Source organism: Streptomyces humi, assembly GCF_001005085.2.
Taxonomy (GTDB): Bacteria; Actinomycetota; Actinomycetes; order Streptomycetales; family Streptomycetaceae; genus Streptomyces; species Streptomyces humi.
Map to the genome: position 1 here is coordinate 56197 of NZ_LBMU02000082.1, position 57671 is coordinate 113867.

The following is a 57671-nucleotide window of genomic DNA, read 5'->3' on the forward strand; positions in this document are numbered from 1 at the left end:
GAGGAACAGCAGCGGCATCATCACCAGGCCGAGCAGCATCTGGAAGATCTCGGGCCGTTCGAGGCTCACCGCCAGCAGCAGGGACAGGGCCGTGATGGTGAAGGAGGCGAGGAGCAGGGCGGCGAGGAGCAGTACCAGCAGCAGCGGGTCGTAGGGCAAACCGACGGCGCCGCCCAGGCCGAGCAGGACGGCGCCCTGGACCGTGGAGACGAGGGTGCCGCCGGCGCAGCTGCCGAGCAGGAGGGTGGGCCGGCTCACCGGGACCATCAGGAGTTCGCGCAGGTAACCGCTCTGCCGGTCGGTGATCAGGCGGATGCCGACGATGATGGCCGGCGCCTGCACCGTCATGATCAGCATGCCCGGGAAGAGGTAGGCCTGGTAGCCGACGCCCAGTGAGGAGCCGGGGATCAGGGCGGCCAGACCGCCTCCCAGGACGAAGAGGTAGAGCACCGGCTGGAGCAGCATCAGGGCGGTGTGGACGCGCTGGGCCGACAGGCGCAGCAGATCGCGGTGGACCAGGGCGTGGACCGCGCGCAGTTCGTGGCGCGGGGAGATTCCCGGGGCGCGGCCGGGGCCGCCGGCGTCCTCCGGGGTGCCAGGGTCCTCGGGGGCGCCGGGGGCGTCCGGGGCCGGCGGGGCGGATGCGGTCATGGGGCCTCCTCGGCCGCCGCCGTGGGGCCGCCCGGAACGGGGGCCGCCGGTGTCCCGTGGGGCGGGGGGACGTGGATGCTGCGGCCGGTGTGGTGGAAGAAGACGTCGTCGAGGGTCGGCGGGGTCGCGGACGCGGCGTGCACCGCGATGCCGTGGCCCGCCAGCGCCACGCACAGGCGTGGGATCCAGGCACTGCCGTCGGGCACCCGCAGCCGGACGCCTTCGGTGTCCAGGGTGACGGTGACGCCCGCAGGCATGGCCTGGGCCACGACCTGTCGTGCCGCCGGGTCGTCGCCGGTGCGCAGCACCACCCGGTCGTCCCCGATGGCGGCCTTCAGCGCGCGGGCCGTGCCCTCGGCCACGAGCCGGCCGTGGTCGATGATGCCGAGGCGGTCGCAGTGCTCCGCCTCCTCCAGGTAGTGGGTGGTGACGAAGAGCGTGCAGCCGTGCCGGTCGCGCAGTGCCCGCAGGTGTTCCCAGACCTGGGCCCGGGCGTGCGGGTCGAGGCCGGTGGTCGGCTCGTCGAGGAACAGCACCCGGGGCGCGTGCAGCAGACCGCGGGCGAGTTCCAGCCGGCGTCGCATGCCGCCGGACAGGGTGCGCACCGGGGAACGGCGCCGGTCGGCGAGACCGACCGTCTCCAGGGTCTCGGTGACGCGCAGCCGGGCTCGGCGGCGGCGCAGTCCGTAGAGGCGGGCGTGGATGTACAGGTTCTGTTCGGCCGTCAGGTCCGGGTCCAGGGCGCTGTGCTGGAACAGCATCCCGACCGCTCCGCGGACCAGGTCCGGCCGGCTGCGCACGTCGGCGCCCGCCACCGTGGCCTGTCCTGCGGTGGGGCGGGCCAGGGCGCACAGCAGGGCCAGGGTGGTGGACTTCCCCGCGCCGTTGGGGCCGAGGAAGGCGAAGGTCTCACCCTCGAACACGTCCAGGTCGAGGCCGCGGACGGCGTGGGTGGTGGTTCCGTCCGGGCCCGGGTAGCTCTTGACCAGGCCGCGGATGCTGATGGCGGGCTTCGGCCGCGCGGCGGGCCGCGTGACGTCCGGGCCGGTACGGGCCACGGTCAGGGAGGTCGGTCGGGTGGGGGCGTCGTCACCGGCATGTGGCTGCATGGTCGGGTCCTCGTCCACGGGGGTGTCTCGCGCGGTCCTGCCGGCCGTGGCGGCGTCGGCTCCGGCCGGTGGCCGCCCGGGGGCGGTCACCGGCCGGAGTATCTCGGCTAGGCGCAGCTGACGCCCACACAGACGGTGTTGAGCAGCGTCAGGAGGCCGACGCACGCGCACGTACCGGAGAACGACGCTCCGTCGAAGTCCACCGGGTCGGTCTCCGGAAGGGCGTGCAGTTCGGCCAGCAGCTCGAGGGCCTGGTTCTCCATGACATTCTCCTTCTCTTGTGCGGTGGCGGCAGGAGGGTTCCTGTCGCTCAGCCCGGCAGCTGGACGGTCCAGTGCCGGGGGTCGGTGTGGCGGGTCCTCAGGAGGAACGCCAGGATTCCCGCGGACCCGTCGCTCCAGCTCGTCGAGACGTCCCCGTACTCGTTGGGGAAGACGACGTGGCCGGCGCGGTGGGCGCGTTCGCGGACGATGAGGCGGGCCAGGTCCTCGGCCATCGCTCGGTAGGCGGGGTCCCCGGTGGCGTCGGCCATGTCGAGGAGGAAGTCGCCGTTGCCCGCCAGCCCGTGGCACTGGGCGAGGGCGGCCCGGGAGGCGCGCTCCACGACGGCGTGCGCGGCGCCGCGGGCGAGGTCGCCGAATCGTTCGTCCCCGGTCCGCTGCCAGAGACGGACCAGGAAGGAGCCGATGCCCGCCGAACCGTGGCACCAGTACGGGGCCGTGGGCGGATCGGTGACCTGGGCCGGCCACTGGGCGGCCCGGCCGACCAGCACGGCGTTGGCCACCAGGTGCTCTCCCGCCGCCACCGCCAGCTCCAGGTGTTCCACCCGGTGGGAGACGGCCGCCGCGGTGAGGAGGAAGGCGCCGATACCGGCGGTGCCGTGCGCGAAGCCGAGATAGCGTTTGCCGGCCTCTTCGGAGACTGCTTCCGCGGGGACGGGCCAGCTCACGCCGGACGGTTCGGGCCGCGCGGCGGCGGCCAGCCGGTCGGCCGCGTCGACGACCGGCTCGGCCAGGCGCGGGTCGCCGCTGCGCTGCCACAGGTGGGCGGCGGCGAGTCCGCTGCCCGCGCAGCCGTGGGTGATGTCGTGGCTGGGCGTCGGCTCCAGCGGGGCCAGCGCCAGGGCCAGGGCGTGGTCCGTGAGCGTGCGGTCGTCGAGGGCACGTCCGGCGTCGTACAGCGCCCAGGCGATCCCGCGGCCGCCGAAGTGCAGGCCCGGACGGATGGAGCGGGTGTCGGTGCGGGCGACGATCCAGTGGCCCGCGGTGCGGATCAGGTCCGGCAGGCGCGGGTCGCCGGTGAGTTCGAAGTACCGGGTCAGGACCGCCAGTACGCCTGCCGCGCCCTGCTGCACGGTGCAGGGGTCGGTCTCCCCGGCCAGGGTGGACACGGGCCACAGCCGCCGGCCGTCGGCGGGGGTGATCGTGTCGACGAGGTGGTTCACCATCCCGGTGACCGCGTCCGGTACCGCCGTGCCGGGTCCGGCTGCGGGGCACGGCTGTCCGACGGCGGGGCGCGGCTGTCCGGCGGCGGTCCGCGGGGGTCCGACGGCGGGGCGCGGTTGTTCGTCGGCGGTCCGCGGGGGTCCGACGGCGGGGCGCGGTTGTTCGTCGGCGGTCCGCGGGGGTCCGGCTGCGGGGCGCGGCGGTCCGGCGGCGGGGCGCGGCGGTCCGGCTGCGGGGCGCGGCTGTTCGGCTGCGGGGCGCGGCTGCTTCGCCGGGTCCGCCTCGCGCAGCGCCGCACGTGCCCTGGCGGGGTCCCAGCGTTCGCCGGGAGCGTCCTTCATCAGCCCGAGGATCGTCTCCGGCACCCCGTCCGGCAGATGCAACGTTTCGTCACAGGCGGCCAGCCACTCGGCGAACCGTTCCTCCGCGGGCCGGCCGGCCGGTTCCTCGGGCAGCAGGTTCGGCACCTTCCCGGCGAGCACGAAGCACACGGTGGCACCGAGGCTGTAGTAGTCGGCGGTCGGGGAGACCGGGGCGTCCGTCAGGCGCTCGGGGGCGCTGAAGCCCGGGGTCCCCACCCGGGTCGGGAGCGGGACGTCGTCCGCCAGGACGGCGAGTTCCAGGTCGATGAGGCGCAGTCGGCCGTCGGGGCGGACCATGACGTTGCCGGGGGTGAAGTCCCGCAGCACGCAGCCGCGGGCGTGGGCCGCCGCGACCAGTTCCACCAGGCGGCCGGCCTGGGCGAGCGCCTCCGCCCGGTAGCGTTCGCTCCCGACGTCACGGAAGCGTTCGGCGACCCAGGTGCGCAGGGGCACACCGGGCACCTCCTCCTGGGCCAGGAACAGGTGCCCGCCCGTCTCGAACATCGCGAGCGGTTCCGGTGCCAGTCCCGTGCCCTGGAGCTTCTCCAGCGTCCTGGCCTCGGCCCGCAGCCAGTCGCGGACGTCGGAGCCGGACGCGTCGGCCTCGACGTGCGGCCGGGCCTCCTTGATCACCACGGGGGCGCCCGTGGTGACGTCGGTGCCCCGGTAGACACCGCCCTTGTTGGTGTGCCGGATCGCCTCCCGTACCGAGAACCGGCCGCCGAGCAGTACCGGACGGTTCGCCGCCTTCTTCGGCCGCGGGGGCAGCGGTACCGAGGCGGGAAAGGGGCTGACCGCCCAGGCGGGCGGGGAGTACTGCCCGGTGCGCTTGTCCTCCACGGGATTTCCGTCGGGGTCCTCGATGAACCACACCAGCAGACCCTGGTCCGACAGTCGCCGGCGGCCGACGAAGGCGCCGTAGCGGTAGTGCACCAGACTGTGCGGGGCATAGGGCTGGTCGGACAGGATCCGGGGGCCGGCCAGGCCCGCCGTGGCTTTGTGCAGCTCCAGCGCCAGCCGGGCCGCGGCCTCGTCGGAGGATGGGTACACGGTGATGAACTTGCCCGAGTTTCCGCGCGGTGTGGCGCGGGAATTGAGCGCGCTCACCTGTTCGAGAGAGCGGACGAACTTGAATCCCGACTCCTCGTGGAGGAGGACTTCCAGGGCTTTCTCGAGCACTTCGGGAGCGGAAGCCGCCGTCGCGGAGACGTGCAATTTCCAGCCCTGCCTGAGTCGCATACCGGACTGGTGTGCAAGGCGGCACCACATCTCGTCCGCGTCGGTCGTCCAACGCGCGCCGGCACCTGAGGTCCGTAACGCGCGGCGAAGCAGATTTTCGAGGTCGACTTCGGTTGCGTGGCTCGTCATGCGTGTCCCTCTCAACGGCGAGAACCGCTGGTTGGAATAGCCTTCGGTGAGAAGAAACGTACAACACGCTTCGACCTGACGTCACTTACTTCGGTGAGCGCACGGTGTTGTATCGGCAATACTCGGCGCAGTCCGGCGCAAATGGAGGCGTATGAACAAATTACAGTGTGCACCAATTAACCGCGAATCAAATCCCGGTGAAAGGGATGGATTCAGGAGGCCTCAGGCGGCTCGTGGGCCCCAGCTTTACCAGCGGATCTTATGCGCAGGACGGAAAAGGAACCCCACGGCGAAGGCTATCGGCACGGAATGCTTCGTGCCACTTTCCGGTCGCCTTTCGATTCCGCTCGGTTGCGCACGATTCCGACCTCAATTTCGTCGGCTTTGAAATCCGTTGGACCGGCGCAGCGCCAGCAGGGCGACGTCGTCCTCGCGGTCACGGCCGAAGCAGGCGAGGAGGGTGTCGCACAGGGCGTCCAGACCGGGCAGCGCGCCGACGGCGGCGGCACGGAGCTGCTCCATGGAGACCGCGATGTCGACGCCACGGGTCTCGATCAGCCCGTCGGTGACCATGAGGAGCCGGTCGGAGGGGGCCAGCACCAGCTCGGTGGGCGGCGGGTGCGGCAGGCCCACCCCGAGCAGCGGGCCGGCCGCCTTGACGTACTCGGCGCCGCCGTCGTCGCCGAGTATCAGCGGCGGGATGTGGCCCGCGTTGGCGATCCGGGTGCGCCCGCTCGCCGGATCGATCAGAGCCAGGCAGAGGGTGGCCGTGACCTCGGCGTGGTAGTGCTGGAGCAGCTGGTCCAGCCGCTCGGCGAGCACGGCCGGGTCGTTCTCCGCGAGACAGTACGCGCGCAGCGCGTGCCGCAGCTCGACCATGACGGTCGCCGCTTCCAGCGAGTGCCCCACCACGTCCCCGACCGCGGTGAGCACCTGGTCGCCGACCCGCAGCGCGGAGTAGAAGTCGCCGCCGATCTCCGTCTCCTGGGAGGCGGGCTCGTACCGCACCGCTATGTCGACGCCCGGCAGTTCGGGCAGCTGGTGCGGGCGGGGCAGGAAGCTGTGCTGGAGGGTGAGCGCGACATGGCGTTCCACCTGGTACTTGAGCAGCGGCTCGGCGGCCAGCGCGGTGGCCTGGGCGAGCTGGGCGAGCAGCGCCTCGTTCTCGGGGCTGATCCGGCGCTGTCCGCGGGTGGGCGTGGCCAGGCACACCGGCACCTTGCCGTCCTGGGTGAGGACCAGCGTCAGCCGGGCGTCGTGCTGCACCCCGGGCCGGAAGAACCCGGCGGGCCACAGCGGGGCCGGCACGGTGGTGATCTGCACCCCGGACTGGCCCCGGGTGAGCCGCCTCAGCAGCCCGGCCACGTCCCGGTGGGCTCCCTCGTCCGGCAGCGCGAGGGAGCTGCGCTCCCGGTACAGGCCGCGGTACAGCTCGTCGTTCTGGTCGAGGACGAAGACGGCGGCGGGGCAGCCGAGGAGCCGGGCGGCGCCGTCCGCGGCGGCGTCGGTCAGCTCCTGCGGCGAGCGCGCCGACTGGATGGTGACGATCGACTCCGACAGCAGCCGCAGCCGTCGTACCAGTGCCTGGTCGTCGGCGCGCAGCCGGGCGGCGCGCACCGCGGCCCGGACCGCCGCCTCGATGTCCGCCGGTTCGGCGGGCACCGTCAGATACGCCTCGGCACCCATGTCCAGCCCCGCGCAGCGGTCCGCCGGGGCCGCGGGGAGGGCGGAGAAGTGCACGACGGGCAGCCCGGCCATGTGCGGCCGGTCCTTGAGCCGGCGGCACAGTTCGAAGCCGCTCATGTCCGGCAGGCGCACGTCGATGAGGGCCACGTCGGGCAGGGCGCCCTTGCGCAGCCGGACGTCGAGCTCGCCGAGCGCCTCCTGCCCGCTGGCGACCGCGACGACCTCGTGACCGGCCCGGCGCAGCACGGTGCCGATGGCGTACCGGCTCGCGGGCTCGTCGTCCACGACCAGCACGGTCGTGTCTGTCAGCTTGCCGTTGACGTCCATACTCCCAGCCCCTGGACAAAAACCGGTGGGGCGGCACCCGGTACCGGGTGCCGCCCCACCAACGTAACGCCACTCTCATGTCGTCCGGGAGAACACCGCCACCGTGCGCCCCGGAACGGTGAAGGTACCTGTCTTCCGGTCGTACGAAGCGGACTTGACGACGGAGTCCGCGCCGGACGCCTGCACGGGGTGCAGCCGGTAACCGGTGCCGGTCAGTGCCGTCACCCGCTGCTCCCGCTGTCCCGGTGTCGCGTTGAACACGACGACGAGATCACCCAGTGCCATGGTGATCACCCCGGGTGTCTCGTCCTGCCCGGACAGCGGGAAGGAGAGCTTCGACTGCACCTGCCCAGCGGTGTCGAGCGAGAACACGCTCTCGGTCGTACGGATTCGCAGCAGATCCCGGTAGGCGGCCGAGGCCCCGTCGATCTGCGCGCACCCGACGCCGACCGAGCTCAGCAGGGGCTTCGCGTAAGGCCACTTGGACTCGTTGTCGGCGGCCGGCGGCAGTCCGCGCCCGAAGCCGTTGCCGTCGGCGCAGTTCCAGTGGATCGCGTTGAACCAGTCGCCGCTGTCGAAGGAGTTGCGGTCCAGGGACTTGGAGCGCAGCAGGTCCGTACCCGCCTGGGAGAGCGACGGGCCCTGGGAGAGGGTGGCCGTGGCCATCGCCAGCACCTGCATCCGGGCCCGGTCCGCCGCGCTGGTCGTGGCGGGCAGCTTGTACGTCAGCGCGTCGAACAGCGACTCGTTGTCGTGCGCGTCGACGTAGGCCAGGGCGTCGCCGGGCGCGGCCGCGTACCCGGCGGGCGAGCCGTTGTAGTCGACCTCGGCGCCGGTGACGTCCTTGCCGTCGTCGTCGGTGAACCGGTACGACGCGAGGCTGCCGGTCAGACCGACCTTGATCAGGTCCTGGTAGTGCAGCAGCCGGGCCTTCTGCTCCTCCGAAGTGCCGTTCGCCGCTGACGAGTTGGGGTCGGTGTACAGCCCGGACGCGAAGCCCTGGACGCCGGGGTCCGAGTCGAAGGGGCCCCCGCCGCGCACGGCGTCCCGGGCACGGTCGGAGAAGGTCGCGATCCCGGTGCCCGCCATGTTCCCCTGGGTGGCCTGCACGAACCGGGCGTCGTCGGCGACCTCGCCGAAGTTCCACCCCTCCCCGTACAGGATGATCTTCTTGCCGTCGACGCCGTCCTTCTTCAGGGTCAGCGCGTCGAGCGCCTTGCGGACCGCGAGGATGTTGGCCTTCGGGTGGTGGCCCATCAGGTCGAAGCGGAAGCCGTCGACCTTGTACTCCTTGGCCCAGGTGACGATCGAGTCCACCACCAGCTTGCCCATCATGGCGTTCTCGGGCGCGGTGTTGGAGCAGCAGGTGCTGTCGGCGACGCTGCCGTCGGCCAGCAGCCGCTGGTAGTAACCGGGCACGATCCGGTCGAGGACGGAGGTGTCCGCCTGCCCGGCGGCCGCCGTGTGGTTGTAGACGACGTCCATGACGACCCGCAGGCCGTCCTGGTTGAGGGACTTCACCATCTGCCGGAACTGGACCGTGCGCGCGGTGCCGTCCGGATCGGTGGCGTACGACCCCTCGGGGACCGTGAAGTGGTACGGGTCGTAGCCCCAGTTGTAGGCGTCGGTGGCGGCGGTCTTCGCCACGCACGCCTGCTGCCGGTCGGAGTCGGCCGGGTAGGAGGCGAGGTCGCAGTCCGGGGTGGCCTGGTCGGCCTTCTTCTCGGGGACGGTGGCGAAGTCGAACACCGGGAGCAGGTGGACGTACGAAGTACCGGACTTCGCCAGGGCCTTGAGGTGCCTGGTGCCGTCGCTGCCCTGGTCGGTGAAGGCCAGGTACGTGCCCCGGTGCGCGGCCGGGACCGTGGTGTCCGCCGCCGAGAAGTCCCGGACGTGCAGTTCCTGGATCTGCGCGTCCTTCAGCGGCACGGCCTTGGGTTTGGTGTACGTCGACCAGCCGCCCGGCGCGAGCGACCTGTCGTCGAGGTCGACGACCAGGCTGCGCTCGGAGTTCGCGGTGAGGGCGACCGAGTAGGGGTCGGTGACCTTGTTGGTCACGATCTTCCGGACGCTGGGCGCCCAGACCTTCACGACGTACCGGTAGGGCTTGTTCTTCCAGGACGCCGGGCCGGTGACGGACCAGACGCCGGTGACCGGGTCGCGGTGCATCGGCTTCGCCGTGCCGTCGAGTTCGAGGGCGACGGACTGCGCGGTCGGGGCCCAGACGGACAGGGTCGGCTTCCCGTGGTGGAAGACCGGGCCCAGGTCGGCCCGGGTGGCCGTCGCGTACAGGTCGTCGAGGACGCCGGCGATCTGTACGCCGGTCGCGGCCAGCACCGCCCCGTTCGCGGCCCGCTGGGAGGCGACGAGCTGCCCGCTCAGCGACGCGCGCACCCGGCCGCGGTCACGCGGGTCGACCGACCAGGCCGTGTGGTCCTTCAGATACGGGAACTTCGCCTTCTGGACGTCGGTGAGCGTGGTCCTGGTCAGCCGCAGCCAGCGCTCGTCGTCGCTGGTCAGCGTCCCGTCCTTGACGGCGATCGAACCGTCGCGGGAGGAGAGCAGCTGGGTGGAGGCGGCGCCGTCGACGCCGTCCCAGGCGACCGTGTTCCGGTCGATCCAGACCGCCTTGGAGGTGGTCAGGTCGAGCGCGGCGGCGCTGCCGGCGGGCTGCGGGAGCAGGTGTTTCTCCTGGCCGTTCAACAGCCACACCTCGTAGCCGTCGGACTTGAGGTCGAGGGACTGGTCGGCGGAGAGGTCCTTCTCGTCGCCGTTGTGGATGATGTAGCTGAGGCTGGTGGCACCCGCGGTGAGCGGTACCTCGAAGACCGCGCCATAGGAGTCAGTCTTCACCGGCTTCAGCGGGTTCGACCAGTCGGTGGGGTTCGCGGCGCCCGTCCAGACGTGCAGGCCCCAGCCGTCGTAGTTCCCTCCCCCGGAGCCTTCGGCCTGGGAGGTGCCCCCATCGCGGTGGTAGTGGATGACCGCCTTGGTGGTGTCCTGGGCGGGGTACGCGTCCGAGGGCCGCGTCGTGAGGACGTCCGTCTTCCCCTGCTCGATCCAGACCTCGCCGGTCTTGGTGACGTCGATGGAGCGGTCGGCGGAGACGTCCTTGTTCCCGTCCTTGTCGACGACGAGGAAGCCCACGTTCGAGGCGCCGGACTTCAGCTTGACGTAGGCGAAGGCACCGTAGGCGTCCCGGCCGGTGAAGGGGTGACCGGCGGGCCAGGTGGTCGCCTCGCCGTCGGCGATGTCGCCCCAGGTGTACAGGCCCCAGTCGGCGTAGTCGCCGTCGGTGCGCTTGTAGTGGACGATCGCGTAGTCGCGGGAGGAGGCGGTGGGCGTCTCCGCGGCGGGCGGGGTGCCCGAGGTGGTGGCGGCGAGGGCGCTGCTCGTGTGCCCGGCGGAGTCGGCGACGACCGCCTTGTAGCGCAGGGCGGTGCCGGCCGGGACGTCCGCGGCGATGGTCTGGGTGACCTTGTAGGGGGCGTGGTCGGCGGAGCCGAGGACGGTCCACTTCCCGTTGCCGACCTGGGCGGCGAAGACGACCCGGTTCAGCTGTCCGCCGGTGACGTCGGCGGTGAGGTCGACGGTGCCGGTGACGCCGGCGGCCGGGGCGGTGAGGGTCAGGGCGGGGGCGGTGGCGGGCTCGGCGAGACGGCCGGTGGCCTTGTACACGACGGCGGACTCGGCCGGGACGGTGACGGTGACCCGGGAGGAGCCGTCGGAGGTGACGGTGCCGTCCGTGCCGTGGAGCGCGCGGTAGCGCATGCCGGCGGAGCCGGTGGTGAAGGTCGCGGTCTTCGCCGTGCCGGCGTTGTTGAAGGCGACGACGTATTCCTGGCCGGTCCTCGCGTCCGTCCGGGTGAACGCGTAGATCCCGGCGCCGTCGGCCGCGTAGCGTTCGGTCTGGACGCCGTCGGCGAGGGCGGGGTTGGCCGCGCGCAGCTTGGAGAGAGCGCTGATCTGCTGGTAGAGCGGCGCGCTCGTGTCGTAGGAGTCGTCGGCGGCGGTGCGGTCGGTGCCGATCTCGTCGTCGTCCAGGTAGTCGGCGACCTTCGAGGCGAACATCGTCTGCCGGGCGTCCTTGTCGCCGCCTGATCCGGTGAAGCCCTGTTCGTCGCCGTAGTAGACGACGGGGTTGCCCCGGCTGAGGAACATCACCTCGTTGGCGAGCCGGTCCTTGGCGAGCAGTTCGGCGTCGGTCGCCTTCGGGTTGTCCTGTTCCAGGAAGTACCCGATGCGGCCCATGTCGTGGTTGCCGAGGAAGGTGACCTGTTCGTAGGCGTTGGCCTTGTCGGTCGTGTACTTGTAGTCGTCGCCGAAGACGCTCGCCAGCTTCTGTGCGCTGCCGCCCTGCGAGGCGTAGGAGCGGGCCGCGTCCTGGAACGGGAAGTCGAGGGTCGCGTCGAGCCGCCCCTGGGTGACGTACGGGGAGGTGACGGACGTGTCGGCGGAGTACGTCTCGCCGAACATGAAGAAGTTCTCACGGCCGTGCCGCGCCGCGTACTCGTCCAGCGCGGTCGCCCACTGGGTCCAGAACTCCATGTCGACGTTCTTGACGGTGTCGATCCGGAAGCCGTCGATGGCGAAGTCCTTCACCCACCGTTCGTAGATCTTCTCCATCCCGCTGACGACCTCGGGCCGTTCGGTCCACAGGTCGTCCAGGCCGGAGAAGTCGCCGTAGGTCGCGGACTCGCCGGCGAACGTCGAGTCGCCCCGGTTGTGGTACATCGTCGGGTCGTTGAGCCACGACGGCACCTTGCTGTCGCTGGTGACGGTCGGCGTCCGCGGGAAGGAGGCGCCGGAGACGGCCGGGAACCGCTTCTTCCCGTCCGCGTAGTCGGCGTCGTCGAAGGGCCGCCCGTCCTTGGTCAGGTAGGGGAAGGCGCCTCTGGACAGGTAGTCGTACGACTTCTCCTCGTAGTCGACGACGTCGGCGGTGTGGTTGGTGATGACGTCGAAGAAGACCTTCATCCCCTTGGCGTGCGCCTTCGAGATGAGCGTCGACAGGTCCTTGTTCGTCCCGAAGTGCGGGTCGACCTGGGTGAAGTCGGTGATCCAGTAACCGTGGTAGCCGGCGGAGGCGTTGCTCCCCGTCCCCTGCACGGGCCTGTTCTTGAAGATCGGCGCCATCCAGATGGCGGTGGTGCCGAGTCCCTTGATGTAGTCGAGCCGCTGGGTCAGCCCCTTGAGGTCGCCGCCCTGGTAGAAGCCCTTGTCGGTGGGGTCGTAGCCGGTGGAGAGCCGGGAGCCGGTCAGGCCGCCCTTGTCGTTGCTCCTGTCCCCGTTGGCGAAACGGTCCGGCATGACGAAGTAGAACTGCTCGCGGGTGTCGTCGTGCCGGGCGGGCTCGGCGGCGAGCCTCGCGTCGGAGGGCGGCGCGGGCGGGGTGTCGGCATGTGCGGCGACTGGCTGCACCAGCGCGACGGCGAGGGCGGCGACGGCGGCGGCCGCGACCCGTCTGAGATGTATCACCGGTGTGAACTCCTAGCGACAGCGGCTCATGTGGATCCGTGCTGGGTCCGACCCCGCGCGACCGTATCGCTAACGAAAGGTTTACAGCAAGAGGCTTGAAACTCACAGCAAGAACTTTCACCGACCGTATTGACGCGATGTCTCAACTACCGCACTCTCCAGGGTTGTTGAACGCTGTCCCTCTCGTTTCGGAGCCGCACATGACCAGACACCGACCCCCGGGTGTCTTCCGGCGCACCGCCGGCGCCGTCGCCGCGGGCGCCCTGGCACTGGCAGGCGTCATCGCCCTGCCGGCCACCACCGCGCAGGCTGACACCACCGCCAAGGGCGACGTGATCGCCAACCTCTGGGAATGGAACTGGAACTCGATCGCGTCCGAGTGCACCAACGTGCTCGGTCCGGCCGGGTACGGCGCGGTGCAGGTCGCGCCGCCCTCCGAGTCCCTCAAGCAGTCCAGCTACTACTGGTGGGACGTCTACCAGCCCTACTCGTACACCCTGAACAGCCGTTTCGGCACGGCGACGCAGTTCGCGTCGATGGTCTCCGCCTGTCACACGGCGGGCGTGAAGGTCTACACCGACGCGGTCATCAACCACACGGCCGCCCAGACCGGCACCGGCTACGACGGCACCACGATCACCAACAAGTACGACACCCCGGACTGGGACCCCGCCGACTACCACACCTCCGCGGACTGCCCCACGTCCGACCTGACCATCCAGGACTACTCGAACCTCACCCAGGTCCAGAACTGCGAACTGCTGGGCCTGCCCGACCTCAAGACCAGCGCCGACAACGTCCGTTCGGGCCTCGCGGCCTTCCTCAACAAGCAGATCGCGCTGGGCGTCGACGGCTTCCGGGTGGACTCCGCCAAGCACATCCCGGCCACCGACATGGCGGCCATCGTCGCCAAACTGAACACCACGACCTCCGGCGCGGCGCCCTACGTCTTCGACGAGGTCTACCCGGGTTCCACCCCGCAGCCGAGCGACTACTACAGCTCCGGTGACGTCCTGGACTTCACGTACGCGAGCAAGATGAAGTCGGCGTTCCAGGGCAACGTGAGCGACCTGTCGTCCCTGGAGAGCAGCGGCATCCTGCCCGCCGCCAACTCGGTGTCCTTCGTGACGAACCACGACACCGAGCGCAACGGCCTGCACATGAGCTACAAGGACGGCGACAGCTACAAGCTCGCCAACCTCTTCGAGCTCGCCTACAAGTGGTCGACGCCGACCATCTACTCCAGCTGGCAGTGGACGCAGAGCGACCAGGCACCGCCGAACTCCGCGGGCTTCGTCACCGACACGGACTGCTCCAGCGGCTGGAACTGCCTCGACCGGGACACCGCCGTCGTCGGCATGGTGGCCTGGCACAACGCGGCCGGCAGCGCCGCCGTGTCCGACTGGTCGACCAAGTCGTCCTCCGTCATCGGCTTCGGCCGCAGCGGCGCCGGCTTCTTCGCCGTCAACAACGGCTCGTCGTCGGCCACCTACACCTTCGCGACCGGCATGGCCGACGGCACGTACTCCAACGTGATCGACGGCGGCGACAGCACGGTCACCGTCTCCGGCGGCAACGCGAGCATCACGATCCCCGCGAAGGACGCCGTCGCCTTCTACAACTCCTCCTACACCTGCACGGTCGGCTGCGACGACGGCGGCAGCGGTGGCGGCAGCGGTGGCGGTGGCTCGACCTCCACGGTGACCGCGACCTTCAACGAGTACGCGGCCACCACGAGCGGCACCGACGTCTACGTGGTCGGCTCCGTCGACGCCCTGGGCGCCTGGGACACCTCGAAGGCGGTCAAGCTCTCGTCCACCGGGTACCCGATCTGGTCGGGCGCGGTGAACGTGCCGATCAACACGTCCTTCACGTACAAATACATAAAGAAGGACAGCTCAGGCAACGTGACCTGGGAGTCCAACGCCAACAGATCGGCGGCCACCACCACTTCGGCGCTCTCCCTCAACAACGCCTGGAACGTGGCGAACGCCGACGCCACCGACGTCACCTTCAACGAGTACGCCACCACCACCTACGGCACCAACGTCTACGTCGTCGGCTCCCTCGCCTCCCTCGGCTCCTGGAACACCGGCGACGCGATCCCGCTCTCCTCGGAGTCCTACCCGACGTGGAGCAAGCTGGTGATCGTCCCGAAGAGCACGACGTTCACGTACAAGTACATCAAGAAGGACTCCTCCGGGACCGTGACCTGGGAGTCGGGCACCAACCGGTCGTACACGACCGGCACCTCGTCGGGCTACACGGCCAGTGACACCTGGAAGTAGCACTCCGGCCGACCGATGAGCGGGCCGCCACCGGGCACTTCTCCCCCGGTGGCGGCTTCTCACGCGCCCGCTCCGCCGTCCACCTGGAGGATCACGCCGGTCACGAAGGAGGCTCGGTCGCTCAGGAGCCAGGCGGCCGCCTCGGCGATCTCGGCGGAATCGGCCATGCGGCCCAGGGGGCTGGTGGCCTCGATACGGTCGATGACGCCGGGTGTGGCCGCGTCCGTACACGGGCGGCACGGGGTTGGCACGCAGGCTGCCGGCGGAGGAGTTGTTGACGATGGCGCCGGTGCCCGCGGTGGCCCTCGGCCCGCGCCTGAAGGGCAGCGGGCCGTACGAGGGCGACAGGTTGTACGGGGTGTCGGACGTCGACGCCTTCGCGCGGCTCTCGGCACGGCGCCTGCGGGCCACCGCCGCCCGCTGTCCCGACGCCCCCGAGGTGACCGGACTGGTGGCCGAACTCCTCGCCGGGAGCGAGGAGTTCAGGCGGCTGTGGGAGTCCCTCGACGTGTCCGACGAGCCCACCCCGGTCAAGGCCTTCCGGCACCCGGTGGTGGGCCCGGTCACCGTCGACTGTGACGCGCCGGACATCACCGACCGGGACCAGCAGGTCGTGATCTACACCGCCACCCCGGGCTCACGCTCCGAGGAGGCACTGCGGCTGCTGCCGGTGACAGGGACGCGGCGGACGGACGATCAGCAGGTGGACTTCCCGGCGTAGACCGCCAGCGCGGTGTTCGAGGCCAGGGTGGCGGTGAACTGTCCGGCACTGTTCACGGTCACGCTCGTGTTGTTCTGCACGTTGCAGTACGTCCCCGCCGGCAGCGACGTCTGGTAGGTCCGGGTCAGCGGGCCCGACTCGTGGTTGATGGCGACGTAGCCCTTCGCGCCCCGGCCGAAGGCGATCGCGTCGGCGCCGTCGTCCCACCAGTTCGTGACCGCCTCGCCGCGCACCGCGTTGCGGAAGGCGACCATGCGGATGATCTCCGGCCAGGCGTGCTGGCACTTCCAGCCGTCCTGCCAGCAGGCGTTCACCACGCCGTTGTTCGGCGGGCCCGCGTCGGCGTCCGACCACTCGTAGCCGGAGTTGATGTCCGGGGCGCCGTAGGGGTAGGCGAGCATGAAGACGTTGGCCAGGGTGTAGTCGGCGCCGTCCTTGTAGTTCAGCGTGGAGCCGTTGCGCTCGGTGTCGTGGTTGTCGACGAAGACCCCGGCGACCGAGCTGCTCATGTACCCCCAGCCCTCGCCGTAGTTCTTCAGGTAGGCGAGGTTCTCGTCGTTGAAGACGCGCTTGAGGTCGTAGGCGTACCGGAACTCCTGGACGTCCCCGTTCCCGGTGTACTCGGTGGGCTGGACGGCCTCTCCGGAGCCGTAGATGACCTCCTGCTTCCAGTACACGGACGGGTTGGTCAGCCGGGTCCTGATGTTGGCGAGGTCCTCGGCCGGGATGTGCTTGGCCGCGTCGATGCGGAAGCCGTCCGCGCCGAGGCTCAGCAGGTCGTTCATGTAGCCGGCGATGGTCTTGCGGACGTACTCCTCGCCGGTGTCCAGGTCGGCCAGGCCGACGAGTTCGCAGTGCTGGACGTTCCAGCGGTCGGCGTAGTTCGAGACGAGTGAGGTGCAGTCGTCGAAGTCGTACGAGGAGTACAGGCCGGGATAGTCGTACTTCGTGTACGAGGAGCCGCCGGTGCCGGTGCCGCTGCCCGCCGACATGTGGTTGATGACGGTGTCGACGACCACCTTCACACCGGCCGCGTGGCAGGTGTTCACCATGTTCTGGAAGGACGCGCGGTCGCCGAGTCTGCCCGCGATCTTGTACGACACCGGTTGGTACGACGTCCACCACTGCGAGCCCTGTATGTGCTCGGCGGGCGGGGAGACCTGGACGTATCCGTAGCCGGCGGGGCCGAGGGTACTGGTGCACTCCTTGGCGACCGAGCCGTAGTTCCACTCGAAGAGGACGGCGGTGACGTCCTTGGCGCCGGGCGGGGAGGCCGATGCCACGGACGGGGTCATGACAACGCTACAGGCGGCCAGCGCCAGAGCGGCGGAGAGGGTCTTACGTGCCATGTGGGGTTCCTTCACCATTGAAGGCTCTTGCTGAAACCTTGCTGAAACCTTGCGGTTGCGCAGATGCTAAGGGCCCGCCACCCAGTTGGGTAGCGGGCCCTGTGAAGTTGCTGCAACAAATTACTCTGTGACGGCCCGTCAGGCGGTCGTCCACCACACGGTCGTGTCGGCCGGCAGCTTCGCCTCGCCGTCCGCCTCCGTCAGCTCACCGCTGGCGAGCAGCACCCTGCCGTACGCCGGAGTGGTGACGGACTCCCCGGTCGTGTTCGCGACGCAGACGAACTCGCCGCGCCGGAACGCGAGTACGCCCTCGGGGGCCCGCAGCCACTCCACCCCGTCGCCCGCACCCAGGTCGGGCTGGGCCCGGCGGACGGCCAGCGCGGCGCGGTACAGCTCCAGCGTCGAACCGGCCACCCCCGTCTGCGCCTCCACGCTCAGCTCGCCCCAGCTCGCGGGCTGCGGAAGCCAGCTGCCGCCCGATCCGAAGCCGTACGACGACCCGTCCCGCGTCCACGGGATCGGCACCCGGCAGCCGTCCCGGAAGCCGTCCTGGCCCGCGCCCCGGAAGTACGCGGGGTCCTGGCGCACCTCGTCGGGGAGGTCCACGACGTCCGGCAGGCCGAGCTCCTCGCCCTGGTAGACGTACGCCGAACCGGGCAGCGCGAGCATCAGCAGGGTGGCCGCCCGCGCCCGGCGCAGCCCCAGTTCCCGGTCGCCGGCCAGCCTGATCTGGGTGCCCAGTCCCGGCGGGTTGGCGAAGCGGGTGGCGTGCCGGGTGACGTCGTGGTTGGAGAGCACCCAGGTGGCGGGGGCGCCGACCGGGCGCATCGCCTCCAGGGTGCGGTCGATGACCCCGCGGAGCTCGGCGGCGTCCCACTCCGTGCTCAGGTACTGGAAGTTGAAGGCCTGGTGGAGCTCGTCCGGGCGGACGTAGTTGGCGGTGCGCTCGACGGTCGGGGTCCAGGCCTCGGCGACGAAGATCCGCTCACCCGCGTACTCGTCGAGGACGTGGCGCCACTGGCGGTAGACGTCGTGCACGCCGTCCTGGTCGAAGAACGGCATGACATCGTTGCCCAGCAGCTTGAGCTGGTCGGCGCCGCCGAGGTCCGGCAGCCCCTCCGCCTTCACCAGACCGTGGGCCACGTCGATCCGGAAACCGTCCACACCCATGTCCAGCCAGAAACGCAGGATGGAGCGGAACTCGTCGCCGACGGCCGGGTGTTCCCAGTTGAAGTCGGGCTGCTCGGGGGCGAAGAGGTGCAGGTACCACTCGCCGTCCGCGACCCGCGTCCACGCCGGGCCGCCGAAGATGGACTCCCAGTCGTTGGGGGGCAGTTCGCCGTGCTCGCCCTTGCCCGGACGGAAGTGGTAGCGGTCCCGGGAGGGCGAGCCGGGGCCTTCCGCCAGCGCCCGCTTGAACCACTCGTGCTGGTCGGAGGAGTGGTTGGGCACCAGGTCGACGATGATCCGCAGGCCCAGCCCGTGGGCGTCCCGGATCAGCGCGTCCGCGTCCAGCAGGTTGCCGAACATCGGGTCCACGGCACGGTAGTCGGCGACGTCGTAACCGGCGTCGGCCTGCGGCGAGGCGTAGAACGGGCTGAGCCACACCGCGTCGACGCCGAGGTCACGCAGGTAGGGCAGTCTGGAACGTACGCCTTCCAGGTCCCCCATCCCGTCGCCGTTGCTGTCGGCGAAGCTGCGCGGGTAGACCTGGTAGATCACCGCGTCCCGCCACCAGTCACGGTGTCGGGCGATGGTGGCGGTGGCCGGGGCCGGGTCGGCGGCGGAGTGCTGCTGGCTCATGGCGTCCTTGATGCGTCGTAAGGGGGTCATCAGGTCAGAGGTGGGTGTGGTGTTGAGGCGGCCGTGGTCACAGCGGGGTCGGATGGGGACCACGGCCGCCTTCCCGCGCCCTGGGGGCAGCGCCCCGAAGGGGCGCGGGGCTCTATCGATTTGCGGCTACCGCCGCGTGGGCGCGACCAGCCACCGCGGCGCCGCAGACGAACGACGGCCGAGGCGGCTTCTCCGGCGACCGGCGTTACCCCTTGGTACCGCCGGCGGTCAGCCCGGTCACCAGGTTCCGCTGCACGAGGTAGAAGAACACGGCCACCGGTATCGCGATCAGCACCGCCGTAGCGGTCATCAGGTTCCGCTGCGCGTCGTGCTCGCTGCCGAAGCTCTGGAGCCCCACCGCGAACGTGTACTTGTCGTCGCTCAGCATGAACGTGGAGGCGAAGGCGACCTCGCCGAACGCGGTGAGGAAGTTGTAGAACGCGGCGACCGCGAGGCCGGGCTTGGCCAGCGGCAGGATCAGCCGGGCGAAGGTGCCGAAGGGGCTGAGCCCGTCGACCCGGCCGGCCTCGTCTATCTCGAAGGGGATCGTGTCGAAGTAGCCCTTGAGCAGCCACGCCGTGTAGGGGACGACGGTGGTGCAGTAGACGAGGATCAGGCCGAGGTAGCTGTCGATGAGGCCGAGGTTCGACAGGATCTGGTACATCGGCACGATCAGGACGGCGATCGGGAACATCTGGGTGACCAGCAGCAGCCACATGAACTTCCGGTAGCCGGGGAAGCGCATCCGGGAGACCGCGTAGCCGGTGGTCGAGGCGAGGACAAGACCGATGACCGTGGTGCCGCCGACGACGATCATCGTCGTCTTGAACCAGTTCCAGAAGCCGGTGTGCTGGAGGACGAAGGAGTAGTTGCTCAGCGTCATCTTGTGCCAGATGCCGCTCGGGTGCAGGTAGTCGTCCTTGTCCGGGCCGAGGGACAGGAAGATCAGCCAGCCGACCGGGAAGAACGCGATCAGGCTCGCGACACCCAGCACGCCGTGGGTGACGGCGGTACCGAGCGGGCCGCGTTCGCCGCGGCCGCGGATGCGGCGGGTGCTGGTCACGGGGGTCTCCTCGGCGACCTGGGCGGAGGTCTCGACGGTGGTCGTGCTCATGGGAACTCCTGCCTCAGATCGCGAGCTGCTGGTCGTTGCGGTTGAGCCAGCGGCGGTAGAAGGAGGTGAAGACGATCAGGACGGCCAGCAGCAGCATGCCGTAGGCGGCGGACTGGGCGAAGTCACGCGGCTGCTGTCCGAAGCCGAGGAAGTAGGCCCAGGTGACCAGGATCTGGGCGTCGGGCGCGGTGTTGCCGAACAGCAGGAAGATGACGGCGAACTGGTTGAACGTCCAGATGATGCCGAGCAGGACGACCGTGGAGCTGACGGACCGCAGGCCCGGCAGGGTGACGTACCGGAAGCGCTGCCAGGCGCTCGCGCCGTCCATCTCGGCGGCCTCGTACAGCGTGCCGTCGATGGCCTGGAGGCCGCCGAGCAGCGAGAGCATCATGAACGGCACACCGCACCAGGTGTTGACGAGGATCGCCGCGGTCCGCTGCCAGAAGGTGTCCTCCAGCCAGTCCGGTTGCGGCAGATGGAGGAAGTGCAGGGCGCTGTTGATGATGCCGCCGTCGGCGAGCATGAACCGCCAGCCGAAGACGGTGACGAAGGTGGGGACCGCCCAGGGCAGCACCAGGACCATGCGGTAGAGGGTGCGGCCGCGGAACTTCTCGTTGAGCAGCAGGGCGAGGCCGAGGCCGATCGTGTAGTGCAGGGCCACGCAGAGCGCGGTCCACACGATCGTCCACAGGAAGTGGGACCAGAAGCGGTCGTAGGACGTCGGGCCGAACAGGATGTCCTTGTAGTTGTCCAGGCCGATGAACTTGTAGGTGGCGTCGATGTGGTTGACGCCGATGGTGCGCGCGGTGTTCAGGCTGTTGGCGTCCGTCAGCGTCAGGTAGAAGCCGTACACCAACGGGTAGATGACGAGCGCCCCGAGGACGACGGCCACGGGGGCGATCATCGCGTAGGCGTACCAGTATTTCTGGTAGCCGTTCCTGATCCGCTGGCCCAGCCCGGGGCGGGGCGCGCGGTCACCGTGGCGTTTGCCGGTCGCGCGGTCGATGGCGACTGTCATGGTTCGACACCTTCTGGAAAATCCGGGATGGGCGGGCTGGGCGGCCTGGGCACAGGCCGGCGGCCGCCGGAGCACTCCCCCTGAACAGGGCGCTCCGGCGGCCACGCGGGCCTACTTGCTGAAGTCGGGGACGAGCTTCTCGATCCCGAGTTCGGCGTTGCCCAGGCCCTTGTCCAGGGACTCCTTGCCGCCGGCGACCTTGGTCAGCTCGGTGCCGACCGGGCCCCACAGGGAGGAGTACTCGGCGAGCGCCGGGCGCGGCTGGGCGGAGGGGAGGACGGCCTGGTAGCCGGCGATGCCCGGGTCGGCCTTGACCGTGGCGGTGTAGGCGTCGGAGCGGGTCGGCAGGGTGGAGTTCTTCAGGGCGATCTCCGTCTGGGACTTCGCGGAGGTCATGAAGGCGACGAACTTCTCGGCGGCTTCCTGGTGGGCCTTGTCCGAGCCGGCGTAGACGGAGAGGTTGTGGCCGCCGGTCGGGGCGCCCGCCTTGCCGGTGGAGCCGGCCGGGACAGTGGCGATGCCGAGGTTGGACTTGTCGCTGAACGCGGAGCCCTTGTAGAAGTTGGTGATCTCCCAGGGGCCCTCGATGGTCATGGCGACCTTGCCGTTGACGAAGGCGTCCTGGCGGTGGGCGTAGGCGTCGGCGGTGGTGTCCGCCTTGTGCAGGCCCTTGCCGGAGTAGAGGTCCAGCCAGGTCTGGTAGCCCTTCTTGGCCGCCGCCGAGGTGATGGTGATCTTCTTGGCGGAGGCGTCGACCATGTCGGTGCCCTCGCCGTACAGGAAGGGCTGCGTGTAGTAGGCGGCCTCGGGACCCCAGTAGCCGGTGGTCTTGGCCTTGTCCTGGATCTTGGCGGCGTCGGCCTTGACCTCGTCCCAGGTCTTGGGGGCCTCGGTGATGCCGGCCTTCTTCAGCAGCGCCTTGTTGTAGACGAGCGCGAGGGTGTCGGTGACCAGCGGCACGCCGTAGGTCTTGCCCTCGTACTGGGCCTGGGTGATCAGGCTGGACTGGAACTTGTCCTTGTCGGCGAGGGCGGCGGTGCCGTCGAGCGGCACGAAGTAGCCGGCCTTGGCGAAGGCGGGGGTCCAGCCGACCTCGGAGCGCAGCACGTCGGGGGCGCCCTTGCCGGACTGGGCGGCCGTGTCGAACTTGTTCTGCGCCTGGTCGAACTGGACGTTGACGTACTTGACCTTGATGTTCTTGTCGGCGGCCTCGAACTGCTTGATCAAGGCCTGGTACGTCGGTGCCTCATTGGTGGCGTTGGAGGTGTCCCACCAGGTGATGGTGACCGGCCCGTCCGACTTGCTGTCGTTCCCGCTCCCGCCGCACGCCGTCGCCGTGAGGGCGAGGGACGCCACCAGCGCGGAGGCCGCTATGCCACGCCGCATGAGTTCTCCTTGAGGGTTAAGCCCGTGTGATGCGGGGGCGGTCCCGTCCACCGTCCCGCTGTCGTGCCGACTGCGCCGTTGCTGCGGCGGCCGGGCGTCAGGGAACGTAACAGCGATGCAACCCTTGCGAAAGACCTTGCAGAAAAAAAGTGCAAGAGATCTCCGAAGTTATCCGGGCGTGACCTGTCGGCGACCGCCGTGAGACGCTTGTTTACGGCGGTGGAGCGGTACGGGGGCGACTTGTGCAAGACTCTGCAAGCTCTTGCCGTCACGTTTCATGAGGGAGTGCGATGACGCAGCAGCCCGCCCCGGGCCGCCCCCCAGGCCGCATCAGGCGCCCGATCGGTGTGCAAGGGGACATACGGCCGGTACAGTCCAGTGCCGTGACCACACGGCTTGCCGACATCGCAGCGCAGGCGGGGGTGAGCGAGGCGACGGTGAGCCGGGTCCTGAACGGGAAGCCGGGCGTCGCCGCCACCACCCGCCAGTCCGTGCTCGCCGCCCTGGACGTCCTCGGCTACGAGCGTCCGGTACGGCTGCGGCAGCGCAGCGAGGGGCTGGTGGGCCTCATCACCCCCGAGCTCGAGAACCCGATATTCCCGGCCCTGGCCCAGGTCATCGGGCAGGCGCTGACCCGGCAGGGCTACACCCCCGTGCTCGCCACCCAGACCCCGGGCGGGTCCACGGAGGACGAGCTGACCGAGATGCTGGTGGACCGCGGGGTCGCCGGCATCATCTACGTCTCCGGGCTGCACGCGGACACCACGGCCGACATGCAGCGCTACGAGCGGCTGCGGGCGCAGGGCGTGCCGTACGTCCTGGTGGACGGCTTCTCGCCGAAGGTGCAGGCGCCGTTCATCTCCCCCGACGACCGGGCCGCGATGACGCTCGCCGTCACCCACCTCGTCTCCCTGGGCCACACCCGGATCGGCCTCGCCCTCGGGCCCAAGCGGTTCGTGCCCGTGCAGCGCAAGATCGAGGGCTTCGTGCGGGCGGTGCAGGACCAGTTGGGGCTGGGCGCGGAGACCGTCGAGACGGAGCTCGTGCAGCACTCGCTGTACACCCTGGAGGGCGGCCAGGCGGCGGCGACGGCGCTCATCGAGCGCGACTGCACGGCGATCGTCTGCGCCAGCGACATGATGGCGCTGGGCGCGATACGGGCGGTCCGGCAGCGCGGCCTCGACGTCCCCCGGGACGTGTCCGTCGTCGGCTTCGACGACTCCCCGCTGATCGCGTTCACCGACCCGCCCCTCACCACCATCCGCAAGCCGGTGCCGGCGATGGGACAGGCGGCGGTGCGCACGCTGCTGGAGGAGATCGGCGGTACGCCCGCACCGCACAGCGAGTTCGTCTTCATGCCGGAACTGGTGGTGCGCGGTTCCACGGCGTCGGCCCCCGGGGAGCGCGTCAGCCGGGGCTGACCGTGGCCTGATACCCCCGCAGTAGTCGTCACGCCGTAGAACATGCGTGGTCGGTCCAACCTTGGGATGATCTGTCGAAGACGTCTTTTCTGGCAGACTCTGTGTCTATGAGTGACTCGACCGTGACAGAGCCGGAAGGTCGCGAACAACAGACCCTTCCGCGGACCGTCACGGGCGAGAGAGGACCGGGATTCCTCGGCAGGCTGCGCACCCCGCGGCGGCCCCGGCTCTGGTTCGAGATCCTGCTGATCGCGGTGAGTTACTGGACCTACTCGCTGATCCGCAACGCGGTCCCCGAGCAGAAGGCACAGGCGCTGCGCAACGCGGACTGGATCTGGCGGGCCGAGGGGCACCTGGGGATCGCCGTCGAGGAGTCGGTCAACCACGCCGTGAACTCGGTGACTTGGCTGATCATCGGCATGAACTACTACTACGCGACGCTGCACTTCGTGGTGACGCTGGGTGTGCTGGTGTGGCTCTACCGCAGCCATCCGGGCCGCTACGCCGCGGCCCGCCTCGCCCTCTTCGCGACGACGGGCGTGGCCCTGCTCGGCTACTACCTGTTCCCGCTCGCCCCGCCCCGTCTGATGAACGGCGGCCGCTTCGTGGACACCGTGACGGTCCACCACACCTGGGGTTCGATGGCCTCGGGCGACCTGAAGCACATGTCGAACCAGTACGCCGCGATGCCGTCCATGCACATCGGCTGGTCCCTGTGGTGCGGCCTGACGGTCTTCGCCCTGGCCTCGGTCCCCTGGGTGCGGCTCCTGGGCCTGCTGTACCCGGCGGCGACCCTGCTGGTGATCGTCTCCACGGCCAACCACTTCTGGCTGGACGCGGTGGGCGGAGCCCTCTGCCTGACCTTCGGCTTCACGGTGGCCCGCCTGTGGTACGGCGCCCTCCCCTACACCCTGCCCCGCCAACCGACACCCCGGCCCCTGCCACACAGCCCTGCGAACAGCTGAACCGACCCCCACGGAGACCGGCCGGTCCAAGCACGACCTCGGCTGCGGCCGGCCGCCCCCCGGGAGCCCGGCCCGCCCGGCACCGCCGGCCACCGCCACCGTGGCTGAGCGCCGTCGCGGCGGAAGAAGAAAGAGACCGGCCGGTCCAAGCACGACCTCGGCTGCGGCCGGCCGGCCCGCGGGAGCCCGGCCCGCCCGGCACCGCCGACCACCGCCACCGTGGCTGAGCGCCGTCGCGGCGGAAGAAGGAAGAGACCGGCCGGTCCAAGCACGACCTCGGCTGCGGCCGGCCGCCCCCCGGGAGCCCGGCCCGCCCGGCACCGCCGACCACCGCCACCGTGGCTGAGCGCCGCAGCGGCGGGAGAAGAGGGACCGGCAGTTTTTCTGGAACCGGCCGCTCTCTTTTGTCCGCCGCGACGGTGCTCAGCCACCACGGTGGTGTCCGGCGGTGCCGGGACCCGCTCGGCCGCCGGCTGGGAGCAGCCGCCGGTCCGGGCCGTCTGCCGGCTCCTCTTCCCCGCCGCGACGGCGCTCGGCCGGCCGTGCCGGCTTCTCTTCGCCGCCGCCGACGGCGCTCGGTCGGCGGTGTCTCACTCGCCCCGGTGCATCACGTGTCCTCCGGTCACCGTCAGTCGTATCGGGGACTCGGTCAGTTCGTCCGTGGGGGCCGTGACCGGGTCGAGGGCGAGTGCTGTCAGGTCGGCCCGGTAGCCGACCGCGATCCGGCCCGCCGTGTCCGCCTCCCCCGCCGCCCGCGCCGCATGGCTCGTGCAGCCCTCCAGGGCCTCCAGGCCGGTCAGGCCCGCGCCAGCCGACGCCGCGCCCCTCGGTGCGCGGGCGGTCGCGAGGACGGCTCGGGCGTCGTAGTGGGCGATCGGCCAGTCCGAGCCGAGGGCGACCGTCGCGCCGGCGTCACGGAGGTCACGCAGGCGCCACGCGTGACCCGCGCGGGCCGTGCCCAGCCGGCGTGACCACTCGTCGGTGCCGTCCGCCCGGGTGTACGCGGTGTGCGGCGGCTGCATGGACGCGGCCACCCCCAGCTCCGCGAACCGGGGCAGCAGCGCGTCCGGCGCCGTCTCGATGTGCTCGATGCGGTGCCGGCCCGCCGCGCCCGCCCCCAGCCCCGCCACCACGTCCAGGACGTGCCGTACCGCCGCGTCCCCGATCGCGTGCGTGGCCGTGCGCACCCCGGCCGCGTGCAGCCGGCGTACGGCGGCCGCGTAGGCGTCCGGATCGGGCCAGAACGCCGCCGTCCCCTGCCCGTGGCAGTCCGCGTGCTCCAGCCAGGCGGTGCCCCCTTCGACCGTCCCGTCCATGAAGAACTTCACCCCGTCGACCGTCCAGTGCCGGCCGCCCCGCCCCTGGGCGGCGACCAGTTCCGCGAGCCCCGCCCCGTCGACCCCCGGCATGCACCAGGGCGCGAAGCGCAGCCGCAACGGCAGGACGGTCTCCTCGGCCACCGCCCCGACGAGTTCGGCGTCCCCCTCGTCCATGACGTGCGCCCCGGTCAGCCCGGTCGCGGCCATCGCCGCCAGCAGCTCCACGAGCCGCTTGCGGCGGGCCGCGTACGACGGGCGGGGCATGACGGACTCGACCAGTCCCATCGCCGCGTGCTCGACCAGATGCCCGGTCGGCCGGCCGTCGGCGTCGCACACCACCTCCGACCGCTGCTCGAAGACCCGCGCGCCCGTCACCCCGGCCGCGGCCAGCGCCGCCCCGGTGGCGAGGGCCGAGTGGCCGTCGTACAGGCGCAGAAAGGCCGGTGCGCCGCCGAGAACGTCCTCGACGAGCGCGCGGTCCACCGGTCGTCCCTCGAACGCGTTGTGGTCGAGGCCGTGGCCGATCACCCACCCGTCGACGCGGGCGGCCACGGCGAGCGCCGCCCGCAGGTCCGCCAGGCCGGTCACCCCCGACAGGTCGGCGCCGGTCGCCATGTCCAGGCCCCACACCGGGTGGCTGTGCGCGTCGACCAGGCCGGGCACCAGGTGGGCGCCGCGCAGGTCCACGACCTCGGTGCGGGGCCCCCGCCAGCCGGGTACGTCCCGCTCGTCGCCGACGGCGGCGATCAGCCCGTCGCGCACGGCGACGGCGGTGGCACGGGGGCGGGCCGGATCGAGGGTGCGGACCTCGGCACCGGTGAGGACCAGGTCGGGAGCGGCGGTCATCGCGGGGTGAACTCCTTTGTTCCGTACGGTTATTCGGTGACGCCGACAGAATCCGCGGGCTCGGTGGGCTCAGCGCGCTCCGTCGGCTCAGCGCGCTCGGTGGGCTCAGCGCGCTCCGTCGGCTCGGCGGCGAAGGTCGCGTACACGGCGGGACGTTCGCGGCGCAGCCACCACGCGAGGCCGAGACCCGTGACGAAGACGGCGGGCGCGATCAGGATCAGCAGGGTGTTGACCGTGGCCGACGCGCCGGTGAAGAGGTCGATGTGGGTGATGACGAGGCCTATGGCGGTGGCGAGCAGCACGGCCGCGAGGGTCGGGGCGACCACGGTCCGCACCGTGCCCTCCTCGTGCCGGACCCGGCGGAAGTAGCACGGCACCGCGATCGCGGCGAGCAGCTGGAGCGCGAACAGGCCGATCATTCCCGGGGTGTTGACCCACAGCAGCAGCTGGTCGTACGGGTCGGCTCCGGCCGCCCAGAAGCCGAGCACGACCACCAGGCCGACGACGGTCTGCGCGACCCCGGCGAGGTACGGGGAGCGGTGCCTGGGGTGGATCCGGCCCAGCCGCCTCGGCAGCACGCCCTCTTCGGCGAGCGCGAGGGCGTACCGGTTGATCGCGTTGTGGAAGGCGAGGAGGGAGGCGATGATGCTGGTCACGATGAAGACGTGCATCAGGTCGGCCGCCCAGCCGCCGACGTAGGTGGTGATGGCGGTGAAGAAGAGGCCCCCGGGGTCCTTGCCGGCGGCGGCGATGACGTCCCGGTCACCGAAGGCCTGGATGATGATCCACACCATGAAGGCGTAGAAGAGGCCGAGGAACGCGACGGCCACGTAGGTGGCGCGCGGGACCGTGCGCTCGGGGTCGCGGGCCTCGCGCCGGTAGATGACCGTCGACTCGAAGCCGGTGAAGGCGGCGAAGGCGAAGGCGAGGACGACGGCCGTACCGGAGACGAACACGTGGTCCGGGGCGAAGGAGGCGGCCGACAGTCCGTGCGCGCCGCCCTTGACCAGCACCCCGCCCGCGAGCAGGACCAGGATCCCGGTCTCGGCGACCAGCAGCACGCCGAGCAGCCTGGCGCCGAACTCGATGGAACGGTAGCCGCCGTAGCCGATGAGCAGCAGCCCGGCGAGGGCGATCGGCAGCCAAGGGACGTCGATGCCGAAAAGGGCCCTCGCGGTGTCCCGGCCGGCGCTGCCGAGCAGGCCGTAGACGCCGATCTCCATGCCGTTGTAGCCGATCAGCGCGAGCAGGGCGGCGCCGATGCCGACGGGGCGGCCGAGGCCGCGGGTGATGTACGCGTAGAACGCGCCGCCGCTCCTGACGTGCCGGCTCATGGTGGTGAAGCCGACGGCGAAGACGGCGAGGGTGATGCCCGCGATCAGGTAGCCGGCGGGGGCGCCGATGCCGCCGAGCAGCACGGCGAGCGGGGCGACCCCGGCCATCACGGTGAGCGGTGCGGCGGCGGAGATGACGAAGAAGGCGATGTCGGCGGTGCCGAGCGAGCCGGGGCGGAGGGTCGCCGCGGCGGGCGGCGCGTTCTCCTCGGGAGCGGTGACGGACATGGAGGGGGAGCCCTTCGAGCGCGACGGACGGGAGGGTTCCGGGCGTGCGGGGTGACCGGCGCTACCGGGGCAGGGACTGCCCCGGACCCGTAAATCTAAAGCCTTTCGGTTTTGGCAATGTAGCCTCCTCCTGGACATCCGGGAAGACCCGTTTCACACCTTCGGGGGAGAACACACTGATGGGACGGCCGCGCACCCCGCTCCTCGACCGGGAGCGGATCACCACGACCGCACTGCAACTCGTTGACGAGCAGGGCGACTTCAGCGTCCCGGGGATCGCGAAGCGGCTCGGCACGCAGGCCGGCTCGCTGTACCACCATGTGGACGGCCGGGACGGCATCGTCGAGCTGCTGCGCGAACGGGTCGCCTCGGTGATCGACCCGGCGACCCTCGACCTGACCCCGTGGGACACCGCGCTGGAGTCCTGGGCCCGCTCCTACCGGGCCGCGTTCGCCGCCCACCCGCGGGCGATCCCGCTCCTGATGACCTCGCCGGTGCGGGCCCCCCGGGTCCTCGAACAGTACGAGCGCGCGGTCACGGTGCTGCTGACGGCGGGTTTCGCCGCGGCGGACGTGATGCCGCTGCTGATCGCCCTGGAGAACCTGGTCCTGGGCTCGGCACTGGACCTGGCGGCCCCGGAGGCCATGTGGGAGCTGACGGCCCGGACCCCCACCCCGCACCTGGCCGAGGCTCTGGCGGCAGTGGGCGACGGCCGCGCGGACCAAGCTTTCGAGGTAGGCCTGACAGGCCTCATGAACCACGCAAGAACGCTGCTGGAAGCGCCCCAGGAGCGCGGGGAACTGCGCGAGCGATCCCCACGCAGCCGCGCCCGGGACACGTCGGCGACCGCCCCGGAGAAACCCACTCCCTAGGTCTTCAAGCGCCGTAGAAAAGCTCCTCCACGACCGCCCTGGCCCGGCGCGCGGTCCGCCGATACGCGTCCAGCATGTCCCCGGCGTGCCCGTCCCCGTACCCCAGGTACCGCCCGACCGCGGCCAGCTCCCGGCTCTCGGAGGGAAACGTGTCGCCGGCCCGCCCCCGTACCAGCATCACGGCGTTCCGCACCCGCGTCGCCAGCACCCACGCCTCGTCCAGTGTCCCGGCCTCCTCGTGGCCCAGCAGCCCCGCTGCGGCCGCCGCGGCCAGCGCCTCGCGGGTCCGGGTGGTGCGCAGCCCCGGCTCGGCCCACCCGTGCCGCAGTTGCAGCAGCTGCACGGTCCACTCGACGTCCGACAGCCCGCCCGGCCCGAGCTTGGTGTGCAGCTTGGGGTCGGCACCGCGCGGCAGCCGCTCGGACTCCATCCGGGCCTTCAGCCGCCGGATCTCGCGCACCGCGTCCTCGCCCAGCCCCTCCGCCGGGTACCGGAGCGGGTCGATCAGCTCGACGAACCGGCGTCCCAGCTCCGCGTCCCCGGCGACCGGTTCGGCGCGCAGCAGGGCCTGTGACTCCCACACCAGGGACCAGCGCCGGTAGTACGCCTCGTAGGACTTGAGCGTGCGCACCAGCGGCCCGGACCTGCCCTCGGGGCGCAGGTCGGCGTCGATGAGCAACGGCGGGTCGGCGCTGGGCACCTGGAGCAGCCGGCGCATCTCGGCGACGACCTTGTTGGCCGCGTCGGCGGCCTCCCGTTCGTCCACGCCGTCCTGCGGTTCGTGCACGAAGACGACGTCCGCGTCCGAGCCGTAGCCGAGTTCGTGGCCCCCGAACCGGCCCATGCCGATCATCGCGAACCGGGTGGGCAGGGTGTCACCCCAGCCGTCGCGGACGACCGCGCGCAGGGTGCCGGCCAGGGTCGCCGCGGTCAGGTCGGAGACAGCGGCGCCGACCCGGTCCACCAGGGCGCCCTGGTCGGCCTCGGCGGGATTGGCCTCGGTGCCGTAGGAGTCCACGATGTCGGCGGCGGCGGTGCGGAACAGCTCACGGCGGCGCACACCGCGCGCGGCCCGCACCCCGTCCTCTGCGGTGTCGGCGCGGCCGGCGGCGGCCAGGATCTCCTGCTCCAGCGGGCCGCGGCCGCGCGGCTCCAGGCCGCCCCCGTCGCCGTCGCCGAGCAGGGCCACCGCCTCGGGGGCGCGCATCAGCAGGTCGGGGGCGAGGCGGCCGGCGGACAGCACCCGGGCCAGGTTCTCGGCGGCGGCACCCTCGTCCCTCAACAGCCTCAGGTACCAAGGGGTCTTACCGAGGGCGTCGGACACCTTGCGGAAGTTCAGCAGGCCCGCGTCCGGGTCGGCGGAGTCGGCGAACCAGCCCAGCAGTACGGGCAGCAGGGTGCGCTGGATGGCGGCCTTGCGGGTGACACCGGAGGCGAGGGCCTCCAGGTGGCGCAGGGCGGCGGCCGGGTCGGTGTAGCCGAGGGCCTCAAGGCGTTCCCGGGCCGCCTCGGCACTCAACCGTGCTTCACCGGGGGCGAGTTGGGCGACGGCGTCGAGCAGCGGCCGGTAGAAGAGCTTCTCGTGCAGGCGTCGTACGACCCCCGCGTGCCGCTTCCACTCGCGGGTCAGCTCGGTCACCGGCTCGGTGCGCAGACCGAGCGAGCGGCCGAGTCGGCGCAGGTCGGCCTCGTCCTCGGGGACCAGGTGGGTGCGGCGCAGCCGGTAGAGCTGGATGCGGTGCTCCATGGAGCGCAGGAAGCGGTAGGCGTCGTCGAGCTGGACGGCGTCGGCGCGGCCCACGTAGCCGCCGGCGGCCAGCGCCTGGAGCGCGTCCAGGGTGGTCCCGGAGCGCAGCGAGGCGTCGGCCCGGCCGTGCACCAACTGGAGCAGCTGGACGGCGAACTCGACGTCGCGGAGGCCGCCGGGACCGAGCTTCAGCTCGCGGTCGATCTCGGCGGCGGGGATGTTCTCGACGACCCGGCGGCGCATCTTCTGCACGTCGGCGACGAAGTTGTCGCGCTCGGCCGCCTTCCAGACCAGGGGTTCCAGCGCGGCGACGTACTCGGCCCCCAGGTCGAGGTCGCCGGCGACCGGGCGCGCCTTGAGCAGGGCCTGGAACTCCCAGGTCTTGGCCCAGCGCTGGTAGTAGGCGAGGTGGCTGCTGAGGGTGCGTACGAGGGGTCCGTTGCGGCCCTCGGGGCGGAGGTTGGCGTCGACGGGCCAGATGGAGCCCTCCACCGTCGTCTCCGAGCAGATCCGCATCATGTGCGAGGCGAGTCTGGTGGCGGACCGCAGCGCCTTGGTCTCGTCGGTGCCCTCGGCGGCCTCGCCGACGAAGATGACGTCGACGTCGGAGACGTAGTTCAGCTCGTGGCCGCCGCACTTGCCCATGGCGATCACCGCGAGCCGGCAGGCGGCGGCGTCGCCGGGCTCGGCGGCCTCGGCGAGCGCGAGGGCGGCGCGCAGGGTGGCGGTGGCGAGGTCGGCGAGCTCGGCGGCGGTCTCGGCGACGTCGGTGGTGCCGCAGACGTCGCGGGCGGCGATGGACAGCAGGCAGCGCCGGTAGGCGACCCGGAGGGAGACCGGGTCGGTGGCCTCGGCGAGTCCGCGTTCGAACTCGGCGACGCCCGGGTGCAGGTCCCGGGGCTCGTAGGTGACCAGGGCCTCCCAGTCGCGTGGGTGCCGGGCGAGGTGGTCGGCGAGGGCGGCGGAGGCGCCGAGGACGCCCAGCAGCCGGTCCCGGAGCGGCTTGGCCGCTATCAGCGTGTCGAGCAGCTCGCGGCGGGCGGTGGGGCCCGGCTGCGCCTCCAGGAGCCGTACCAGGCCGTGCAGGGCGAGGTCGGGGTCGGCGGTGGCGCCCAGGGCTTCGAGGAGCACCGGGTCGTCGCGTACGGCGGCCAGCTCGGCGCTGTCCAGCAGCCGCTCGGCGGCCGAGGCATCGGTGAAGCCGTGCCGCAGCAGCCGCGTGAAGGTACTGCTCCTGCGCCCCGGCGTCATCTGCGGCCTCCCCTGGGATCCCGGTCCTGGCCAGACGAGCCTAACCGGAGCGGCCGGGACCGGCCTCGGCCGCGCGGCCGGCGGGACGCGGCGGCTGTCCGGCGGACGGGGCGCGCAGCTGGTGCGGCAGGTGGGACGCCAGCAGCTCCGACATGGTCCGTGCCGCCCGCACGGCGCTGTCCGCGCAGCAGTTGTTGAACAGGACATGGACCTCTTCGGCCTGTTCGGCCAGGGTGCGCACGCGCGGCAGCCACTCCGTGAGCTCGGCGGCGGTGTAGGCGTGGCGGAAGCGGTCCTCCTTGGTGCCGGTGCCCCAGAGGGGGCTGCGTCCGTGGAAGCGGACGACCGCCAGGCGGGAGGTGGTGACCTGGGCCGTCGGAGGGAGGGAGCCGGGCAGGCCCCGGGCCGTGTCCACGGCGACGGCGGTGGCGTCCAGGTCCCGGAGGAACGCCGTCGTACGCGCGCTCCGCCACCACGCGGGGTCGCGGAACTCCACGGCGAACGGCCAGTCGCGGGCACGTTCCCTGGCGGTCCTGACGAAGGCCTCCGCCTCGGGGCCGGGGGTCAGGGCGGGCGGGTACTGGAAGAGGAGGGTGCCGAGGCGGCCGGAGCCGCGCAGGGGGTCGACGGCCTCCGCGTAGCGGTCCCAGACCTCCTGGCGCAGGCCTTCGTCGCGGGGGTGGCCGCGCAGGTCGGCGGGGAGGGCGGCCGGGCGGGTGGGGTGGCCGGTGAGGAGGGAGAACGCCTTGACGTCGAAGCGGAAGCCGGCCGGGGTGCGGTCCGCCCAGAGCCGGGTGGTGCGGGCGGACGGGAGGGCGTAGTAGGGGGAGTCGGCCTCGACGACGGGGAATTGGCCGGCGTAGTGCCGCAGCCGGCCTTCCGGGTCGCGCCGGCCGGGCGGGTACCAGCCGCTCGCCACCAGGGCGCGGTCGGTCCAGCCACAGGTGCCCACCAGGATGCGTGCCATGGCGGCGCAAGTACCCGTCGTTCACCGGCTCTTCACCCACGGGGGCAGATTCCGTGAGGCGTGGGAGTCTTGGCGTGTGCATGCTCTGTCCGCACCGCCAGCCCTTCTTCTCCGTCCTCTCCCTCGGAGGTTGATGTGTCCGGCAGTTCCGCACGTCCTGGGATGCTGCGCCGAGCCCGTACGGCGGTGGCCTCGGCCACCGCCTTCACCGCGGCCGCCGTCGGCCTGTGGACCGGGCTCGGCGGCACCTCCGCGCACGCCGCGAGTGCCGTTCCGACCCCCGACCACGTGATCGTCGTGGTCTTCGAGAACCACGCCTACAGCCAGGTCATCGGCTCCTCCAGCGCCCCGTACATCAACTCGCTGGTCTCCGGCGGCGCCAACCTGACCCAGATGTACGCGGAGACCCACCCGAGCCAGCCCAACTACTTCGCCCTGTTCTCCGGCTCCACCCAGGGCATCACCGACGACAGCTGCTACACCCCGGGCTTCTCCTCGGCGGCGAACCTGGCCTCCGAGCAGCTCGCCGCCGGCCGCACCTGGGCCAGCTACAACGAGACCCTGCCCAGCCAGGGCTCGACCACGTGCAGCAGCGGCAACTACGCGCGCAAGCACAACCCGTGGTTCGGCTTCAGCAACGTACCGACGTCGACCGCGAAGACGTTCGCCCAGTTCCCGACCGACTACTCCACCCTCCCCCAGCTCTCCTTCGTCACCCCCAACCTGTGCAGCGACATGCACGACTGCTCGGTGTCGACCGGTGACACCTGGCTGAAGAACAACCTGGGCGCGTACGCCACCTGGGCCAAGACCCACAACAGCCTGCTCGTCGTCACCATGGACGAGGACAACCGTCTGGCCGGCAACCGCATCCCGACCGTCCTGTACGGCCAGCCGGTGACGGCGGGCTCGTCCTCCGCGACCACCTACGACCACTACGACCTGCTGCGCACCCTGGAGGACGGCCAGGGCCTGACCGCGCACGCGGGCAACGCGGCGTCCTCCTCCGACATCACCGGGATCTGGACGTCCTGACGTGTACGTAGCGGACAGCCGCGCGAACGACCCGACGGCGTCCGTGGAAGGTACCGCCCGGCCCGCGACGGCCGGGCGGTACCGCTCCACGATCGCGCCCACCGTCCTCGCCCTCGGCACGGTCAGCCTGATCACGGACGTGTCCTCCGAGATGGTCACGGCCGTCCTGCCGCTGTACCTGGTGACGGGCCTCGGCCTGTCCCCGCTGGGCTTCGGCCTCCTCGACGGCGTCTACAACGGCTTCTCGGCCGTCGTACGCCTGGTCGGGGGCCACCTCGCCGACCGCGGCGGCGGCCGGCACAAGTGGGTGGCGGGCGCGGGCTACGCGCTCTCCGCCCTCTGCAAACCGCTCCTGCTGGTCGCCCACACCCTCACCCCCATCGGCCTGGTCCTGGCGGCGGACCGCACCGGCAAGGGCCTGCGCACGGCGCCCCGGGACGCCCTGATCTCGCTCTCCAGCACCCCGCAGACCCGGGGCCGCGCCTTCGGCGTGCACCGTGCGATGGACACGGCGGGCGCCCTGCTCGGCCCGCTGGCCGCGTTCCTCATCCTGCGGGCGACGGTGGACGGCTACGACGCGGTCTTCACGGTCAGCTTCTGCGTGGCGGCCGTCGGCGTACTGGTCCTGGCACTGTTCGTACCGGGCGACGGAGGCGGGGTCGGCACGGCGGGGCCGGCGCCGGAGGGTGCGCGGGGGGCCGGTGCGGCGGAGGCGCGGGGGGCCGGTGCGGCGGGGGCGCGGCCCACCCTGCGGGCGGCGGTCGGGCTGCTGGGGCGGCGTGACCTGCGGCGGATCTGTGTCTGCGCCCTGCTCCTCGGCCTCGCCACGGTGAGCGACTCGTTCGTGTACCTGCTGCTGCAACGGCGGCTCGGCGTACCCGACCGCTGGTTCGCCCTGCTCCCGCTCGGCACGGCGGCCGCGTTCCTCCTCCTGGCCGTCCCCCTCGGCCGGCTGGCGGATCGCTGGGGCCGCTGGCGGGTGTTCCTCGCGGGCCACGCGGCCCTGCTGCTCGCCTACACCCTGCTGCTCACGTCCTGGCACGGCACCGCACTGCCCTACGCGGTGCTCGCCCTGCACGGCACGTTCTACGCGGCGACCGACGGCGTCCTGATGGCGGTCGCGTCGGACAGCGTTCCCCGGGAGCTGCGTTCCTCGGGCCTGGCGCTGGTCCAGACGGGCCAGGCGGGCGCGCGTTTCGCCTGCTCGCTGGCGTTCGGCGCGGCATGGACGCTGTGGGGCGACCGCACCGCGCTGCTGCTGTCGACGGCCGCGCTCGCCGTGTGCGCCGGGTACGCCCTCACCCTCCGCCCCTTCCGGGAGTCAGCCGTATGACCCTGAGGTCCCGCATCCTGATCCTCGCGTCCGCCCTGGCCGTGCTCGGGGCGGTGGCCCTGGCCTCCGTGCTGCACGCGTCGGCGCGGGCGGAACGCCGCGACCACACGCGGCCGGGGGCCGCGAAGGTCACCCCCGGCACGGTGACGCTCACCGCGCCCGGCCGCATGATCTTCCGCAACATGGCGTGGGGTCCGCACCGCGACGAACTGACCACCACCCCGTCCTCGGCCCCCGCCGGCCCCCGTACCGCCTCCGGCGTCAAGTGCCTGCGCTTCTACGCCGCGTCCGGCACCGGCGTGTGCCTGCAAGCCGTCCACGGCCCGGTCTCGGACACGTACCGGGCCCTGATCCTGGACGCGCACCTGCGCACCGAGGCCCGCTACGACGTCCCGGGGATCCCGTCCCGGGCCCGGGTCTCCCCGACGGGCCACTACGCGGCCTGGACGGCGTTCGTGGGCGGTGACTCCTACGCCGGGACCGACTTCTCCACCCGCACGGCGATCGTCGACACCCGCACGGGCGAGCTGATCCCGACCCTGGAGTCCTTCCGCATCCTGAAGGACGGCCGTTCCTACCACGCCGCGGACGTCAACTTCTGGGGCGTGACGTTCGCGTCGGACGACACCACCTTCTACGCGACGCTGGCCACGAAGGGCTCGACCTACCTGGTCCGCGGCAACCTGCGCACCCGCACGGTCACCACCCTCCACGCGAACGTCGAATGCCCGTCCCTCTCCCCCGACGGCACCCGCGTCGCCTACAAGAAACGGGTGAAGGGCCTGCCGAAGGACGCCCCCTGGCACCTGTACGTCCTGAACCTGGGCACGATGCGCGAGACCCCGCTCGCCGAGCCCCGCAGCGTCGACGACCAGGCGGTCTGGAAGGACGACGGCACACTCGTCTACGCCCTCCCGGGCGACTACGGCGCGGACCTGTACGAGATCCCGTCGAACGGCACGGGGAAACCACGACGCATCAGCGTCTCGGCGGTCTCCCCGGCGTACAGCGGGTGACGCGAAGGCCAGAGGCCGTCAAGCCGGAACCGGAACCCACCTGAAACCGGGCGCAGCCTTCCCACTCGCAAGATCGACTCCGCGGTGCGGCAAACCGCCATCGATGGAGTCGTGCAGTTCAGCCACCTTCAGGCCCCCTCCGGGGCCACACTGTTGCGACGGCATGCGACACAGGGGGGCATGTGCTGAAACGTCCACGTTCCGCGTCGGGGACTCTGCGCGATCCGAGAGTCCTTCTGTACGAGGCGTACCTCGTGGTGGGTCATCCGAGCCTCACTGAGATCGTCAAGGAGTGCGCAGAGGTGGACGACGAAGACCGCGCGGGCCCGTACGAAGCAGACCTGGCCGCGCGCACACGGGATCTCTGGGTAAAGGCATGACCGGCCGACCGATAACTGACTTCACCGACCCCTTCGCCCTGGAAGTGCACCAGGCCATCGATCCACCAGCGAAAGACGCGCGAAACCTGCCGCTGCTGCCCGCGTATGTGGAACGGGCCCACGACGGAGTACTGCGCGCGGCTGCACGGGAAGCCGCTGCCGGCAGCAGCAAGATGGTGGTGCTCGTCGGTGACTCGTCCACGGGCAAGACGAGGGCGTGCTGGGAAGTGCTTCGGTCTCTTCCCGCCACGTGGCGGCTTTGGCACCCCATCGACCCGACACGCCCTCAAGCCGTGCTTGCCGAACTCGAAAGGGTCGGACCGCGCACTGTGGTCTGGCTGAACGAGTCCCAGCACTACCTGCTCACGCCGAACAGCGACCTGGGGGAACGGATTTCAGCCGGCCTGAGGACCCTGCTGCGCGAGGCGCAGCGTGGGCCTGTGCTGGTCCTGGGCACCGTCTGGCCGGAGTACTGGGAGATTCTGGTCGCTGAACCGGCCGCCGGGACGGCGGACCCGCATGAGCAGGCCAGGAAACTGCTCACCGGACGGGATCTGCACATCCTGACAGAGTTCAACGAAGCAGAACTTCTGTCCGCGCGAACCAAGGCACGCGAGGATCCACGGTTGGGTTACGCCCTGGAACGTGCCGAGGACGGCCAGATCACTCAGTATCTGGCTGGAGCGCCGGCCCTTCTCGAACGCTACCGAACGGCGACACGGCCCACGCGAGCCGTCATCGAAGCAGCCATGGATGCCCGCCGCGTGGGCCATGGCGTCTCCCTTCCGCTCGCGCTCCTGGATGCGGCAGCCGAGGGATACATTCCCGGGGCCCAATGGGACCTGCTCCGGGATGACTGGCTGGAAAACGTACTCATCAACACCAATCGCCCGCTACGAGGCACACGTGGTCCACTGACACGCATACGCGACCACACGGGTGCCGTGACCCCAGCACAAGCCCGCTACCGCCTGGCCGACTACCTCGAGCAGCACGCCCGTACCCATCGGCGCACGGTTCGTCTGCCGGCTTCGCTGTGGAACGCCTTGCTCGACCACGGGTCCTCGGCAGACCGCATTCGCCTGGCCCAGGCCGCTCAGTCCCGGGGCCTCCTGCATGTCGCCGGACAGTTCTACGAGAAAGCCGCAGCCGACGGCAGTCCTCACGCGGCCCAGCACATGGGAGATCTGCTTGCCGGGGCCGAGCGCGACGAAGAAGCCAAGGACTGGTACCTGTACGCTGCCGGGCTCTGTGACGGACAAGCCGTGCCCCGGTGGAAGGGCGAGTTGCTGCTGCTCGCGGGCCGCTGGAAGGAAGCGGTCCAATGGTACGAGCGCGCGGTCAGGGAGGACCCTGACTGGGACGACGAGGAAGACCTCGCTCCTGTCGGACTCCGTCTCTGGCGCGCGGGATTTCCTGAGCCTGCCCTGTCATGGATCCAGCGCGGCGCCGAGGCGGGTGACCGTGAGGCATGGAGGTACGCGGCCGAACTGCTGCACGAGGAAGGTCGCTACGACGAGGAAATCAGCTGGTCGAAAAAAGCCGTGGAACGCGGGCATTTCCACTTCGTGGACCATGTGGTTCGCCTCCTCGAAGACGAGGGGCGCTCTGACGAGGCACTCACTTGGATTTCGAGCCAAGTAGTGGCTGGTGTGGACCACTCCTATCCGCACGCGGTCCGCCTGTCACACAGCGACCAGGCCAAGGAGCGAGCCTTGGCCCTCCTCCGAGAAAGAGCAACGGCAGGCGATGTACGGGCTTGGGGGCCAGTCGCCGAACTGCTTGGCGAAACCAGCCGACACTCCGAGTCACTGGAAGCCTACCAACGGGCCGCCGAATCCGGGGATCGTGAGGCACAAAGGACGGTCGTCGCAATTCTCACCAGGTCGGGCCGGGTGGCCGAGGCAGTGTCCTGGCTGCAAGGAAGGGCAGAGGCCGGCGATCGTGAAGCGCCCCAGTACGTGGGCGACCTGCTGATGAAACAAGGTCGCGAGCGCGAGGCTCTGGATGTGTGGTATCAGCGTGCGGCAGACGTCGAATACATCAGCCTCAGAAATTCATACCACGGAGCCGTGAACGCCTTGTTGCGGGCCGGGCGCCCAGATGACGCAGTGACCTGGTTACGGGTTCGCGCCGAGAAGGGTCACGAAAAGGCCTTTGCACAGCTGGTGAGGCTGTTGGAGCAGCTCGGCCGGGCAGACGAGGCGATCAGCCGTCTCCGGGTCAGAGCGGACGCGGGCGACAAGAGTTCCGCGTACGGACTCTCCGCACTACTGGGGAGACTGGGACGACTGGAGGAGCGAGTTGATGTGTGCCAGGAATTCGAGAACATCAGTACTTACGATCTGGCGGGCTCGCTGGCTGCGGCGGACAGGACTGAAGAGGCGCTCACCCTCTACGAAGCCATGCTTCCGCATTCTCTGGGCATAAGGGGGACGGCCGCAAGAATGCTCGCGGCAGCCCACGGTACTGACGCGGCAGTCGACTGGTTGCAACGATGTGGGTACGTCGAGAACGGGGTGCTCGAAGAAGCCGCGAGAATCCTGACCGCAGCAGATCGAGGGGCCGAAGGCGCAAGCGCGGTAAAAAACGGCTGGAGCCCGGATGGATCTCTGGCTGCCCCGTGGTCCATTCCCCCCCTCCTCACCAGCTCCATGAGGTTGAGCACGGGGCGAGACTGATTTCCCGGCACCACCTCGAACCCCGCGATCCCGAGTTCGCACCTGCCGCGGGGCCGACGGTCCATGACCGTCGGCCCCGTCCGCTGAATCAGCGGTAAAGCCACTCTCACCTGCGCCTACAACACCGGCAGGTTCTTCCGCAGCTCGAAGGCCGTGACCTCCGAGCGGTACTCCTCCCACTCCTGCCGCTTGTTGCGCAGGAAGAAGTCGAAGACGTGTTCGCCGAGGGTTTCGGCGACCAGGTCGCTGCCCTCCATGAGGGTCAGGGCCTCGCCGAGGTTCTGCGGGAGCGGTTCGATGCCCATCGCGCGGCGCTCGGCGTTGGAGAGCGCCCAGACGTCGTCCTCGGCGCCCGGCGGGAGCTCGTAGCCCTCCTCGATGCCCTTCAGGCCGGCGGCCAGGAGCAGGGCGTAGGCCAGGTAGGGGTTGGCGCCGGAGTCGATGGAGCGGACCTCCACGCGCGCGGAGCCGGTCTTGCCGGGCTTGTACATCGGGACGCGGACCAGCGCGCTGCGGTTGTTGTGGCCCCAGCAGATGTACGAGGGCGCCTCGCCGCCGGCGCCCGCCGTGCGCTCGGAGCCGCCCCAGATGCGCTTGTAGGAGTTCACCCACTGGTTGGTGACCGCGGAGATCTCGGCCGCGTGCTTCAGCAGGCCCGCGATGAAGGACCGGCCCACCTTGGAGAGCTGGAACTCGGCACCGGACTCGTAGAACGCGTTGCGGTCGCCCTCGAAGAGGGAGAGGTGGGTGTGCATGCCGGAGCCGGGGTGCTCGGAGAACGGCTTCGGCATGAACGTCGCCTGCACCCCCTGCTCCAGCGCCACCTGCTTCATGACCAGCCGGAACGTCATGATGTTGTCGGCCGTCGAGAGCGCGTCCGCGTACCGCAGGTCGATCTCCTGCTGGCCCGGCGCGCCCTCGTGGTGGGAGAACTCCACCGAGATGCCCATCGACTCCAGCATGGTGATCGCCTGGCGGCGGAAGTCCATGCCGACGTTGGTCGGGGTGTGGTCGAAGTAGCCCGAGTTGTCGGCCGGGGTGGGCCGGGTGCCGTCCAGCGGGCGGTCCTTGAGCAGGAAGAACTCGATCTCGGGGTGGGTGTAGAAGGTGAAGCCGAGGTCGGAGGTGCGGGCCAGGGCGCGCTTGAGCACGTACCGCGGGTCCGCGAAGGACGGCGAGCCGTCCGGCATCAGGATGTCGCAGAACATCCGGGCCGTGCCGGGGGTCTCCGCGCGCCACGGCAGCACCTGGAAGGTGGACGGGTCCGGCTTGGCGATCATGTCGGACTCGTAGACCCGGGCGAAGCCCTCGATCGCGGAGCCGTCGAAACCGATGCCCTCGTCGAAGGCCTGTTCAAGCTCGGCCGGGGCCACGGCGACGGACTTGAGGAAGCCCAGCACGTCCGTGAACCACAGGCGTACGAACCGGATGTCGCGCTCCTCCAAGGTCCGGAGCACGAACTCCTGCTGCTTGTCCATCTTCCGCTTCCCCATCCTTGCTGGTCAGGCCGCCTTGCTCCCGGTCCCACAGGAGGCGGTCGGGCACCTGGGCATCACACCACAACAGCATTTCATGCGCGTTGCGGACCTTGATCGCGTCGGCGTCCTCGGCCTGAACGGCTCCCATACCGCAGGTGTACTGCGCTCCCGCCCATCTTGCCTGCTCGCACCGCCATCCGTAATGGCCGGTCCGGATCCCGGGCGTCCGGATCCCGAGTGACCGAGACCACGGCCCTTAAATTTGAATCTGAGATGCAAGTTTTAATAGCGTCGAGTCGTCCAGCCGTTCGGCGAGCCACAAGGAGCCCCGATGCTGTCCGAGCCGTCCGCCGCCACCGTCCGCGCCACCCTCCCCGCCGTGGGTGCGGCCATCGGCGAGATCACCGAGCGTTTCTACGCCCGGCTCTTCGCCGCCCACCCGGAGCTGCTGCGCGACCTCTTCAACCGCGGCAACCAGGCCGCCGGCACCCAGCGGCAGGCCCTCGCCGGCTCCATCGCCGCGTTCGCCACGCACCTCCTGGACCACCCCGACCGGCGGCCCGACGCGATGCTGGGCCGTATCGCCCACAAGCACGCCTCCCTCGGGGTCGCCCCCGAGCAGTACGCCGTCGTCCACGAGCACCTGTTCGCCGCCATCGTGGAGGTGCTGGGCGAGGCCGTCACACCGGAGGTCGCGGCGGCCTGGGACGAGGTCTACTGGCTGATGGCGAACGCGCTGACCGCGATCGAGAAGCGGCTGTACGAGGAGAGCGGCGACACCGGGTTCCGGCTCTGGGAGGTCGTCGAACGGGTGCCGGAGACGGCCGACGTCGTGACCTTCCGGGTCCGGCCCGCCGACGGCGGCGCGGTGCGCGGCTTCCGCGCCGGACAGTACGTGTCCGTGGGCGTCACGCTCCCCGACGGCGCCCGCCAGATACGCCAGTACAGCCTCTCCGGCGCACCGGGCGAGTCGGTCCGCCAGTTCAGCGTCAAGCGGGTGGCCGGCGACGGCACGACGCCCGACGGCGAGGTCTCCGCGCACCTGCACGCGCGCGTGCGGGTGGGTGACGCCCTGGAGCTCTCGGAGCCGTACGGCGACCTCGTCCTCGACGGCACGGCCGGCCGGCCCCTGCTCCTCGCCTCCGCCGGCATCGGCGTCACCCCGATGGTGGCGATGCTCGCCGCGCTCGCGGCCGACGGCCACCGGGACCCGGTCACCGTGGTCCACGGCGACCGCTCCCCCGCCGACCACGCCCTGCGCGCCGACCACGTCGCGTACGCGGGGAAGCTGCCGGACACGGCCGTCCACTTCTTCTACGAGCGCGACGCCGAGCCGGGCGGACGGACCGGCCTGGCCGACCTCACGGACGTCGACGTGGCACCCGGCACGCGCACGTACCTGTGCGGCCCGCTGCCCTTCATGCGGGCGATCCGCGCCCAGCTGATCGAGAAGGGCGTGTCACCGGCCGACATCCACTACGAGGTCTTCGGCCCGGACCTGTGGCTGGCATCGGCCTGAGCGCCGGCGCCCCGAAGGGCCACGAGGACCTGCGTGACCGGCCACGGCGGCGCAGCAGCCGCCACACGGCGAACCGCGGCACCCCCGTAGGCCCTCAGACCGCCCCCGGCCTCCTGGAGATACCGAGCAGCAGCGGCCCCGTCGGCTCCACCACCATGTCCGCCACCGTCACCGGGTCCAGGGCCGCGTAGAACGCCTCCTGGGCCCGGCGCAGGGCGCCCCGGAGGCGGCAGGCGGAGCTCAGCGGGCAGGGGCGGTCACCGCCCTCGCAGTCCACCACGTCCCCCTCGCCCTCGAAGGTCCGCACCAGTGCCCCCACCGAGGCGGTACGCCCCCGCTCCGTCAGCGTGAGCCCGCCGCCCCGGCCGCGGCGGGCGTCGACCAGCCCCAGGTGCTGGAGCTCGGCGACCACCTTCGCGGCGTGCGTGTACGGCACGTCCATGTCCCCGGCGACCTCACGGGTCGTGGGCGTGGTTCCCTCCGCCACGGCGAGCCGCATCAGGAGCCGCAGGGCGAGGTCGGTGGAACGCAACAGCCGCATACCGGCCAGCGTAGGTAATACGCATCGGCCGTTCAAATTATCGGTTACCTGTCGGATCCCGGGACTTTCCGGCTCTTTCCTGTGCCCTACCTACGTCCGGCCCCATCTCCCCCATTACGATCAGCGAGCCCCAACCTCCTCGTCCCTTTCCCCCAGAAGGACACACCTCATGGGTTCCGCGAAGAACAAGGCCGGCAACGCCGAACGCAAGGCGCGCATAGAGCAGATGCGGCGCGCGGAGCAGGCGCGCGAGCGACGCAACCGGATCCTCACGATCGGCGCGAGTGTCGTGGTCGTGGCGGGCCTGATCGTCGGCGGTGTGGTGCTCGTCAACTCGCAGTCGGACAAGAGCGACAGCGCGAGCGACGCCAAGGGCGGTTCCTCCGGGGACTCCGGGCACTTCGTCACGGGCAGCGACGGGGTGCGGACCTGGACGGGCAAGCTGGCCCGCACGCACGTCGCCGGGACCGTGAAGTACCCGATGCACCCGCCGGTCGGCGGCAACCACAACCCGGTGTGGCTCAACTGCAACGGCAACGTCTACACCAAGGCCGTCAAGGACGAGAACGCCGTGCACGCCCTCGAACACGGCGCGGTCTGGGTGACGTACACCGACAAGGCGGGCAAGTCCGATGTCGACAAGCTGGCGGCGAAGGTGAAGCAGACGCCCTACTCGCTGATGAGCCCGTACGCGGACCAGACCTCGCCGATCGAACTGTCGGCGTGGGGCCACCAGTTGAGCGTGAAGAGCGCGGACGACCCGAAGGTCGGCAAGTTCTTCGAGACGTACGTGCAGGGCAAGCAGACGCCGGAGCCGGGTGCTTCGTGCACGGGCGGGACGATGTGACGTGAGGAAGCACATCGGCTGGATCGCCGGAACGACGGCGGCGGTGCTCGTCGCGGCCGGCGCGATCACGTACGCGGTCGCCGAGGACGACGGTGGCGGCTCCGGCCCCGGCGTCCCGAGCGCCGACGGGGCGGACGCGGGGTTCGCGCGGGACATGGCGGTCCATCACCAGCAGGCCGTGGAGATGTCGTACATCGTCCGCGACCGCACGAAGAACGCGGACGTACGGCGGCTCGCCTACGACATCGCGCAGACGCAGGCCAACCAGCGGGGCATGCTGCTGGGCTGGCTGGACCTGTGGGACCTGCCGAAGGTGTCGGCGAAGCCGCCGATGGCCTGGATGGGCATGGGTGACATGCCCGAGCGCGGGGACGGTTCGCTGATGCCCGGCATGGCGACCGACACGGAGCTGAAGAAGCTGGGGACCCTGAACGGGAAGCAGGCGGAGATCTTCTACCTCCAGCTGATGACGGACCATCACAAGGGCGGGATCCACATGGCCGAGGGCTGTGTGGCCAAGTGCACCGTCGAGGTGGAGAAGAACCTCGCCCAGGGCATGGTGGACGCGCAGCAGTCGGAACTGGCCACGATGAAGCAGATGCTGACGGAGCGGGGCGCGAAGCCGCGCGGCTGAACTGCCGTACAAGACGGGGGATTTGTCGACTTAACGGCACCGCAAGCATTCAACAACAATCGCAACCGATCTGTAATGTTCTGCGCGCGGTCGAAAGCCGACCAAAAGCCCCTAATCAAACCCCACTTGGCACTTCCTTGGGTTTCTCATTCCCCTGGCATGAACAGTTCACCGTAAGAGTGACGTTCACCGCGTGATCCATTCACGGGCCGTTCCGCCGCTGGCCTCCCGGTGATCACGCATGACCGACCACTCCATGCGACGAACCGCATAGCAGGGGGCAGTATGAGATCGAACCGTGCCAAGGTGCGGGCCGGCGTGAGCTTGGCAGCGACACTGCCGATGATCGCCGGTGCGCTCGCGCTCGGCATACCCGCGGCGCACGCCGCGGACAACCCGGCCCGTGACACCCTCAAGGGCACCAAGCCCCTCTGGGCCACGGCCAAGGCGGACAAGGGCGCCACCTCGAACAGCGCGCAGGTCAAGGCCCGGGTCTACCTGGCCGGCCAGGACGCCAAGGGCCTCGCGGCGTACGCGAAGGCGGTGTCCGACCCCAGCTCGCCGCTCTACGGCAAGTACCTCAGCGCCAAGCAGGTACAGGCCCGCTACGGTGCCACCACGGCCCAGGTGAAGGCCGTCAAGTCCTGGCTGACCGGCTCCGGCCTGAAGGTCACCGAGGTCACCGAGCACTACATCGGCATCTCCGGCGACGTGTCCGCCGTCGAGCGTGCCTTCGGTACCCAGCTGCACAACTACGCCAAGGGCTCGAAGACGTACCACGCCCCGGCGCAGACCGCGTCGGTGCCGGCCGCCGTCAGCTCCGCGGTCCTGACCGTCACCGGCCTGGACAACGCGCCGCACAAGGCGACCCACGACGACACGCTGCCGCCTCCCGGCGCCGTGTTCAAGAACTCCGGGCCGTTCTCGTCGTACTACGGCTCGAACACCGCGAGCACGCTGCCGAGCGCGTACGGCAGCAAGATCCCGTACGCCATCCAGGGCTACACGGGCAAGCAGCTGCGGGCCGCCTACGGCGCCGGCAAGTACACCGGCAAGCACGTGCGCGTCGCCATCACGGACGCGTACGCCTCGCCGACCATCGCCTTCGACGCGGGCACCTACGCCAAGGCGCACGGCGACGCCGCGTGGAAGACGAGCCAGCTGCACCAGGTGCTGCCCTCGAACTACACGAACACCGGCGCCGACGAGTGCGACGCCTCCGGCTGGTACGGCGAGGAGACCCTCGACGTCGAGGCCGTGCACGCGGTCGCGCCGGACGCCGACGTGACCTACGTGGGCGCCGCGTCCTGCATGGACAACGACCTGCTGGACTCGCTCAGCAAGATCGTCGACAACCACCTGGCCGACATCGTCTCCAACTCCTGGGGCGACATCGAGGCCAACCAGACCCCGGACCTCGCGGCCGCCTACGACCAGGTCTTCCAGCTGGGCGCGGTGCAGGGCATCGGCTTCTACTTCTCCTCCGGCGACAACGGCGACGAGGTCGCCAACACCGGTACGAAGCAGGTCGACACCCCGGCCAACTCGGCGTGGGTGACGGCGGTCGGCGGTACCTCCCTCGCCGTCGGCAAGGGCGACAAGTACCTGTGGGAGACCGGCTGGGGCACCGAGAAGGCCGCGCTGTCGGCCGACGGCAAGAGCTGGACCAACTTCCCGGGCGCGTTCACCTCGGGCGCGGGCGGCGGCACCAGCAAGACGGTCGCCGAGCCGTACTACCAGAAGGGCGTCGTCCCGGACTCGCTCGCCAAGGCCAACGGCGCCTCCGCCAACCGCGTGGTCCCGGACATCGCGGCGATCGCCGACCCCAACACGGGCTTCCTGGTCGGTCAGACCCAGACCCAGGCGGACGGCACCGAGGCGTACAGCGAGTACCGCATCGGCGGCACCTCGCTGGCCGCGCCGACCATCGCCGCGGTCCAGGCGCTGGCGCAGGAGGCGAACGGCGGCAAGGCGCTCGGTTTCGCCAACCCGGCGATCTACGCCAAGTACAACAAGAAGGGCGTCTTCCACGACGTCACGGACAACCCGACCGGCAACGGCCTCGCCGTCGCCCGCGTCGACTTCGCCAACGGCTACGACGCCACCGACGGCCTGCTGACCTCGGTCCGCAGCCTCGGCAAGGACAGCTCGCTGTCCGCGGTGAAGGGCTACGACGACGTGACGGGCGTGGGCTCCCCCGCGGCCGGCTACGTCCAGTCGTACCTGCCGCAGGCCCACCGCAAGCACTGACCCGCCGCGCGGCCCGGCCGACCGAGGGGCGTGAGGTCTTCCCGGACCTCACGCCCCTTCGCGCTGCGCCTGCCCGAGGATGCTCGGCCGGCGACGACGACAGACCGCGGGTCCTCACCACGCGCGTCCTGGCGAACCGGGCGCGAGATGTCGGTGTCGGGGGCGGAGCCGGTCCGCCTCTGCCGCCCGCCATGGCAATTCCACGAAACCATGCTTTAACTCTACCTAGGCTAGGTAGAGTTAAAGCATGCCGAAGGAGTCCCCTGCTCCGAGGATGACGCTGCCGACCCAGTTGGTACTGCGGGCATTCCTGGAGGAACCCACCGAAGAGCTGTACGGCCTCGAAGTCTGCGCGCGGGCTCAACTCGCGAGCGGCACGATCCACCCCATCCTGGCGCGCCTGGAATCCGTCGGATGGCTGGTCTCCCGGTGGGAGGAAGCGGACCCGCACGAGCAGGGCCGTCCGCGACGGCGCTACTACCGGCTCAGTCCGGACGGCACCGTATGCGCCAGGCAGGCGCTCGCCCGCGCCACCGCCGGGCGGAACACCTTGAACACGCTGCGTCCCGGTATGGCCGGAGGCGCGACTCTATGAGTACCGATTCCTTGGCAGGGACGGACGACTCCGGTGTCGCCGGAGTACTCGACCAGAGCCAGGCTCATGAACTCGCATGCGATCTCGTCGGTGAGATCGGCCGCATCGGCATGCGTGCGAAAAGCCTGGCCCGAGCTATCGACCTCGACCGCGCCGGTGCCGTGAGCAGTGATACCGACCTGGCCTTCGACGTGGTCGACGCCGTCGCGAACGCCCGCATCCGGGCGGCACAGCTCCGGTCCGTCGTCGGTGAACCCCGCCTCGCCGAGGCCCGGAGCGCGCTCCTGCTCCAGGGCCTTCAGTACACCGCCGAGTCGGCTCGTGAACTCGAACGCCAACTGTCGTACACACATCCCCGGCGAAGCCTCGCGGCAGGTTCCATCGCCGAATCCTGCGACCGCGCCGGCGCTGTGGTGCACCGGCTCGTCGTCCTCCGCAACCAGCCGGCCGGCAGCGCGGCCGCCGTCTCCGGCCAGAAGCGGGTAAGCCCGTCCGCGCAGTGGCTCGTCGGCTCCGCCGCGCGCCTGCTGCCCGCCACGGACCGGCCGCGTTACGGAGAGGAGTGGCGCGGCGAGTTGTGGGACCTCGCCGGTGAGCCGCGGCACCGGCAGCTCGCCCATGCGTTACGCGTCCTGCTACAGGCCTGGCCCACGCGACGGGCGATCCTCTGCACGCCAGGGGAGGACGGGGACCGATGGTGAGTACGACACGCGCCACGGGTCTGGCGGCCATGGCTTCGCCCTTCGCCACGGCGTTGCCGACCGGCACGATGCCGTGGCAGGCGGAACTTGCGCTGGCACTGTCGGGTCCGTTTGTGTGCGGGTTGCACCATTTCTGGAGCTACCGGCTCAGCAGCCGTGCTCTGGAGTACGCCGCCCGCAACGACGTCGTGCATGTCCTCGCCTACGGCACCGGTCAGCCTCCAGGCCAGAGTGGGCTGCGCATGCGCCGGGAGAGGCTTCCCGTGCGGACGGGGCTCACGCGACCGGAGCCCCGCGGAGGGCGCAATGGCTGATGAAGCCCTTCTGCCTCGTGGGCGGCTGGTCTCCCCGCGGCCTCGCCTTCCTTTCCACCACCGCATGCGCACCTATGTGTCGGGCCTGCCCGAGAGTCGCCACTGACGGGGTTGTGAGGGTTCCGGGAAGGAAGGCGGGGGCTTCTTGCCGCTTCTCGGGGGGCCGGGGAGCATCTGGCTCAATTGCCTTTGCTCTGGGGGGAGTTGCCGTGCCGATCCTGTTCGCTCTGTTGTTGGCCGCCGGGGTGGCCGTGCTGCTGATGCTCCTGGTGCAGCGTCGGGAGCAGCACCGGGAGACGTTGCGGGCCACCGTGTTGCGGACGCAGGTGGAGCTGCTGAAGGCCGCCGCTGCCGATCCGGAGCTGGGGCGGGCCGCGGCCGGGGCGGAGTTCGCCGGTTCGGCGCCCGGCGAAGTGCGTCGGCATTTGTTCTTCGAGGCCCAGGTGACCGCCTGGGAACTGCGGTGGCGCATCGGCGCCCTGTCCCAGCACCAGCTCCGCGCCCACGCCTCGGGGCTGCTGGCCGACGAGGAGGGCCGCCGGTACTGGCAGCGCACCCGCACCGACCGCGCCGCCCTGGCCGGCGACGACGAGAAACTGCGCGCCTTCACCCAGGTCTTCGACGACGCCGGCCAGACACGGCAACCCGCCGACGCGAGCTGATCAGTCGGACTTCTTCTGGGCGGCCTTGAGGACCTGGTCGACGTCGAGGGTGACCTGGGCGCCGATCGACCGGGGCAGTGCGGCGGTCTCGCCGGGCGAGTACGGGCGGTGGTGCTCGTACTGCTCCCCGGTGGGATCCGTGAGCACGTGGACGCGCTGGTGCTTGCGGTCGACGATGACGTAGACCGGGACCTTGGCCTGGGCGTAGGCGACGGCCTTGGTCTTCAGGTCGTCCTTCCAGTTGCTGGAGGTGACCTCCAGGACGAGACGGAAGCAGACGGGGTCGTAGGCGTTGTTCTCGACAAGGTGGTCGTCGATGTCGGCGTCCACGATCGCGAGGTCGGGGATGACGTAGTCCTCGGCTCCGGTGGGCAGCCAGAGGCCGACGTTCTGGAGGACCTCGGTCTCCTCTCCGTGCAGGCCTGCGGCGATGAAGGGGATCATCAGGCCGGTCAGGGCACGGGCGTGCGGGGCATCCGGTGACGGGGTCACGAGGAGGTGGCCTCCGATGATCTCGACTCGGTAGCCCGGATGCCGTTCCATGATCTCGTCGGCGATGGCCGTGAGCGAGAACGGCTCGTCGTCGAAGGGCTGCTCGATGCCTGCGGCGGACATCGCGTGCCTCCCAGGGGCTGGTGTCGAGAACATCATCGTAGGCAGATCCGATCGCCGACGCCGCGTCCGAAGCGCTTCACCCGAAGGTGAACATCGCGCCCGACCTCTGACGGCCGGATCCGGCAGCACGCGACGCGTCACGGTGTCCCGGCCGGGGGCACATCGGCGGCCCGGCCAGGACGTGGCCGTTCAGGAGGAGCGCACCGGCTCCGCGGTCTCCGGGACATGGGAGGCGACCACCCGTACGTGACCGGTCGCCGCCGGGACGGCCCTGCGGCGGTCCACCGCGTACGCCACGCTCGCCACGCCGAGGCCGAGGACCGCGAGGGCCGCGCCCGCCAGCGCGGGGGACGTCACCCCGAAGCCCGCCGCCAGCGCGACGCCGCCGATCCAGGCGCCGCCCGCGTTGGCGAGGTTGAAGGCCGCCTGGTTGGCGGAGGAGGCCAGGGAGGGGCCCGCGACGGCGCGTTCCATCACCATCAGCTGGAGCGGGGAGCCGGTGACGAAGGCCGCGACGCCCAGCAGGACGACGGCGAGCGCGGCGCTCCACTCCGTCCGCATCAGGAGGGGGAAGAGGAGCAGTACCGCCACCATCGACGCCAGGCCGCCGAAGAGCGTGCCGCGCATGGCGTGGTCGGCGAGGCGGCCCCCGACCAGGTTGCCGATCGTGGCGCCGACGCCGAACAGGGCGAGGAGCAGGGTCACGCTGCCCTGGGTGTAGCCCGCCGACTCCGTCAGCATCGGGGTGATGTAGCTGTACGCGGAGAACAGGGCACCGAAGCCGACGACCGTCGTGGCGAGGGCCAGCCAGACCGGGAGGGAACGCAGGGCGGTGAGTTCGCCGCGCAGGCCGGAGGTGGGGGCCGGGGTCCGCGTGGGGTGGATCAGGAGGAACACCGCCGCCATCGCCGCCACGCCGATCAGGCTCACGCCCAGGAAGGTGGCCCGCCAGCCGAGGTGCTGGCCCATGAGGGTGGCGACCGGGACGCCCGCGATGTTGGCGACGGTCAGGCCCATGAACATCAGGGAGACCGAGCGGGCCTTGCGTTCGGGGGCCACGAGGCCGGTGGCGACGACCGCGCCCACGCCGAAGAACGCGCCGTGCGGGAGGCCGCTCAGGAAGCGGGCGGCCAGCAGGGAGTCGTAGCCGGGGGCCAGCGCGGAGAGCGCGTTGCCCGCGACGAACAGGGCCATCAGGGAGATGAGGACCGTACGGCGGGGCAGGCGCGCGGTGAGTGCGGCCAGCAGCGGGGCGCCGATGACGACGCCCAGCGCGTACGCCGAGACCAGGTGGCCGGCGGTGGGGATCGAGATGTGCAGGTCGCCGGCGACGTCGGGCAGCAGGCCCATCATCACGAATTCGGTGGTGCCGAGACCAAAAGCGCCGACGGCCAGTGCGAGCAGGGCCAGGGGCATGAAGGACGTTGCCTTTCGGGAGAGCAGGGTTCCGTGCGTGCTGAGCACCGATAAGTTCATCTACGGAACAAAGTCTCCCAGGCCCAGTATTCCGCTAGGTTACGACCGGGCGTCCAATTGTCCTGACAAAAGCAACAACACGGCGCTGACCAGCGGATCTCAGGAACCCGATGTGGTCAGGTTCACACGTGCCGCGATCGGCAGGTGGTCGCTGCCGGTCCGCGGCAGGGTCCAGGAGCTCTCCGGCTCCACCCCCTTGACCATGATCTGGTCGATCCGGGCCATCGGGAACGCGGCCGGCCAGCTGAACCCGAAGCCGCTGCCCGCCGCGCCCTGCGTGGAGCGCATCTGCGAGGTGACGCCGTTGAGCGAACGGTCGTTCATCGTGCCGTTCAGGTCGCCGAGGAGGATCACCCGGGGCAGGGTCTCGTCGGCGATGGCCTCGCCGAGCGCGTCCGCGCTCTTGTCCCGCTGCCGGGCGGTGAACCCGGCGTTCATCTTCACGCGGACGGAGGGGAGATGGGCGACGTAGACGGCGAGCGGGCCGTGCGGCGTGGCGACCGTGGCGCGCATGGCCCGTACCCAGCCCAGTTTGATGTCGACGGCCTTCACCCCGGTGAGGCGGTACCTGCTCCACAGGCCGACCGTGCCCTCGACGGCGTGGTACTTGTACGTCGAGGCCAGCGCCTTCTCGTAGGTCGGTACGGCGGACGCGGTCAGTTCCTCCAGGGCGAGCACGTCGGCCCCGGAGGAGGCCAGCCGGGTCGCCGTACCGGTCGGGTCGGGGTTGTCGGCGTTGACGTTGTGCGTGGCCACCGTGAAGTCGCCGCCGGTGCCCGACTTGTCGGTGAGCAGCCCGCCGAACAGGTTGAGCCAGACGATCGCCGGGAGCAGTACGGCGATCAGCGCGGTCGCCGACTTCCGCACCAGACCGAGCAGCACCAGCACCGGGATCAGCAGGCCCAGCCAGGGCAGGAAGGTTTCGGTGAGACTGCCGAGGTTGCCGACCGCGTTCGGGATGCGGGAGTGCATCAGCATCACGCCGGCCAGCAGCAGCGCGACGGCGGCGAGGACCAGGCCCCGGCGCCAGATCCGCGGATCGTCGCGCCAGCCGGACAGCAAGCGGTTCACCAGGCGCCGGAACCGGTCTCTGCCGCGCTCGGGTCCCGAGCCGCCGTTGTCCGTTTCCGTCATGTACGCCTGCTGCGCCATACCGCCTGCCTCACAACCTGCCGTGCACACCGTCGTCCCCCGGATACGACCCTAGGGGATGATCGGCCTCGTTCCCGCCGTCACATGACGGCCGTACGGAAGACGAGGACGAACAAGCCGTCGGGAGGGGTTCCGGTTACCGCCGGGTCGGCGCGGGCTGTGACAGAACGCGCACACTCCCGCTACGGCTCCGGGGAGCTGACGGGCCGTAGCCCGGCCAGCACCTCGTCGACGATCTGTTCGGCGAGCCCCTCGGGGAGTTCCGAGTCCGGGCGCAGGACGGCCCGGAGCAGCATCGGGCCGGTGAACATGTCGTTGGCCAGTTCGAGGTCGACGTCGGCGCGGAGTTCGCCGTTGCGCTGGCCGCGGCGCAGCACTTCCATACCCAGTTCACGCCGGGGGTTCACCACGTTCGTGTGGTAGGCGTTCCAGATCCGGGGGCTGCTCTTCATCTGGGCGTGGACGTTGTGCATGATCGCCGACGAACGGTTCTTCAGGCCGCGCCGGCGCAGCGCTTCCAGCAGGACGATCAGGTCGTCGCGCATGGAGGTGCCGGGGAGTTCGGGGTCGGGGGGCTCGGCGGCGCGCATCACGTCGACGAAGAGCTCCTCCTTGCCGTTCCAGCGGCGGTAGATGGTGGCCTTGCCGACGCCGGCGGTCCGTGCGATCCGCTCGATGGACAGCTCGGCGAGCGGCACGCCGTCCTCCAGGAGCTTCATCACCCCTTCCAGGATGGCGATTTCCACCGCCTCGCTGCGGGGGCGCCCCCTGGCCGGGCCCGCGGACCGGGGACCGCTGTCGGCAAGTGTCACGTCGTACCGTCCTCTCACTGGCTGCGGGAATTCTCCCGCAGCCGACGCCTCCCGTGGTTCCCGCCCCGCCGCCCCCTCGGCCGTTCACTCCGCCGCGACGACCAACTCCTGCTCCCGGTCGCCCTGCTGACCGGCCGGCGGCCTGCCCGGCAGGAAGAGGACCGCGACCACGGCGCCGATCAGCGCGACGCCCGCGCCGCACAGGGCGGTGAGGTGCATGGCGTGCAGGAAGGCGTCGTCGGCGGGCGTGACCAGGGCCTTGCCCTGTGCCCCGAGCTTGCCGGCGACCCCGAGGGTGGCCTCGATGGACTCGCCGGCGGTGTCGCGCAGCCCGGGCGGCAGCGCGCCGAGCTTGCCCTCGATCCCGTTGCGGTACGACGTGGAGAGCACCGAGCCGAGCACGGCGATGCCGAGGGCGCCGCCGACCTGGCGGAAGGTGTTGCTGAGCGCGGAGGCGGAGCCGGCCTTCTCGCGGGGCAGCGCCTGCATGATGACGACCGAGGTCGGCGTCATGACGTGCGCCATGCCGAGACCCATCAGGAAGAAGACGACCTCCAGGAGCCAGATCGGGGTGTCGGCCTCGAAGGTGGCGAACGCGGCCAGGGTGCCCGCGAGCAGCACCAGACCGCCTCCGGTGGTGGCCTTGTTGCCGAACCGTTCGACGACCAGCCGGGCCCGCGGCGCGAAGATCATCTGCGCGGCGGCCAGCGGCAGCATCAGCAGACCGGACTGGAGCGGCGAGTAGCCGCGCACGCTCTGGGTGTAGAAGACGGAGAAGAAGGTCACGCCCATCAGCGCGAAGAAGACCAGCGCGATGGCGGCCATGGCGGCCGAGAAGACCTTGTTCTTGAAGTAGGTGACGTCCAGGGACGGGTGGTCGCTGCGCTTCTCGAAGAGCACGAAGCCGGCGAGGACCGCGACACCGGCGAAGATGGTCGCCAGCACCTTGGCGTCGGTGAAGTCGGCGAGCTCGCCGCCCTTGATGATGCCGTAGACCAGGAGCACCAGGCCGACCACGGAGAGCACCACGCCGACCGGGTCGATCCGGCCCGGACGCGGGTCGCGCGAGTCGGGCACCAGCCACACCATCAGGACGAGCGCGATGATCACGATCGGTACGTTGATGAGGAAGACCGAGCCCCACCAGAAGTGGTCCAGCAGCACACCGCCGGTGATCGGGCCGATGGCGATGGCGAGGCCGACGCCGCCCGCCCAGATGCCGATGGCCTTGGGCTGTTCCTGACGCTCGAAGACGTTCATCAGGACGGCGAGGGTGGCGGGCATCACGAAGGCGGCACCGAGCGCCATCAGCGCGCGGAAGGCGATCAGCGCACCCGGCGAGCCGGACTCGGCGGCCAGCGCGGACCCGACGCCGAACACGACGATGCCGCCGATCAGCACCTTCTTGCGGCCGACCCGGTCGCCGACGAGACCGGCGCTGAACAGCAGTCCGGCGAAGACCAGGGTGTAGGCGTTGATCGCCCACTCCAGCTGGCTCTGGGTGGCGCCGAGGCCGGTCGGGGCCGGGGTGGAGATGGTCTTGACGGCGACGTTCAGGATCGAGTTGTCGAGCACCACGATCAGCAGGCTGAGCATGAGGACGCCGAGGATGGCCCAGCGGCGGCGGTGCACCGCCTCGGGTATCCGGGGACCCGGAGGAGCGTGGTCGGCAGGAGTTGTCATGACGCCGAGCCTAGACCCATTTCAATACGGAACCGTCTCGTATCTTAATTCCTTTACCGAGGCCTTACGCACCGCGCCGGCCTGGGGCACGGCGATGACCGATGGATCACATGACGGTCCCCTGGCCCCGGGCGGCACGAAGTGCCACCATGGAAGCGGTCCGGGGACACCGTCAGGGTGCCTCGAGATGACTTGAAGGAGCCGTTGTCATGACGCAGCTTCCGGCTGCCCAGACTGTGCAGCACAGCCCCTCCGACGGCAGCAGGACGCTGTACGGGGGCAAGGGCACCCGCCGCATCACGGTCCGCGACATCGCCCTCGCCAAGGAACGCGGCGAGAAGTGGCCGATGCTCACCGCGTACGACGCGATGACCGCCTCCGTCTTCGACGAGGCCGGCATCCCGGTCCTCCTGGTCGGCGACTCGGCGGGCAACTGCCACCTCGGGTACGAGTCGACGGTACCCGTCACGCTCGACGAGATGACGATGCTGTCGGCGGCCGTGGTGCGCGGCACGCAGCGCGCCCTGATCGTCGGCGACCTCCCCTTCGGCTCCTACCAGGAGGGCCCGGTGCAGGCGCTGCGCTCGGCGACCCGGCTGGTCAAGGAGGCGGGCGTCGGGGCGGTCAAGCTGGAGGGCGGCGAGCGGTCCCACGAACAGATCCGGCTGCTCGTCGAGTCCGGCATCCCGGTGATGGCGCACATCGGCCTGACCCCGCAGTCCGTCAACGCGATGGGCTACCGGGTGCAGGGCCGCGGCGAGGAGGCGGCCCAGCAGCTGCTGCGGGACGCCAAGTCCGTCCAGGACGCGGGCGCGTTCGCGGTCGTCCTCGAACTGGTCCCGGCGGAGCTGGCGGCCGAGGTGACCCGGGTGCTGCACATCCCGACGGTCGGCATCGGCGCGGGCCCGGAGACCGACGCGCAGGTCCTGGTCTGGACGGACATGCTGGGCCTGACGCCGGGGCGGGTGCCGAAGTTCGTCAAGAAGTACGCGGACCTGCGCGCGGTCATGGGCGACGCGGCACGGGCGTACGCCGAGGACGTGGTGGGCGGAACGTTCCCGCTGGAGGAGCACTCGGTGCACTGAGCGCATCGCCGGGGGCCGCGCCGGGTCGTCGGTCGTCTGACGGCTCGTCGTGGCCGGTCGCGCAGTTCCTCCCCCGGTCTTCGGCCGGGGGTGCCCCCAGGGCCCCTTCGGGGCGCTGCCCAATGCAGTTCGAGAGCCACTGCGGAAACACCACAGCCGGTCCGCCGATCTTCCCCCGTCGGCGGGCCGGCTGCCGTTTGCGGCCAGGGCGCGCACGGCGTCGCGCGGCGGGCGGGAACGTGACGACAGGACCTAGACCGGCGCGGGGCGGGTCCAGCGGATCTCGCCGTCCTGGCGGGTGTCCGTGGGGTGGAGGCCGGCGGCCGTGGCCACCGCGGCGGAGGCGTGGTGGCCGGGGTGGATGTGGGCGACGAGCGTGTGGACCGGTGGCCGGGCCAGCCGGTCGGCCACGGCGCGGGCCGCCTCCGTGGCGATGCCCCGGCCCTGCCAGGGGGTGCCCACCACCCAGGCGATCTCGGCCACCGGGCCGGTGACGGTCGCCTGGACGTAGCCCGTCAGGCAGGACTCGGCGCGCAGCCGGATCACCCAGTTCAGCCAGGAGACGGCCGGGTCGGGAGAGCCCGCGGTGACGCGCCGGTAGCGCGCGCGGAGGTCCGCCGCGGTGTCCGGGGTGCCGCCGGTGAAGGTGTGCAGGGCCGGGTCGGACAGCACCGCCGCCATCTCCTCGGCGTGCTCGACGCGCAGCGGCAGCAGGTCCAGCCGGCCGGTGCGGACGGCTTGGGCGGGGAGGGTGGTCACGTCGTGCACGGTACCCGTGTACGCCGTGCACGGGTGCCCGTGTCGGCGGGCTGTCGGACCGTGTCGGCGGGCTGTCGGTGGTTTGTCGGTGGCGCCTGGCACGGTTCTTCCCATGACGCGAATCAACGACAACGCCGTGTCCGTACGGGGGCTGGTGAAGCACTACGGCGACACCAAGGCACTCGACGGAGTTGATCTGGACGTCCGTGAGGGCACCGTGATGGGTGTCCTCGGACCCAACGGGGCCGGCAAGACGACCCTCGTACGCATCCTGTCCACGCTGCTTCAGCCGGATGCCGGTGAGGCCACCGTCGCCGGGTACGACGTACTGCGCCAGCCCCGCCAGCTGCGCCGGGTGATCGGCCTGACGGGCCAGTACGCCTCGGTGGACGAGAAGCTGCCGGGCTGGGAGAACCTGTACCTGATCGGGCGGCTCCTGGACCTGTCGCGCAAGGACGCGCGGGCCCGGGCCGACGAGCTGCTGGAGCGGTTCTCGCTGACCGAGGCGGCGCGCCGGCCCGCCTCCACCTACTCCGGCGGTATGCGCCGCCGCCTCGACCTGGCCGCCTCGATGATCGGGCGCCCCCAGGTGCTCTACCTGGACGAGCCCACCACCGGACTCGACCCGCGCACCCGCAACGAGGTGTGGGCCGAGGTGAAGGCGATGGTCGGTGACGGCGTGACCGTGCTGCTGACCACCCAGTACATGGAGGAGGCCGAGCAGCTCGCCTCCGAGCTGACCGTCGTGGACCGCGGGCAGGTCATCGCGAACGGCCGGGTGGAGGAGCTGAAGGCGAAGGTCGGCGGACGGACGCTGCGGGTACGGCCGGTCGACCCGCTCCAGGTGCGGCCGCTCGCCCAGATGATCGACGAGCTGGGCATCACCGGGCTCGCCGGTACGACCGTGGACGCGGAGGCCGGGTCCCTGCTGGTGCCGATCCTCAGCGACGAGCAGCTGACCGCGGTGGTCGGCGCCGTCACCGCGCGCGGGATCACCATCAGCTCCATCACCACCGAA

At 70.8% G+C, this 57671-nt stretch carries 40 protein-coding genes and 2 pseudogenes (2 of these 42 only partly in view); 18 read left to right on the plus strand and 24 right to left on the minus strand.

The window, feature by feature from the left end; translation table 11 throughout:
* From AAW13_RS32685 to pulA, 6 genes are all read right to left on the minus strand, one after another.
* Window positions 1-651, minus strand: the 5' portion of a protein-coding gene (locus AAW13_RS32685; RefSeq protein WP_079179053.1) for an ABC transporter permease. The gene continues 249 nt to the left of window position 1, outside the view; only the first 651 of its 900 coding nucleotides appear in the window; the start codon lies at window positions 649-651; its stop codon lies beyond the left edge, outside the window.
* Entirely contained in the window at window positions 648-1760 is a 1113-nt protein-coding gene (locus AAW13_RS32690) for an ATP-binding cassette domain-containing protein (protein WP_052768495.1), read from the minus strand. Before AAW13_RS32690 ends, AAW13_RS32685 begins: the two co-directional genes overlap by 4 nt.
* Window positions 1761-1867: 107 nt before the next feature.
* Window positions 1868-2023 (minus strand): VenA family class IV lanthipeptide, encoded by a 156-nt coding sequence (locus AAW13_RS46120; protein ID WP_165941413.1) that lies wholly within the window; start codon window positions 2021-2023, stop codon window positions 1868-1870.
* Window positions 2024-2070: 47 nt separating this feature from the next.
* Window positions 2071-4935: a class IV lanthionine synthetase LanL gene (gene lanL, locus AAW13_RS32695; RefSeq protein WP_046728275.1), complete on the minus strand. Its 2865-nt coding sequence runs from the start codon at window positions 4933-4935 to the stop codon at window positions 2071-2073.
* 369 nt (window positions 4936-5304) lie between these two features.
* Complete coding sequence (locus AAW13_RS32700) at window positions 5305-6948, minus strand: fused response regulator/phosphatase (protein WP_046728276.1); 1644 nt, start codon at window positions 6946-6948, stop codon at window positions 5305-5307.
* Between the two features lie 75 nt (window positions 6949-7023).
* Window positions 7024-12426, minus strand: coding sequence for a pullulanase-type alpha-1,6-glucosidase (gene pulA, locus AAW13_RS32705; protein ID WP_046728277.1), 5403 nt, complete (start codon window positions 12424-12426; stop codon window positions 7024-7026).
* A 200-nt stretch (window positions 12427-12626) separates the two neighbouring features.
* Here pulA and AAW13_RS32710 point away from each other — a divergent pair, with 200 nt between their 5' ends.
* On the plus strand, window positions 12627-14714 hold the full coding sequence (locus AAW13_RS32710; protein ID WP_046728278.1) for a carbohydrate-binding module family 20 domain-containing protein: 2088 nt from the start codon (window positions 12627-12629) through the stop codon (window positions 14712-14714).
* 59 nt (window positions 14715-14773) lie between these two features.
* On the opposite strand, the pseudogene AAW13_RS32715 reads toward AAW13_RS32710, so the two are convergent.
* Window positions 14774-15020 (minus strand): annotated as a pseudogene (locus AAW13_RS32715) (SDR family oxidoreductase); the annotation flags it as partial.
* A gap of 22 nt (window positions 15021-15042) precedes the next feature.
* Between AAW13_RS32715 and AAW13_RS32720 the strand changes: the two are divergent.
* Window positions 15043-15435 (plus strand): annotated as a pseudogene (locus tag AAW13_RS32720) (MmyB family transcriptional regulator); the annotation flags it as partial.
* On the opposite strand, the gene AAW13_RS32725 reads toward AAW13_RS32720, so the two are convergent.
* The 5 genes from AAW13_RS32725 to AAW13_RS32745 form a co-directional block, all read right to left on the minus strand.
* Window positions 15411-16784, minus strand: coding sequence for an alpha-amylase (locus tag AAW13_RS32725; protein ID WP_206306304.1), 1374 nt, complete (start codon window positions 16782-16784; stop codon window positions 15411-15413). The pseudogene AAW13_RS32720 and the gene AAW13_RS32725 sit on opposite strands and share 25 nt — an antisense overlap.
* Window positions 16785-16922: 138 nt before the next feature.
* Window positions 16923-18587, minus strand: a complete 1665-nt coding sequence (locus AAW13_RS32730) for a glycoside hydrolase family 13 protein (protein ID WP_046728279.1) — start codon at window positions 18585-18587, stop codon at window positions 16923-16925.
* Between the two features lie 235 nt (window positions 18588-18822).
* A complete protein-coding gene (locus AAW13_RS32735) occupies window positions 18823-19731 on the minus strand; it encodes a sugar ABC transporter permease (protein ID WP_046728280.1) in 909 nt (302 codons plus the stop codon).
* 13 nt (window positions 19732-19744) lie between these two features.
* Entirely contained in the window at window positions 19745-20749 is a 1005-nt protein-coding gene (locus AAW13_RS32740) for a carbohydrate ABC transporter permease (RefSeq protein ID WP_046728281.1), read from the minus strand.
* A 111-nt stretch (window positions 20750-20860) separates the two neighbouring features.
* A complete protein-coding gene (locus AAW13_RS32745) occupies window positions 20861-22135 on the minus strand; it encodes an extracellular solute-binding protein (protein WP_046728282.1) in 1275 nt (424 codons plus the stop codon).
* A gap of 383 nt (window positions 22136-22518) precedes the next feature.
* On the opposite strand from AAW13_RS32745, the gene AAW13_RS32750 reads away from it, so the two are divergent.
* Together AAW13_RS32750 and AAW13_RS32755 are read left to right on the plus strand one after the other, a co-directional pair.
* Window positions 22519-23556 (plus strand): LacI family DNA-binding transcriptional regulator, encoded by a 1038-nt coding sequence (locus tag AAW13_RS32750; protein WP_046728283.1) that lies wholly within the window; start codon window positions 22519-22521, stop codon window positions 23554-23556.
* 107 nt (window positions 23557-23663) lie between these two features.
* Window positions 23664-24521 carry a phosphatase PAP2 family protein gene (locus AAW13_RS32755; protein WP_046728284.1) on the plus strand — a complete coding sequence of 286 codons (858 nt, stop codon included), beginning with the start codon at window positions 23664-23666 and terminating at the stop codon, window positions 24519-24521.
* 590 nt (window positions 24522-25111) lie between these two features.
* Here AAW13_RS32755 and AAW13_RS32760 read toward each other — a convergent pair.
* Window positions 25112-26686 (minus strand): amidohydrolase, encoded by a 1575-nt coding sequence (locus AAW13_RS32760; protein ID WP_046728285.1) that lies wholly within the window; start codon window positions 26684-26686, stop codon window positions 25112-25114.
* 29 nt (window positions 26687-26715) lie between these two features.
* Window positions 26716-28248 (minus strand): APC family permease, encoded by a 1533-nt coding sequence (locus AAW13_RS32765; RefSeq protein ID WP_079179054.1) that lies wholly within the window; start codon window positions 28246-28248, stop codon window positions 26716-26718.
* A gap of 179 nt (window positions 28249-28427) precedes the next feature.
* On the opposite strand from AAW13_RS32765, the gene AAW13_RS32770 reads away from it, so the two are divergent.
* Window positions 28428-29120, plus strand: a complete 693-nt coding sequence (locus tag AAW13_RS32770) for a TetR/AcrR family transcriptional regulator (RefSeq protein WP_079179055.1) — start codon at window positions 28428-28430, stop codon at window positions 29118-29120.
* 4 nt (window positions 29121-29124) lie between these two features.
* Here AAW13_RS32770 and AAW13_RS32775 read toward each other — a convergent pair whose 3' ends face one another.
* Window positions 29125-32118 (minus strand): bifunctional [glutamine synthetase] adenylyltransferase/[glutamine synthetase]-adenylyl-L-tyrosine phosphorylase, encoded by a 2994-nt coding sequence (locus AAW13_RS32775; protein ID WP_046728286.1) that lies wholly within the window; start codon window positions 32116-32118, stop codon window positions 29125-29127.
* 40 nt (window positions 32119-32158) lie between these two features.
* Window positions 32159-33085, minus strand: coding sequence for a DUF72 domain-containing protein (locus AAW13_RS32780; protein ID WP_046728287.1), 927 nt, complete (start codon window positions 33083-33085; stop codon window positions 32159-32161).
* A gap of 162 nt (window positions 33086-33247) precedes the next feature.
* On the opposite strand from AAW13_RS32780, the gene AAW13_RS32785 reads away from it, so the two are divergent.
* From AAW13_RS32785 to AAW13_RS32800, 4 genes are all read left to right on the plus strand, one after another.
* Window positions 33248-34120: an alkaline phosphatase family protein gene (locus AAW13_RS32785; RefSeq protein WP_206306306.1), complete on the plus strand. Its 873-nt coding sequence runs from the start codon at window positions 33248-33250 to the stop codon at window positions 34118-34120.
* Window position 34121: 1 nt separating this feature from the next.
* Window positions 34122-35453 carry an MFS transporter gene (locus AAW13_RS32790; protein WP_071659757.1) on the plus strand — a complete coding sequence of 444 codons (1332 nt, stop codon included), beginning with the start codon at window positions 34122-34124 and terminating at the stop codon, window positions 35451-35453.
* Window positions 35450-36469: a TolB family protein gene (locus tag AAW13_RS32795; protein WP_046733578.1), complete on the plus strand. Its 1020-nt coding sequence runs from the start codon at window positions 35450-35452 to the stop codon at window positions 36467-36469. The genes AAW13_RS32790 and AAW13_RS32795 overlap by 4 nt, the downstream gene beginning before the upstream one ends.
* Window positions 36470-36845: 376 nt before the next feature.
* Complete coding sequence (locus AAW13_RS32800; protein ID WP_143145059.1) at window positions 36846-39530, plus strand: hypothetical protein; 2685 nt, start codon at window positions 36846-36848, stop codon at window positions 39528-39530.
* Window positions 39531-39646: 116 nt separating this feature from the next.
* Here AAW13_RS32800 and glnA read toward each other — a convergent pair whose 3' ends face one another.
* Window positions 39647-41008, minus strand: coding sequence for a type I glutamate--ammonia ligase (gene glnA, locus AAW13_RS32805; RefSeq protein ID WP_046733615.1), 1362 nt, complete (start codon window positions 41006-41008; stop codon window positions 39647-39649).
* Between the two features lie 331 nt (window positions 41009-41339).
* On the opposite strand from glnA, the gene AAW13_RS32810 reads away from it, so the two are divergent.
* Window positions 41340-42527: a globin domain-containing protein gene (locus AAW13_RS32810; protein ID WP_046733579.1), complete on the plus strand. Its 1188-nt coding sequence runs from the start codon at window positions 41340-41342 to the stop codon at window positions 42525-42527.
* Between the two features lie 94 nt (window positions 42528-42621).
* On the opposite strand, the gene AAW13_RS32815 is transcribed toward AAW13_RS32810, so the two are convergent.
* Window positions 42622-43068, minus strand: a complete 447-nt coding sequence (locus tag AAW13_RS32815) for an RrF2 family transcriptional regulator (RefSeq protein ID WP_046733580.1) — start codon at window positions 43066-43068, stop codon at window positions 42622-42624.
* Window positions 43069-43237: 169 nt separating this feature from the next.
* On the opposite strand from AAW13_RS32815, the gene AAW13_RS32820 reads away from it, so the two are divergent.
* From AAW13_RS32820 to AAW13_RS32850, 6 genes are all read left to right on the plus strand, one after another.
* Window positions 43238-43915 carry a DUF3105 domain-containing protein gene (locus AAW13_RS32820; protein ID WP_046733581.1) on the plus strand — a complete coding sequence of 226 codons (678 nt, stop codon included), beginning with the start codon at window positions 43238-43240 and terminating at the stop codon, window positions 43913-43915.
* 1 nt (window position 43916) lies between these two features.
* Entirely contained in the window at window positions 43917-44549 is a 633-nt protein-coding gene (locus tag AAW13_RS32825) for a DUF305 domain-containing protein (RefSeq protein WP_046733582.1), read from the plus strand.
* Between the two features lie 285 nt (window positions 44550-44834).
* Entirely contained in the window at window positions 44835-46799 is a 1965-nt protein-coding gene (locus AAW13_RS32830) for a S53 family peptidase (RefSeq protein ID WP_046733583.1), read from the plus strand.
* Window positions 46800-47046: 247 nt separating this feature from the next.
* Entirely contained in the window at window positions 47047-47394 is a 348-nt protein-coding gene (locus tag AAW13_RS32835) for a PadR family transcriptional regulator (protein ID WP_240528797.1), read from the plus strand.
* The gene (locus AAW13_RS32840) at window positions 47391-48095 is read left to right on the plus strand and encodes a hypothetical protein (protein WP_046733585.1); all 705 of its coding nucleotides are present in this window, start codon (window positions 47391-47393) and stop codon (window positions 48093-48095) included. Before AAW13_RS32835 ends, AAW13_RS32840 begins: the two co-directional genes overlap by 4 nt.
* Window positions 48096-48618: 523 nt before the next feature.
* A complete protein-coding gene (locus AAW13_RS32850; protein WP_046733587.1) occupies window positions 48619-49071 on the plus strand; it encodes a DUF6082 family protein in 453 nt (150 codons plus the stop codon).
* On the opposite strand, the gene AAW13_RS32855 is transcribed toward AAW13_RS32850, so the two are convergent.
* The 5 genes from AAW13_RS32855 to AAW13_RS32875 all read right to left on the minus strand — a co-directional run bounded on the left by AAW13_RS32855 (window position 49072) and on the right by AAW13_RS32875 (window position 54809).
* Entirely contained in the window at window positions 49072-49686 is a 615-nt protein-coding gene (locus AAW13_RS32855) for a Uma2 family endonuclease (protein WP_046733588.1), read from the minus strand.
* Between the two features lie 189 nt (window positions 49687-49875).
* Complete coding sequence (locus AAW13_RS32860; protein ID WP_046733589.1) at window positions 49876-51102, minus strand: MFS transporter; 1227 nt, start codon at window positions 51100-51102, stop codon at window positions 49876-49878.
* Between the two features lie 159 nt (window positions 51103-51261).
* Complete coding sequence (locus AAW13_RS32865; protein WP_046733590.1) at window positions 51262-52314, minus strand: endonuclease/exonuclease/phosphatase family protein; 1053 nt, start codon at window positions 52312-52314, stop codon at window positions 51262-51264.
* 182 nt (window positions 52315-52496) lie between these two features.
* Window positions 52497-53126, minus strand: a complete 630-nt coding sequence (locus AAW13_RS32870) for a TetR/AcrR family transcriptional regulator (protein WP_071659759.1) — start codon at window positions 53124-53126, stop codon at window positions 52497-52499.
* An 84-nt stretch (window positions 53127-53210) separates the two neighbouring features.
* Window positions 53211-54809 (minus strand): MFS transporter, encoded by a 1599-nt coding sequence (locus AAW13_RS32875; RefSeq protein ID WP_206306307.1) that lies wholly within the window; start codon window positions 54807-54809, stop codon window positions 53211-53213.
* Window positions 54810-55018: 209 nt separating this feature from the next.
* Here AAW13_RS32875 and panB point away from each other — a divergent pair, with 209 nt between their 5' ends.
* Window positions 55019-55894 (plus strand): 3-methyl-2-oxobutanoate hydroxymethyltransferase, encoded by an 876-nt coding sequence (gene panB / locus AAW13_RS32880; RefSeq protein ID WP_046733593.1) that lies wholly within the window; start codon window positions 55019-55021, stop codon window positions 55892-55894.
* A gap of 252 nt (window positions 55895-56146) precedes the next feature.
* Here panB and AAW13_RS32885 read toward each other — a convergent pair whose 3' ends face one another.
* A complete protein-coding gene (locus AAW13_RS32885) occupies window positions 56147-56653 on the minus strand; it encodes a GNAT family N-acetyltransferase (RefSeq protein WP_046733616.1) in 507 nt (168 codons plus the stop codon).
* 112 nt (window positions 56654-56765) lie between these two features.
* On the opposite strand from AAW13_RS32885, the gene AAW13_RS32890 reads away from it, so the two are divergent.
* Window positions 56766-57671: the 5' portion of an ATP-binding cassette domain-containing protein gene (locus tag AAW13_RS32890; protein WP_046733594.1), read on the plus strand. Its footprint extends 102 nt past the window's final position; the window shows 906 of its 1008 coding nt (coding positions 1-906); the start codon lies at window positions 56766-56768; the stop codon falls past the right edge of the window.

Coding starts and splice junctions, on each gene's coding strand:
- AAW13_RS32690 (WP_052768495.1), bottom strand. CDS start 1,760: ATGCAGCCACATGCCGGTGACGACGCCCCCACCCGACCGACCTCCCTG.
- AAW13_RS46120 (WP_165941413.1), bottom strand. CDS start 2,023: ATGGAGAACCAGGCCCTCGAGCTGCTGGCCGAACTGCACGCCCTTCCG.
- lanL (WP_046728275.1), bottom strand. CDS start 4,935: ATGACGAGCCACGCAACCGAAGTCGACCTCGAAAATCTGCTTCGCCGC.
- AAW13_RS32700 (WP_046728276.1), bottom strand. CDS start 6,948: ATGGACGTCAACGGCAAGCTGACAGACACGACCGTGCTGGTCGTGGAC.
- AAW13_RS32710 (WP_046728278.1), top strand. CDS start 12,627: ATGACCAGACACCGACCCCCGGGTGTCTTCCGGCGCACCGCCGGCGCC.
- AAW13_RS32725 (WP_206306304.1), bottom strand. CDS start 16,784: ATGGCACGTAAGACCCTCTCCGCCGCTCTGGCGCTGGCCGCCTGTAGC.
- AAW13_RS32730 (WP_046728279.1), bottom strand. CDS start 18,587: ATGAGCCAGCAGCACTCCGCCGCCGACCCGGCCCCGGCCACCGCCACC.
- AAW13_RS32735 (WP_046728280.1), bottom strand. CDS start 19,731: ATGAGCACGACCACCGTCGAGACCTCCGCCCAGGTCGCCGAGGAGACC.
- AAW13_RS32740 (WP_046728281.1), bottom strand. CDS start 20,749: ATGACAGTCGCCATCGACCGCGCGACCGGCAAACGCCACGGTGACCGC.
- AAW13_RS32745 (WP_046728282.1), bottom strand. CDS start 22,135: ATGCGGCGTGGCATAGCGGCCTCCGCGCTGGTGGCGTCCCTCGCCCTC.
- AAW13_RS32755 (WP_046728284.1), top strand. CDS start 23,664: ATGAGTGACTCGACCGTGACAGAGCCGGAAGGTCGCGAACAACAGACC.
- AAW13_RS32760 (WP_046728285.1), bottom strand. CDS start 26,686: ATGACCGCCGCTCCCGACCTGGTCCTCACCGGTGCCGAGGTCCGCACC.
- AAW13_RS32765 (WP_079179054.1), bottom strand. CDS start 28,248: ATGTCCGTCACCGCTCCCGAGGAGAACGCGCCGCCCGCCGCGGCGACC.
- AAW13_RS32770 (WP_079179055.1), top strand. CDS start 28,428: ATGGGACGGCCGCGCACCCCGCTCCTCGACCGGGAGCGGATCACCACG.
- AAW13_RS32775 (WP_046728286.1), bottom strand. CDS start 32,118: ATGACGCCGGGGCGCAGGAGCAGTACCTTCACGCGGCTGCTGCGGCAC.
- AAW13_RS32780 (WP_046728287.1), bottom strand. CDS start 33,085: ATGGCACGCATCCTGGTGGGCACCTGTGGCTGGACCGACCGCGCCCTG.
- AAW13_RS32785 (WP_206306306.1), top strand. CDS start 33,248: ATGCTGCGCCGAGCCCGTACGGCGGTGGCCTCGGCCACCGCCTTCACC.
- AAW13_RS32795 (WP_046733578.1), top strand. CDS start 35,450: ATGACCCTGAGGTCCCGCATCCTGATCCTCGCGTCCGCCCTGGCCGTG.
- AAW13_RS32800 (WP_143145059.1), top strand. CDS start 36,846: ATGACCGGCCGACCGATAACTGACTTCACCGACCCCTTCGCCCTGGAA.
- glnA (WP_046733615.1), bottom strand. CDS start 41,008: ATGGACAAGCAGCAGGAGTTCGTGCTCCGGACCTTGGAGGAGCGCGAC.
- AAW13_RS32810 (WP_046733579.1), top strand. CDS start 41,340: ATGCTGTCCGAGCCGTCCGCCGCCACCGTCCGCGCCACCCTCCCCGCC.
- AAW13_RS32815 (WP_046733580.1), bottom strand. CDS start 43,068: ATGCGGCTGTTGCGTTCCACCGACCTCGCCCTGCGGCTCCTGATGCGG.
- AAW13_RS32820 (WP_046733581.1), top strand. CDS start 43,238: ATGGGTTCCGCGAAGAACAAGGCCGGCAACGCCGAACGCAAGGCGCGC.
- AAW13_RS32830 (WP_046733583.1), top strand. CDS start 44,835: ATGAGATCGAACCGTGCCAAGGTGCGGGCCGGCGTGAGCTTGGCAGCG.
- AAW13_RS32835 (WP_240528797.1), top strand. CDS start 47,047: ATGCCGAAGGAGTCCCCTGCTCCGAGGATGACGCTGCCGACCCAGTTG.
- AAW13_RS32840 (WP_046733585.1), top strand. CDS start 47,391: ATGAGTACCGATTCCTTGGCAGGGACGGACGACTCCGGTGTCGCCGGA.
- AAW13_RS32855 (WP_046733588.1), bottom strand. CDS start 49,686: ATGTCCGCCGCAGGCATCGAGCAGCCCTTCGACGACGAGCCGTTCTCG.
- AAW13_RS32860 (WP_046733589.1), bottom strand. CDS start 51,102: ATGCCCCTGGCCCTGCTCGCACTGGCCGTCGGCGCTTTTGGTCTCGGC.
- AAW13_RS32865 (WP_046733590.1), bottom strand. CDS start 52,314: ATGGCGCAGCAGGCGTACATGACGGAAACGGACAACGGCGGCTCGGGA.
- AAW13_RS32875 (WP_206306307.1), bottom strand. CDS start 54,809: ATGACAACTCCTGCCGACCACGCTCCTCCGGGTCCCCGGATACCCGAG.
- panB (WP_046733593.1), top strand. CDS start 55,019: ATGACGCAGCTTCCGGCTGCCCAGACTGTGCAGCACAGCCCCTCCGAC.